Origin of the sequence: Gottfriedia sp. S16(2024), from assembly GCF_050473765.1 — a bacterium.
GTDB lineage: Bacteria > Bacillota > Bacilli > Bacillales > Bacillaceae_G > Gottfriedia.
Window position 1 is genome coordinate 1,035,101 of sequence record NZ_JBFLUO010000001.1, and the last position, 57,671, is coordinate 1,092,771.

Sequence of the window (57,671 nt, forward strand, 5' to 3'; positions counted from 1 at the left end):
AATAGCCATCTCGGTTCAAATTTAAATTTTTTTAATTTAGTTAAATATCCTTAAAGTCTATTTAAGGAAGATACTCTTATAATTACCATAGCCCTCTTCATCCATTTTTTCATATGGAACAAATCTTAATGCAGCAGAGTTTATGCAATAGCGCAGGCCCTCAGGCCCAGGTCCATCATCAAAAACATGCCCTAGATGCGAGTCAGCTTCAGAACTCCTGACTTCAATACGCAACATCCCATGGCTATAATCCTTCTTCTCTTCAATTTCACCTTTTAAAATTGGCTTTGTAAAACTTGGCCATCCACAGCCTGAATCAAATTTATCTAATGAACTAAATAAAGGAAGTCCTGATACGATATCAACATATATTCCTTTTTCTTTATGATTCCAGAACTCATTTCTAAATGGTGGTTCAGTTGCATCTTCTTGAGTAACAGCATACTGAATTGGTGTTAGTTTTTTCTTTAACTCCTCTTGGCCCGTTTTCCAGTTTTCCTTTAAAAATTTTTGACGACCAGATCCTTTAAAGTAAAGCTGGTAACGAATCGGGTGCTTTTTATAATAATGCTGATGATATTCTTCTGCTTCATAAAATGGTTTTGCAGATAAAATTTCTGTCACAATTGGTTTCTTGAAAACGCCACTTTTCTCTAGTTTATCTTTTGATACATGAGCTTGCTCTTTTTGATTTTCATTATGATAAAAAATTGCAGTTTTGTATGAACTACCACGATCATTAAATTGCCCACCTACATCTGTTGGGTCAATTTGTTGCCAAAATAAATCCAATAATTTTTCATACGGATAGACTTCTGGATCAAATGTAATTTGAACAGCTTCATAATGACCTGTTAAATGCGTGCATACCTCTTCATATGTTGGGTTTTCTTTCTCCCCACCTGTATAGCCTGACACAACTTTTATTATTCCGTCCTGTTGATCAAACGGTTTTACCATACACCAAAAACATCCACCAGCAAATGTAGCCAATTCTGTGCCCATACCTTTACTCCTCCTAAAAATTGTCATTAATTATATTTACCATATCTAAAAGACGATATAAATATTTTTGCTTAAAAAGACCAATTGCTAACTTGAAAGAATTAAGATTTGTATGTAAAATTATACGATAATTACACAGGAGGAAATTAGATGTTACAAGAATTTAAGAAGTTTGCTTTAAAAGGAAATGTACTAGATTTAGCAGTCGGGGTAATTATTGGTGGTGCATTTGGTAAAATCGTATCTTCTTTAGTTGCTGATATAATGATGCCAATAATTGGTTTAATCTCTGGTGGTATTGATTTCTCTAAATTAATGTACACATACAATAAAACTGAAATCAGATACGGACTGTTCATCCAAACAGTAGTCGACTTCCTTATCATCTCAATCTCGGTATTTTTCTTTATTCGATTAATTAATAGACTTTCATTTAGAAAGAAAGAAGTAGAAGAAGCAAAACCAGTTGTACCTACTAAAGAAGAAGCTCTACTTATTGAAATACGTGATTTATTAAAAGAACAGGTTTCAAATCAAAAAGGTATAAGCTAAAAGCTTATACCTTTTTAATATTTCCGTAAGATAATATAAAAAACCTCGTACTATACTAATTATAATACGAGGTTAATAAACTATTAGAATTTTCCATAGCCTAAGAAGTGAGAACGAACCCAGCTATTACTTAAGCTGATTACGCTGATCCCTTTACTTCCAGCATGAACCATTTTATTTCCACCAATGTAAATACCCATATGTGAAGGACCATTAATATAAGTATTTTGTAAGAATACTAGGTCACCAGGTTGTGGAGAGCTGATTTTTGTAGCATTGCTCCAATATGTTTTTACATTTCCACGAGAGATGCCATATCCATTATGTGAATATACATACCAGATGAAACCACTGCAATCGAAACCGCTTGGAGACGTTCCGCCAAATACATAAGGTACACCTTGGAATTGTAAAGCATAATCTACAAGTGAACCAGTTGCTACTGGACCATCATCATTTGAATCTGATTTAGGTTTTGAATCTGAATTTGAATCTGAATTTGAACTAGAATTTGAACTTGATTTCGAATCAGAATTTGAACTAGTTTTAGCAGCTGGAGTGCTAACGCTGTCATCTTCTTCATCATCGCTAGATAAAGCAGCTAGTTCAAGAGATTGTTGCTCAAGACGTTGAACTCTTTCATCTTCTTTTGCATTCTCCAGTTCTTTAACTGCTAACTTTAAGTTAGCTTCAGCTGTATTTAATGATTTTTGCTTTTCAGCTTGTGATTTAGAAAGATCACTTTGTTGCGCAACTAAATCTTCTTTTGCTGTTATTAAAGATTCTTTCTTCTGATCAACAAGTTGTTTTTCTTTTACTACTTCTGCTTGTTCAGACTTTTGTTCTTTAATGATATTTTCATCAGCTTGAAAAAGTGTTGAAATTGAGTTTACTCGATTAAAGAAATCTACGATTGAATCAGAATTAAATAAAACGTCTGTTACTAGATTAACTTTTGGTTGCTTTTGCATTGCAACTAAACGATCCTCTAATAAATCGTTACGTTTTTGAATTCTGTCTTCTAAATATGTAATTCTTGCTTTTTTATCTTTAATGATTTCTTCTGTTTCAGAAATTTCTGCTTTTTTTGCTTCTATGTTTTGCTTAGTTGTTTTAATTTGTTGATCTATTTTCTCTATCTCGTTGCTTAATTCTTTAAATTGTGATTGGAACTTATCTACTTCAGCTTGCTTTTTTTCAACTTTGCTATCAGCTAATACTGAAGCATTTGGCGCTAATGATAATACTATTGTACTTGCCATCGCCAGCACTGCTAGTTTTTTTCTTAACATTTCAGCGTTTCTCCTCTCGCTAATCTACGTAAATATTTATACCATAGATTTCCGAAGAGAGTCGCAATTGTTACAATATTGTAATATAAATGATAAATATGTCTTTATATGTCGATAAATTATCATCTTTTATTAAAGGAAACGAAATAAAACACTTCTATATTATATAGAAGTGTCAGTATTGATACAAATAACACAAAAACGTTAATTATCTATCTACGAGAGTTTTCGATGTAAACTCTGTCATTTCTAACTAAATCTTCATATGTTTCGCGACGAACTACTTCTCTTGAAACACCATCTTTCACAAACACTACTGCTGGACGACGGATACGGTTATAATTATTAGCCATTGAATACCCATAAGCACCCGTGCAAGATACAGCTAATAGATCATTGTTTTGTACAACTGGTAAGTTACAATCCCAAATTAGCATATCGCCACTTTCACAGCATTTACCAGCAATCGATACAACTTCTTTATTCTCATCATTTGCTCGATTTGCAAGCATCGCTTCGTATTTTGATCCGTATAGTGCAGGACGAATATTATCAGTCATTCCCCCATCAACAGATACATATTTACGAATTGAAGGAAGAGTTTTTGTTGAACCAATCGTATAAAGTGTTGTTCCAGCTTCACCTACAATACTACGTCCAGGTTCTAACCATAATTCTGGTAACTTGTAGTCTAGCTCTTCACATTGTTGTTTAATAATAGTAGTAATTTTTTCTATATGAATAGCAACAGCTAAAGGCTCATCTTCTGAAGTATAGCGAATACCAAAGCCTCCACCTACGTTTAATATTTCAGCTGTAAATCCTAAATCGTTTTTAAGTCCATTTAAAAAGTTCATTAATACATTGATTGCATGAACAAATCCGTCTGGTTCGAAAATTTGAGATCCTATATGTGAATGTACTCCTAATAATTTAAGGTTATTTGAATTTAATGAAACTCCCACTGCTTCATTAGCTTGACCAGACATAATATCGAATCCGAATTTAGAGTCTTCTTGGCCCGTCATTACATATTCATGTGTGTGTGCTTCAACACCTGGTGTAACACGTAATAATATTGATACTTCTTCATTACGTTGTTCAGCTAAGGCCTGTAATACTTCTAGTTCAAAGAAATTATCGACTACAAAACAACCGATTTTTGCATTTAAAGCTTCTTCAATTTCCTCAATTGTTTTGTTGTTTCCGTGAAAGTGAATTTTCTCAGCTGGATAACCTGCTTGCAAAGCTGTATATAACTCTCCACCAGAAACAACGTCTAGACAAAGACCTTCTTTTTCTATTAAGCGGGCTTGTTCAACACATAGGAACGCTTTACTCGCGTAAGCAACCTGATATTTCATTCCCGTTTCTCTTAAAGCTTCATGGAATTCCCTACATTTTGATTCAATTAATTCTTCGTCATAAATGTATAGAGGTGTACCGTAATTTTTTACTAAATCTACAGTATCACAACCTCCGATTTCTAAATGTCCTTCATTATTAATTCGACTATTACCATGTAAATACATTCGTATTCTCCCTTCAAATCAAATGTAAGATCATTCTAAGAAGCTAGCTTCAATGTATTAGTGTATTAAAAAAGACACATGAAGGATATGTTCATGTGCCTATCGCTTTTAAAAAGGACTTAGCCAATCACATCTCTTCAATAGCTCTTCACAAACACATGTGACAGTACTACATTTATTAAATGTAGTCCCAGAAATAAAATGTGTGGCAATTTATTTCTTCGGCATAGGATCCTTTCTCATTTCGTCATAGAACCCACAGTTCTCTAAAATGATACTCATATACAATGCAACCTCTACGAATAGACTGTTATTTTTTATATTAGTCTATGTATAACACAGTCTAAAAATAGATGTCAAACCATTTCTGAATAATATTGTCGATTTATATTCACTTCATACACACAGCTTTTCCTTTTCAAAATAATATCTATAATATAGAATATGTTTTATGCGAGAGAAAAGGTGATTCAAAAATGAAAAATCATTTAAATAAATATAAATTAAATCTAAAAAAAACAAACCACTAACAAACTGTTAGTGGTTTTTCTTTTTTGTTGCCTTATTACAAAACTCTTAACTGAAGTAGAAAAAATTGGACAGGGGTGAATAGATTGCGTTCAAGCAAAATAGCAGTACTTTCAATATGTAGTAACACATTCATCGTTTTATTAAAATTAATAGTCGGGATTTTTACAGGTTCCGTAGCAATTATCTCGGAAGCAATTCATTCTTTATTGGACTTAGTTGCTTCAGTCATTGCCTTTTTCTCTGTAAGGATTTCAAACAGACCACCCGATAAGGAGCATCCTTATGGTCATGGTAAGTTTGAAAATATTTCAGGTACAGTCGAAACAATCTTAATATTTGTAGCTGGTATTTGGATTATCATTGAATCTGTTGAAAAGTTACTTCATCCTACCCCAATAAAAATGCCAATTATCGGTGTATTCGTCATGTTAATTGGAGCGTTAATCAATTGGAGAGTAGGAAAAATCGTTCAAAAAGTAGGAAATGAAACTCATTCTGTTGCAATGCAATCAAACGCTTTGCATTTATTAACAGACGTTTATTCATCACTCGGAGTTGCAGTAAGTTTAATTTTAGTAAGTCTTACTGGTTGGGAATTTCTCGATGCATTGATCGGAATTGGAATCGCAATTTATATAATGAAGGAATCAATCGAACTTGGACGTAAATCGTTTACTCCCCTACTTGATACTGGGCTTTCTACAGATGAATTAAAACAAATCGAAAATGTATTAAATTCTTTTAAATCCCAATTTATCGAATACCATGACTTACGCACGAGACGTTCGGGTGCTGAGGAACATATAGATTTTCATTTAGTATTACCATCATACATGAGTATTGAAGAAGCCCATTTACTATGTGACAAAATAGAAGATGAAATAAAAAAGGTTTTAGTAGATCCTAAAATATTAATTCATGTCGAACCAGAAAATGAAAGAATACAAAAAATTGATTTCCTAAATACTTCTTCTAGAGAAGATCAGGAATTACAAGGAGTAGGAAATTCATTAAAAGGATAATTTGAAATCAGAAATTAAAAAACCCCACAAGGATTTTATACTTTGTGGGGTTCTTTCTATTGAAAGGACTTTTACTAAATAATAATTTCATCTGAAGGTTGCTCTGAGTCGTCTCCTTTTAGTTTTTGAGCTCTCATCGTAACCATTGCATAGCCGATTGCCATAATTATGCCAAAAACATATCCACCAACTGTAAAGATAATTGTACGTGAGTAATATGCTTTTAATCCATACGTATCAACCATCCACCATTGTGCAATAGCAAATAGTATATCTTTAATAATCCATGCGACAAACAAATACTGAAACACTTTAAATAGTGAAGGATGTTTATATAATTTTTTACTTTCTTCACGATCTTGCCCCTGTATTGCAGCAATATCAATCATAAAATAATATGGTAACGGCTTTCTCATAGCCATTAAAATTAAAAATACCACTACAACCCCAAAGTGATAATACACATTGTACAAAATTAAGTTTTTTGCAGAACCTAATGCCATTAAATCAACAGCAGTACTAACAGTTAATGTTGAGATAATAAAAATACCAGTAACATTAAACTGTTTAGTATACCAAAAACGAAATAAAGTATATAAAATCCCAGGAACCGTCGGTAAAAGCATCGCCCAATAGTCACTAAAATAGTGTTGTAATACTTTATATAAAACAAGCGGAAATACTAAATACAAAATTAGATCGTAAATAATTAAATTACTTTCTTTCTTCATTTATATAACCTCTTTTTTTAGGCTGTTTTCGTCATAATCGTTGCTATTTAATTGTATGATCAATGTTACTAAAAACAAAAATCAATTAGAAAGAGCCATATTTTATTTTGAATTACCACAATTTTCAAACTATCAAATTAACAAATTGTTAAACATGATTATAACAAAAAAATCTAAGAGCATAAACTCCTAGATTTAGTGTGTGGACAAAAGCGAAAAATTAACTCTATTGGCCAAGTGACTTTTTTAAACCATTAATTAATCCGGCATGTAGCCCTTCATGGAAAATGTTAAAGCTAATCATGTCTCGAACAGTCTTAATTTCAAAACTACCTAGCTTAATCTCTTTTAGAATACTTTCATCTAAACGTCCTTCATATGTAGAAATAACTTGTTCAACTTGTTGTTCTAATAATGTAACAATTTCCTCATATGATGGTGGCTCCTCTTGCCAGTCACTTGGTTTAGTCCCACCTTTGAAAAAGTCAATGAATTCCTTTGAAAGATGACCAGCATCACCAGTGTTAGCATAAAGTAATTGCTCATATGCCCCTAGTACATGACCAGCATTCCAAAGAATATTATTATTGAATCCTGCTGGTACTACATCTACAACTTCTTTTGAAACAGAACTAAGAACTTTCAAAGTATAAACCCTTGTAAACCTAAGTTGTTCAAAAATAGCATCTGCCATCTTGATCCCTCCAATTAATGTCATTATTAATAATATCGTATCATGAATGAGAGAGATTTTTCATGAAAAAGATTTTATCTCTCTATATACAGATAAGCGTTTTAGAGAAACAAAAAAGAAGCCTCAATAGATGAGACTTCCTCCATTCCTATTATATGCAAATCTATCAATCTCTTAAAATAAAACCATTGTTCCTGGACCAGTGAGCAATAACCCTACTGCAGCTGCAATAATTAATAGGTTAAACTCAAATCCGTTTGAAGTATTCCAGAATCCGTTCTTTATATGCACCTTTATTACCGCTATTGCCATTACTACAATTATTAACCATGCACCTATTTCTGTATATACACCAGCCGCTACAAAGAATCCACCTACAATTTCTGCCGCTCCCGTTATAAAAGCAAAAAATGCACCAGGTTTGATTCCAATCGACTCTAGCCATTGTCCAGTTCCTTTAATACCGTAACCACCAAACCAACCAAATACTTTCTGCACCCCGTGACCTAATAAAATAATACCTAAAACTAGTCTAATAACTAATAGGCCTTCATCAAGCATATCTCCACCTCAATTCTCTTTAATTTGAGATATTTAGTGCATAATTATTTTTATTCATTTTTTGACATGTTTATGACCTTTATTATTAATTTTTAAAAATGAATCAGTTTTCTTGTATTTGAGGAATAGAATACTATAACAGAAGATTTTCTAACGTAAAAGGAGAGCATAAATCATGAAAAAAGTCGTACCACTAACTATAATCGGCTTTTGGATTTTAATGCTACTACTCGCTATTCGATATCATTTATTTCATTTATCATTGCAAGATATAAAACATTTTATTGCTAATTCTTCTATCAATCCGATGCTATTATTTGTCGCTATTTTCTGTGCAAGAATCTTTCTATTTATTCCTAGCTCTGTATTAATTGTAGTAGGTAGCTTGTTTTTTCACCCGTTTGAAACCATTCTCTTATCATTAATCGGAATGGCTATCACAGAAACAATTATTTACCTATTAAGTAAAAGTATTTTAAGTGACTCGATCCAGCAATTCATGGAGAATAAATATCCATCTCTATTTGAAGAGATAATTTTGAACAGAAAGAGATACTTATTCTTAACAGTTGCAACTCCCCTAGCGCCGACAGATGGCGCATGCTTTATCGCAGCCTCAACTAATATGAAATACTTGTCCTATATAGCAATTGTTTTTGCTGGTAATATCCCGATTGCAGTTCTTTATACTTTATACGGAAATTTCTTGCTTGGCTCGCCATGGATTACAATCTGTATAACCGCTACTATCTTAGTTGGATTTTTCATTTACATTTCTTTAAAAAAGAGACAAAAAAAGGATACACATTACTCAGCCTAAACTTTTTCAATTTAAATATTTTCAAAAATTATTAATAAATAAATCGATTTTTATATATAAATTAAACTATACTAAGATTAATTAAAATTCTTTAAGAAATCGAGGTAAAAAGATGGAAACAAATAAGATTTTGTCCTCATTATGTTATTTCAGTGTATTCTTCGCACCTTTCTTATTCCCTATAATTGTTTATTTTGTCGCAAAGGATCACCATCTAAAATCGCATTCTAAACGAGCTCTTTTTTCACATATACTCCCATTTCTAACAATTATTATTTTGGCGGTTATTTCTCTTTTCACTTTTAATACTTTTGGTGATGGTGCAGGCTTTGCTCTTATTGGTGGATTTGTTTTAGCATTCATTGTTAATTTAATTGTCTTTATATGGAATATTGTTCAAGGTATTAAAGTTTTAATGTAAATCGTCTTTTTTTCTACATTATTTCTCAGGAAATTTTTAATTTCGACAAAAGCAATTTAATACTTACTTAATGAGTAAAAAGGCAATGTAAGGTTTAACCATTACATTGCCTTTTTTATTATTCACTTTGAGCTACGTAAACTTCTTTTGAATTAGTTCGTTTAATTGATTTCTTAATCATAAATGATAAAGATAAGATGCAGGCAATTAAAATGGAGCTAGTTAAAGCTATTTGCGATGTTGTTAAAGAGAAAAATTTAGCCAAATAGACAGAGTATGATAGGAGAGATGATGTAATTAATTTTGACATCGAAGCAATTAATAGAAACTTTTTGAAAGATACTTTGCTAATTCCTGCCCCGACACAAATAATTTCATCTGGTAAAATCGGAATGATAAACATTAAAGTTAAAATAATTGTTTCATTTTTTTGGATATATTCCTGATATTTTTTTAACTGTCTTTCTTTTACAAACTTAGAAACTAATTTAAGTCCACCTATTCTTGCTAAGAAATACATAATGACAATACCTAAAGTTGAACCTAAAAATCCGATTAACGCTCCTGAAAACGTTCCGATTACAGCACTGCCTGCAGGAATAGTAAGTGCTTCTGGTAAAGGTAAAAAAATTGGTTGAAATAAACAGATTAAGAAAAATAATAATTTTGCAGTTGTAATATGATTGGTTAATATTCGCTCAACTCCGTACCTATCTACGAATACTAGAAATTGACTGGCATAAAATAGCATTCCCACTACCGATACACAAAGTAGTAAACTAATTAGCGCTATTTTTGTAACCTTTAAAAACTTTTTATGATTCGATACAATCAAATAGAAATCTAGCAACAGAATTCCCATGATTGCCAAAATAAATGATATTTTATAGATCGTCACGACAGTAGGTAAACTAATGACTAATATTAAGATCGATATTGTAGCTAATATGATGTGTATCGTAAGTTCTTTCATCGTATTAAACTGTTTTTTCTCTTTCTTCAAAGTAAACAACTCCTCTACTACAGCTTGACCGTTCTCCAATATTTTTCGCTACTATGTTTATAGTAATGAAACGGTAAATAATTTGAAACGAACTTAAGTATTAAACTTAGTAAGTCTTAAGTCTTACGGTGAGGAAGTTTTTTGTAAATGAAAATTGTTATATTCGAATATTCGACTCTTAATACAAAATGCCTCTATGAATTAGATAGAATTTATTATTTTTTTGTATGATTAGAAATAAAAACGACTGTCAAAGATTTGACAGTCGTTTACTTTTTTTATTTAATTAAAAATCAAAGTTGTCAGGGTCTGGACCAACTCGGTGGTTTTGGTTTAGGGAGTTGATTTGGCTCATATCTTCTTCTGTTAGTTCAAAGTCGAAAATATTTGCGTTTTCTTGAATGCGATGTTCTTTGATTGATTTTGGTATGATTACAATACCATTTTGTAAATGCCAACGTAATACAACTTGAGCAATTGATTTATTATGTTTGTTTGCTATTTGTGATAGTGTTTCACTTTCAAATAATTGTCCTTGCATTAATGGAGCCCATGCTTCTACTTGAATTGAATTTTCTTTTAAAAATTCTCTTAGTTCAACTTGGCTTAGCATTGGGTGTAATTCAACTTGATTGATCATAGGCATTATTTCAGCATTCGCCATTACTTCTTTCAGGTGATGAATTTGGAAGTTACTCATTCCGATTGCTTTTACTTTACCGTCTTTGTATAGCGTTTCAAGTGCTTTCCATGATTCAACATATTTACCTTCTACTGGCCAGTGGATTAAATATAGGTCTAAATAATCAAGACCTAGTTTTTTCAAACTTAATTCGAAAGCATCAATAGTTGATTGGTAGCCTAAATCAGCATTCCATACTTTTGATGTAATAAATAAGTCTTCACGTTTAAGTCCATTTTCTTCAAGAGCTTCTCTAATTCCTTGTCCTACGCCTTCTTCGTTTTGGTAGATTGCTGCAGTGTCGATACTACGGTAACCATTTCGTATTGCCGCTTTTACAGAATCAATTACGACTTGTCCATCTTCTACTTGGAATACTCCTAACCCAATTACTGGCATTTCTAAACCATTATTTAATTTAACTAATTTATTCATTTTTTATTTCTCCTTTTATTTATATAATATTTTTTAAAAATTTACTTTTTCTTTTCTAATGAAGCGCTCCAGATACTTAGCAGAACCGCTCCAAAGACCATGATTCCACCAATCCAAGGTGTATGAATCAAGCCGATTGTATCTACAACTAAACCACCAATAAATGCTCCTATTGCAATACCTACGTTGAATGCTGCTATATTTAGCGCTGATGCAATATCTACAGCTGATGGGACATGCTTTTCTGCTAATTTCACAACATAAATTTGAAGACCAGGTACATTCATAAAAGCAAGTAAGCCTAGGAAGAAAATCGTTACAATTCCTACTAGTTTAAATGGTGCTGTAAACGATAGAATGATGAGCACAATTGCTTGAATAGCAAACATCCATGTTAATGCTTTTAAAGGATTTTTATTAGCAGCCTTCCCACCGATAGTATTACCAAGTGCTACTGCAACTCCATAAACAAGTAAGATAATACTTACAGAGTTTGGAGCAAAGCCGGTAATTTTTTCAAGGATTGGTGACAAGTAAGTGAATGCTACAAAAGTACCTCCATATCCTAATGCTGTAATGGCAAAAGCCAAAAGTAATGGTCCATTTTTTAGAACTTTCAGGTTATCACTTAATTTTGATGCTGGCGGTTGTTTAATTGATTTCGGAACTAATATTGCAATAGCAATGATTGCAATTACACCTAATAATGCCACAGCTCCAAAAGTAGATCTCCATCCAAAATGCTGACCAATAAATGTGCCTAATGGAACACCAGTTACAGTTGCAACGGTTAAGCCAGTAAACATAAATGCAATCGCACTTGCACGTTTGTTTTCAGGAACTACATCTGCTGCAATTGTTGAACCGATTGAAAAGAACACTCCATGTGAAAATGAAGTAATGATTCGAGCAACTAACAACAGTCCAAAACTAGTCGAAAAGGCAGCAACACTATTACCTACTATAAAAATAATCATTAAAAGCATTAATAACGATTTTCTACCAATCTTATTTGTTAGTGCCGTTAAAATTGGTGCTCCAAAAGCAACACCCATAGCATATCCAGAAATTAATAATCCTGCTAATGTAATTGAAATTTTTAAATCACCAGCTAGAGTTGATAATAAACCAACGGGAACAAATTCAGTTGTTCCGATACCAAATGCACTAATGGCAAGAGCCATTAAAGCAGGTGTGCCACTTTTTTTCTCTTGTATTTTAATCGAAGCAGCAGTCGAACTCATAAAACTCCTCCTTGTGTTATCATTATTTTTATTATTAGTTTGAATACAAAGAGACATGGCGCCTGAATAAAGTCTCTTCGTCATTCAAAACATAAATGAAATGAAATAGTAAAAGATTAACGTCTTCATCTGTACGTTTACTTTTTATAAATGTTTGTTAATCAATTAACTATTGTCATTATGCGCGATAGGATTGATTAAAAGAAGTATGTACTTTGAAGTGATATAGTTACTTTTTAGTAACATTTAAGTGAATAAAGGATTAAAACAGAGAAAATTTATAAAAAAATTTTTAACCAGACTTGAAACTACACAGTTTACGAAGAGAATGTTATGATGTTTTAATCATTAAAAATATGTTGCGTAAGTAAATATGAAAGAAGGAGAGGCGAAAATGAAAAAATACAATATCCCAGTTGAGGCTTCCTTAGATGTAATCGGTGGCAAATGGAAGGTTGTGATTCTTTGTCATTTAACAAAAGGTACAAAAAGGACTTCTCAATTAAAAAAATTAATGCCGAACATTACTCAAAAAATGTTAACTCAGCAGCTAAAGGAATTACAGGAAGATAATATTGTTCACCGAAAAGTATTTAATCAGGTTCCGCCAAAAGTGGAATATTCCTTAACTGATTACGGATGGTCTTTAAAAGAAGTATTAGACTTACTGTGCTCTTGGGGAGAAAATCATATTGAATGTATGTACCCTGACAAAAATGACGTACTTCTTCCACCAGTTGAGGATGAGATAACCCTATAAAATAAAAAAACTCCTTTTTCAGAAAGGAGTTTTTTTCTGCAATCTATTTAAAATCTACTTTTACTTTTTGTGCTTTCGCAATTACTTTATGTTGATCATCTAATACATCACTAGTTGTTAACTCGATCCATTTTAGACTAGGATCAGTATGTTCTACTATAAATCCCATTGCACCTTGCTTTGAACCATTAGGATTGATTTCCCCACCTAAATATTCAATATAGAAGTCATCTTTAAATTCTTTTACTTCATTATTACTTGTCATCAAATGGGCAACTGGACCAAAGTGTAATTGTTTATCGGAGTGGTTAATGATTTCTACCTCTACCTTAATGAATCGAAAGCTTTCATAGCTTTCAGTATAATAATGAAAATAATCCATTAAAGAATACGTCGGTAAGTTTTTGATCAGCTTAATCTGTTTAATTTTCATTTCAATCGGCCCAATTGAGTAAGACTTATTTAATGAAGCAATACCCTCTAAAGTTACTTCACCCTTCTCGTCTTTGAGTGTTTGACCTTTAAGGCGTAAGCTTGTATCATCTGAAACCTGTGGGTTTGGCACATATATATCGTTTAAAGACTTTGCTTTGCTTTTGGTTATTGTAGAGACCTTTTTTATGTTTTCTGCTGAAGCAGTAGTTGTTTTCTCCTTCTGAACTAAGCTACATCCTGAAAGCATTAAAGATAGTAAAATAAATGGAATCAATTTTTTCATTTAAATCCCCTTTCATCCTTAAATCCCGTTAAATAAAGGTCATTTAACGGGATCTGATTTTTTACTTATTTACCATTCTTTAAAATTCTAAAGATGTTTTTAGCTTGGTCAGTATTATCAATTTTTCCTGCAAATAATTGGCTACCAGGACCATACGCATAAACATTTACGTCTTCACCCGTGTGACCACCTGTAGTCCAACCAGTTACTGAACGGTTATCAAAGATTGCTTCGATTGCATTATCAATCTCTAACATATTTTTTGAATCTGCCGCTTTTTTAACAGATTGAATTTCTTCAGGCTTCAATTCTAAGTTAATATTCGCTTTTAATGTTTTTTCTACATCTGCACCTTTACTAATTTGTTCAGCCATAAAATCAGGAGTACGTTTAGCAGCAGCAATCGGTGCTCCGTACCAATTGTAATCACCTCTTGCTCCAATTGAATAGCCACCTGTTGAGTGGTCTGCTGTTGCAACGACTAATGTATGCTTGTCCTTTTTAGCAAATGCGATTGCAGCTTTAAATGCTTTTTCAAAATCTTCCATTTCACTCATTGCCGCAACGATATCGTTATCATGTCCAGCCCAGTCAATTTGACTACCTTCTACCATTAAAAAGAATCCATCTTTATCTCTGTTTAATTTTTCAATTGCTGTATTTGTCATATCGCTTAATGCTGGCATCGAATCATCACGGTCGATCATCTTCGGCATTCCACCAGAAGCAAATAAACCTAATACTTTATTGTTTTTATCCTTTAACATTTGGTTTTTATTCGTTACATAAGAGTAGCCATCTTTTTTAAATAACTTTGTTAAATCACGATCTTCTCGTACAAAGTTACTTAATCCACCTCCAAGCATGACATCAATTTTATGTCCACCTTTAATTAGTTCATCGTAATAATCATCCGCAATTGCATTCATATTTTTACGACTTACATCATGAGCACCATAAGACGCTGGTGTAGCATGTGTAATTTCTGAAGTTGCAACAAGTCCTGTCGCTTTACCTTTTTCTTTTGCTGCCTCAAGCACTGTTTTTACTCTTGAGCCATCATTATCTACTCCAATTGCTGCATTATATGTTTTAACTCCCGCTGACATGGCTGTTGCCGCTGCCGCAGAGTCAGTAATATTTTGCATTGGATCTTCAGGATATGTCATTTGTTGCCCTACTAAGTAATGATCGAATTCTGTTTGTTCAACTTCTTTTGTTTTTGGATCATCTTTTAAATAACGATAAGCAGTCGTGTATGAAACACCCATTCCATCACCAATTAAAAAGATCACATTTCTAATTTCATTCTTGTTTGGTTCCTTAGCTTGTACTGTATGATTAGCAAATGAACCAATCAACGAACCAAATGCTATCGTTGAAAGTACAGCCACTGGAATTAACTTTTTCTTAAAATTGTTTCTAAACATAAAAAAACCTCCCATAAATTAAAATTTCATTAGATTCCACCTCTTAATTTTAATGAAATTTTATTAATTTACTTTGGAGGTTATGTAAATAAAGTATAAAGAATTGTTTTAAAAAAACTAATTTTCTTAATTAAACTGAGTAGTTACGACAACTTCACAAATATCTCACAATTTTATACTAAAATGTCTAATGGAATAGAGTGCCTAATTTAACTAAGATAATAATAGTTCATAATTACAAGCTTTTACCTTATATTAAATTAAGCACAAATATTTACATAAAGAAGGAGATTTATATGAAAAAAGGTTTATCAATCATTATTTTACTGCTATTTTTATTCCCAACTATGGCGAGTGCGCATACGAAGCTTGTTTCTTCTAATCCATCAAATGGGCAAGTAATCACTGAACCAATTAAACAAATTACGCTTGAATTCGAAGAGGCTCTTGAGCAATTAGGTACAATCAAATTATTTAAAGCTGGAACTGCTACAGCTGTTACAAATGTTTCTATTAAAGGTAATAAATTAATTGCTGATCTACCAAACGGTTTAGAAAATGGTGATTATAAGGTCGAGTGGAAAGTAGTAAGTGAAGATGGTCATCCGGTAACAGGTCAAATTCCTTTCAAAGTGCAATTAAAGCAAGTTGAAACTAAAACGACAACTGAAAATAAAACAACTGACAAGGCAGTTAAGGATCAAACGCCTACAAAAGAAAAACAAAAAGAGGCTACTCCTAAAAAAGAAAGATCTAAATATCTTATTCCATTAATTGCAATCGGTCTATTTGGAATTGCATTAATGGTTGGTGGAGTTGTTCTTTGGAATAGAAAATGAGTTATATCGTTCCAATCACTGAGTTTATAACCTATATCCTTTATTCGATATTGGCAGGAAAGTTTGTATTAGATTTTGTACCGTCAGATAAAAAACCAACAATCAGCATTTCGAAAGGTACTGTTTATTTGGTTATTGTCGGTATATTGTTCTTTTCACTATTCCCTGCTCTACGAATTATTACCTTTTTCCTAGATGATGTTCAACTTAATACAGCCATTTATTCTGTTTTCATAAAAACAGCTATAGGTAATGCATGGATCTACTCGAGTATGTTTGCCATTATGCTTGTCATTAACATTTATAGCGATGGGAAAAAGTTTTTTAATTTCTTTTGGTTATTCATGATGATTTTAAGTATCGGTTATGCAGGTCATATTACCTCTATGAATTTTTGGACGGGTTTTATTTTTCAAAGTAGTCATTTTCTAATGGTTTCTATTTGGAGTGGAATTCTATTTAATGTCACTTGGTTAGCTAAAGATACAAATAACTATGGTAAATTCTTAAAATGGTTTACACCTTTAGCCATCATCTGCGTGTTAATTATTTTTATTAGTGGTGTAGTCTTAATGCTAGAAGTCGTTAATTTAAAAGACTATACGAATGCATGGATACTGCCATATGGACAAATGTTAGTATTGAAGCACATTAGTATCATTCCAGTATTGTTTTTTGCATTTTTCAATGGCGTACTAATGAAAAAATCCGTTGAAGATTCTTCAAATGGCATTCGTAGCTGGTTAAAGGCAGAGTATATTACCATCACACTTGTGTTCTTTTTTACGGCTATAATGGGTACTAAATCACCGCCACATAATATTAGTGTGACTTTGCAAAATGAAGGGCCATCTAAATGGATTGAATGGATTATGGGGATTGATATTACTTTACCTATTAGAATAGCTTTTACTTTTACGCTAGAAGGCACAATGTTAATGAGTATGTCGATCATTTTCCTAGTGTTATTAGTCATCAGCTATATGAAAAAGACAACAATCATGCTATCGATTACATTTAGTCTTTGCTTTGTGATTACAATGTATCTTGGTCTAATGTATAACGTATCAGTTCAATAAAAAAAGATTGTACTATGTATTTAAAGTACAATCTTTTTTCTTTTGTATCTAGTTTTACCGTCCGTGTCTCCATTTAGTTGGCTTTCCTGATGAAGGGCAGTTAGGGAACTTTTGTCCTGCTTGTAATTCAATATGCTCTCCGTCTTTATCAGTATAATAGCCCGAGATTTTTACTGTTTCACCTGTATCATGTGTATGTCCAAATTCTTGATTATCCATCATAAACCTCCTTTTCAACTGAACTAGAATTACTTTTTCCTTCATCATAGTTAATTATTCGATTACTTTATCTTTTTTAAGATTTTGTTTATCTTTCACGAATTTGTTTATCATGTACGATGTTTCTCCACTTTAGGTCCCCACGCTCTAGACCATGTATTAAAATTTCTGCTGTACCCATATTCGTTGCTAAAGGAATTGAGTAAACATCACATAAACGAATTAAAGCCAAAATATCCGGTTCATGCGGTTGCGCTGTTAGTGGATCGCGAAAGAAGATAACAATATCCATTAAATTCTTAGCTATTAACGCACCGATTTCCTGATCTCCTCCAAGTGGTCCGGAATTAAATCGATGTATTTTTAAATTTGTATTTTCCATTATTTTTGTTCCAGTTGTTCCTGTTGAATATAATTCATGTTTAGATAAAATAGATTCATATGCCATTGCAAAATTTACTAAATCTTTTTTCTTTTGATCGTGTGCAATGAAAGCAATTTTCAACGTCAACATTCCTCTCTTTTAGGAAAAATGGATTTCCAATTTCAGCAATTGTTTCGTATTAAACAATAGGAAACGACTCCATTCAAAAAATTAACCTTTTATATTTTTTACTTCTTTGTATCGGTTATTCTACTCTTAAAAGCTTATGCCTTTTTACTATTCATATTAGAAGTTGGAATCCCAATAGTAAACGTACTTCCTTTTCCAACTTCACTATTTACTTGAATAGTTCCATTATGAATTTCCACGATCCATTTTGCAATTGCCAAGCCTAAACCATGGCTTCCAATTTGTCTAGATCTTGATTTGTCAGATCGATAAAAACGGTCAAATATTCGGGCATGGTCTTCCGGTTTAATCCCAATACCAGTATCTGTTACTTGGATGCATAGTTCATTTTCTTTATCCGAGAGAACTAACCGGACCTCTCCCCCAATAGGTGTATACTTAATCCCATTATCTATTAATATATATAAGAGCTGTGATAATTTTTCAGAGTCTCCCTGGGCGATTACATTCTCTGGAGCAGTTAAGTTTAAATTGATTTGTTTTGATGCTGCTAACGGTTGTAGAGATACAATCGCCTTTTCTGCAATGGAGCGAAACTCAAACTTTTCTAATTTAATTTCAACTTTATCTGAGTCTGAACGAGCTAATGTTAATAATCCGCTGACTAAGTTTGTCATCCTTTTTACTTCGTCTTTCATATTAAATAAAAGCTTTCGAGAAAAATCATCTTTCTCTGTATCGATTGTCATTTCCATTGCATCGATTGACGATAACAAAACGCTTAATGGTGTTCTTAATTCATGAGATGCATCTGCAACAAATTCGCGCTGTCGATTAAATGATTTAAAGATTGGGATCATCGCTTTTTTTGACATAAAAAAACTAATATATAGTGCAACTCCAGAAAATACGATTGTTAAGCCAACTAGTATGATGACAACAAATTTGAATAAATGATAAACATCCGAAATATCTTTTCCAACATAGATTGTACCGATAAAATCTCCTTTATAAAATAGCGGTTTACCTGATACCATCAAACTAATCTCTTTTCGATCTGAAGGAACATGTATTTCATGATCATGGAATTTTCTCATGTCCTTTTCAAACTCTTCATGCTCTATTTTAATTTTTACCTTTCGGGTTTCATTCCCTTTAGGAATCCAACTTTTTATTTGCCCAAACAATCTAGTCCTTATTTGAGGGATATCCTCCTGTCCCATTATTAATTCGCCATTTGGATTAACTACATAATAAAAAAATTGGTCCACACCGGCTAAAACTACTTCTTGGTTATCGTCCCTTAGGTTTCCTTGTTGATTTTGAATCATATAATTTTCGATAATTTTTGATTCTTGGCTAGCCAATGATTCAACTGTACGTCTTTGATCATTCATTATGACTACATATAACACTGCAAAGACTATGATGATGAATATAATTAGAAAAAGCATGACAAGGCCGCTATATAGTACTGTTAAGCGATTTTGCGTACGCTTAAAAACATCCCTTCCTCCGCAATTTCGAAAATCACGTAAATAAGATATAAGATTAGTGATCAAATTTATATCCTACCCCTCTAATGCTTTGTAGCAAATCTTGTTTACCAAGCAAATCTAGTTTCTTTCGAAGAAGTTTAACAGTGGCATCAATCGTTTTCATTGCAACATCTGAATCAAAGCCCCATACACGCTCCAAAATAATTTCACGAGGTAATACTTGCCCTTTATTCTGTATTAAAAAATCAACTAATTGAAATTCGCGTGGGCTTAATTGTATTTCAGTATCTCCACCTCTGATTGATTGGCTTGTACGATTTAGAATCATATCACTAATAAGAATTTCTTCCTCTAGTATAGGAGCATAATTACGCCTAGAAAGTGCTCTTAATCGAGCAAGTAGCTCATCAATTTCGAAAGGTTTAACTAAATAATCATCAGCTCCTGAGTCCAGTCCTACAATGCGATCCTCTAAGGCGTCTTTAGCTGTAAGGATTAGAATCGCTCCTGAATATCCTTCTTTTCGTAACCTACGACACACTTCTATTCCTGTTCCTCCTGGCATCATCCAATCTAATATTAATACATCATAATGGGTGTTCGTAGCGTAATAGTAAGCTTCTTCTCCTTCTGTAACCCACTCCACTTTATAACCTGCTTTTTTCTTTAACATATAACTGATTAGCTCACCAAGTTTCAAATCATCTTCAGCTAGTAGTATATTCATTATCAAAAATACTCCCTCGTTTTATATCTCTATATTTTTCGCTTGTCTTCTTCATCTTTTCCATTTTCAAATCAATTATAAATTGATCTACTCACCACTTAACACTTTACAGGTTGTTTGAAGTGGGAGATTCTTGGGAACTGAGCATATCATTGAGATATGAAGCAGACAACAAAAAAGCCTTTAAGCTTACGCACACTAACCGACATTCATCTCCCACCTATTACTGGTGTTATCACACCTTCACGGAATTGAGGAAGGAGTCTTCTGTCGGATAATAATAAAAGGAAGCACCCGTTAATTAATACGGTGCTCCCCGATATTTCTTTTAAATCATGACCTTAGGCAGTTTCCACAGCATGCTGTTTTAGCTTTTGTAGTTCTTCTTCTATTTCTTCACTCATTACATTATCTTTATATCCATTAGATAGGTTACTATGATATGCAAATTTATTTTGAGCTTGTACTTCTGCCTCCATCATAAGTATTCGATCTTCTGCACGTGCGATTCCATTTGCGATTGTTTCTGAATTAAATGAAACAGATGTTTGCTGAATTTGTTTAATTGATTTTGCTATATTTGCTCTGGATACTAGTAATAGTCTTTTATGCAGATACTCATTATATTTACCTTTCAGTTCATCTAATTTTTCATATAGTGACTGAGTTTGATTTTGAATTGTATTAAGCTGCTCTGTATAGAGGATTAATTGTTTTTCATGAACAAGTTTTTCCTGTATAGCCAGTTTTGCAATGGAATCTTCTCCATTTTCAACTGCTAGCTTAGCTTGTCCACTTCTTTTGTTTACCAGTCCTTCTGTCTCCAAGATCAATGCTTTTTGCTTATTCTCTAGATAGATTTGACGAGAGAGTGCTTCCTGACCTTTCAAAAGATCTTCTTCCATTTCTCTAATATATTGATTCAACATTGAAATTGGATCTTCTAAACCATCCAGTGCTCCATTCACTTTAGCCAACGATATTGATTTCATTCTTTTAAAAATGCCCATTTTATTTATTCTCCTTTTTTGATAGTAGATTTTTTTCCCATTTATCCAATAAATCTGCGTTTGTTCTGTTTACAGGTGTGTTAAAACTAGTTGTATCTAATGAAATTTGATTAACCGGGCTAGCTTGTCCCTTTTTAACTAACTTTTTAAAGATAAAAGCCACAACCGCAAATGCGATTAAAAGGAATAATACTAAACCAATCCAAGAAAAATCATGAAAATGGTGTGGACCATGCATCATCTGATGTGACCTAAATTCGTTTCGACCGTCTCGATCCATGAACATGGAATGTTGATAATCAGCAAAACGTCTTTCATGAAAACCACCTAGAAATCTAAGAAAAAACTGTACCCCTAAAACAAAAACTGCTGTTATAGAGACCCACGTAAATATTCTCTTTACTCTTTTATTCATGTTATTTCCCTCCTCTCATTTCTTAATAAATTGAATTCTAATAGAGGATGGTGAAATTATGGTGAAAACAAAAAATTAATTTTGTTCATCAAAAAAAGATAGGTAACAGGTTTTCATCTGCTTTCCTATCTCTTTTTACGTATATTTATTTATAGGCCTCAATTAATTAATCCGGTCCCTTTAATTTTCACTTCAAAACAGTAAATTTTTAGTAGCCTCTTTTGTTATTAAAATTCAACCTGATTTGGTTTTTTTATTACAACACGCTCATCATCTTCACTAACATGAAAGTCATCTTTTGTTGGAATGAAGTTTTCATCGTAAATTTTTATCATCGTTTTCACTCCTGCTCATTATTTAATAGCAAATTTTTTCCATATCCTTAAGTTGGCTTGATTAGAATAGGTTTATTCTTAGTTTTTGAAAATTTTTGCTATGGCTAACTTCAGAAGTGGAGAAGATTGGATGTGTCGTCATGTTCAAATAAAAAAAGGACTAATGGTCAGCACCACTAGTCCCCTGTATTTTATATTTAAAGTTATTTAATTGGTTTTCTTATTACAACACGCTCATCAACTTCACTAACGTGAAAGTCGTCTTTTGTAGGAATGATATTTTCATCGTTAAACTTGATCATCATTTTACACTCCCTGCTCAGTTTTTATGTTCAAATCTGTTTTTTAATAAACTTTAAGATTACTAATTTGATTATTCAACTGTAACTGATTTTGCAAGATTACGTGGTTTATCAACATCACAACCACGATGTAAAGCAGCATAGTAAGAGATTAATTGTAATGGTACGACTGAAAGGATTGGAGATAATTCTTCTTGTACTTTAGGTAAAATGAAGCGATCGCCTTCCATATTTAATCCTTCCATTGAAATGATACAAGGGTTAGCACCACGAGCAACAACCTCTTTTACATTTCCACGAATGTTTAAGTTTACTGATTCTTGTGTTGCTAATGCGAAGATTGGAGTTCCTTCTTCGATTAGAGCAATTGTACCGTGTTTTAACTCTCCACCAGCAAATCCTTCTGCTTGGATGTAAGAAATTTCTTTTAGTTTTAATGCGCCTTCTAAGCAAACGAAGTAATCTACGTTACGACCAATGAAGAATGCATTACGAGTTGTAGCTAAATATTCTGTAGCAATTTTTTCAAACTCTTCTTTTTGGTTTGTAATTGATTCCATTGCATTTGCTACAATTCCAAGTTCTTTAACTAGGTTAAAGTTAACCGTTTTTCCTTTTTCTTTCGCAAGAGCATTTGCAACAATAGCAAGTACTGCTAATTGTGCAGTGTAAGCTTTCGTTGATGCAACAGCGATTTCAGGACCTGCGTGTAAAGGAAGAGTGAAATCAGCCTCACGTGATAATGTTGATCCGGGAACGTTTGTAAGTGTAATTGCTTTATGACCTAATTTATTTGTTTGTACTAGACATGCTCTACTATCAGCAGTTTCACCGCTTTGTGAAATATAAATGAATAATGGTTTTTCTGAAAGCAGTGGCATATTGTAAGAGAATTCACTTGCAACATGTACTTCTACAGGCACTCCAGCCATTTTTTCAATAAATTGCTTTCCAACCAGTCCAGCATGATAACTAGTTCCACAAGCAACAATATATAATCTATCAGCTTCTGCTAAAGCCGCTTTAATTTCTGAGTTAATTACAAGCTCACCGTTTTCATCTTGGTACTTTTGGATAATATTACGGATTACTAATGGTTGCTCATCTGTTTCTTTTAACATGAAATGAGGGTAAGTTCCTTTTTCGATATCACTAGCATCAATTTCTGCAGTATATGGAGAACGTTCTTTAACATTTCCGTTAAGATCCATTAATTGAACCTGATCTTTAGTAAGTATAATTACCTCTTTATCCATTAATTCAATAAATTGATCAGTGATTTGTAACATTGCCATCGCATCAGATGCAATAACATTAAATTCTTCTCCAACACCAACTAGTAATGGACTTTTGTTTTTTGCTACATAAATCACATCATCGTTTTGTTTATCTAATAATGCAATTGCATATGAACCTTTAAGAAGCTTAAGTGTTTCTCTAAAAGCATCAAGAACTGATAAACCTTTTTTAATATGAAGCTCTACTAACTGAACAATTACTTCAGTATCTGTATCACTTGTAAATTCAATATCATTTAAATAATCGTTTTTTAATTGTACATCGTTCTCGATAACGCCGTTATGAACAAGTGTAAAACGTTCAGTAGAGCTTTGGTGAGGATGCGCATTACGTTTACTTGGAGCACCATGTGTTGCCCATCTTGTGTGACCAATTCCAACGTTTCCGTCCGTTTTTGTAGGGATTGATTTACGTAATACTGCAATTCTACCTTTTTCTTTATAAACTTCTACACCATTATCAGTTAAAAGAGAAATCCCAGCAGAATCGTATCCACGATACTCTAACTTCTCTAAACCTTTTAATAAAATTTCTTTCGCATTATCATTTCCAATATATCCAACGATTCCACACATAATAACTATTGCTTAGTAAGTCCTAAAACAAGACATACAAAAATGTATAGGAATGGAACGCTGTTTTCCTAACCGTTTAACTATTTAATTTTCTATTCCCTCGTCATGTTTAATAATGGTAGAGGACTTACAAGCAATATCCACCTACCTTTCATATTCCGCTCATTAGCGAGTTCATTTTTTTGTTTTAAACGGTGTATCAGATTATTTACGTTTGTGCACACAGTCACCTATGTGTTTTACATAAATAATTTCGGTTGTGATACAGCAACCGGGAGTCATCCGCCGAAACTTCGATAAAACTCCACCTCGTCAACTACACATTCTCGTCTAGTGTAGTTCTGGCGCTTTTTTAATACTTTTTTATTTCTATACTCCTTCCCCGTTAGGAAAACAATAAAACAACTATACTATACCGTGTTAAAAATGGTCAACAAAAATATGTTGAAAAAAAGTTATAGAATAGCTGTATATAATAAAAATATGCATAGACTTACACAAAAGTGCTCATCAATGCATATTTTTTAAATTTATATTATTCTCCAACTTCCTCTTTTACAACAGCAACAATGCGTTCTACATATTGTTTACATTCTGCTTCAGAAGGAGCCTCAGCCATTACACGAATAAGTGGCTCAGTACCAGAAGGACGAACTAAAATACGACCATTGCCGTTCATTTCTTCTTCTACCTCTGAAATGATTGATTTAATACGCTCATTATTAAGTGCTTCATTTTTATCTGTAACTCGAACATTAATTAATAATTGAGGATACTTTTTCATTTCTCCAGCTAATTGTGATAAAGTTTTACCTGTTTCTTTAACAATACTTACGAGCTGAATCGCACTTAACATACCATCACCAGTCGTAATATGATCTAAAAAGATGATGTGTCCAGATTGCTCACCGCCAAGATTAAAGCCATTCTTTCTCATCTCTTCCATGACATAGCGGTCACCAACACCTGTAACTGCACTTTTCATCCCATTCGTTTCTACTGCTTTGTAGAAACCTAAGTTACTCATAACAGTTGATACGATTGTGTTTTGTTTTAGACGACCTTTTTCATTTAAATATTTTGCACAAATGTACATTATTTGGTCACCATCAACGATTTCACCATTTTCATCGATAGCAATTAGACGATCTCCATCTCCATCAAATGATAAACCGATGTCAGCACCTTTTTCCTTTACAAGAGCTGCTAAAGCTTCAGGATGTGTAGAACCTACGCCATCATTTATATTAAATCCATTAGGATTCGTTCCCATGGTAACAATATCTGCTTCTAAATCTGCGAATAAATATGGCGCTAATGAAGAAGTAGCACCATGTGCACAATCTAGAGCAACTAATAGACCTGAGAAATCTTCATCAATTGTGTTTTTAAGGAATTGTAGGTATTTTTGACCACCTTCAAAGTAATCACTAACTTGACATAAATCATTTCCAGTTGGTCTTGGTAAACGGTCAACTTCTGCATCCATTAGTTCTTCAATTTCAGCTTCTTGCTCATCCAACAATTTAAAACCGTCTGGACCAAAAAACTTAATCCCATTATCTGCAACAGGATTATGCGAAGCTGAAATCATAACACCAGCTTGTGCACCAAGTGCTTTTGTTAAATAGGCAACACCTGGAGTTGAAATAACTCCTAATCTCATAACTTCAGCACCAATTGATAATAAACCTGCAACTAGTGCTCCTTCAAGCATATGTCCTGATACACGTGTGTCACGCCCAACAATAATTTTAGGTTTGACATTATTTTTTGTTAAAACATAACCGCCACAGCGTCCAATTTTATATGCTAATTCAGGAGTTAACTCTTTATTTGCAACTCCTCGTACACCATCAGTACCAAAATATTTACCCATTTTAACTCTCCTTCTAATTCGATGACTGTCCTACATCGCCTGAATTCTCATTTTCATCAGTTTGAGCAGATGATTTTTTATCAGTAATTTCAATCGTTATTGTATCAAAATCTAAACTATATATAGCTCCTTTTGGGCCTGTAATAGTAAGCGCTACATCTCTAGTTCCTGGATCTAGTCCATTAACTTTTGCTGTAATATTTAAATCGCTTGGATTAATTGCATCCAAGTCTTCCTTAAATCCCTTAGCAGTAACTACTACTTTTCCTAAAGGAGGCTTAGTAAACTTATATTCAAATTGATTATTTTCACCCACTAAATTAATTGGGATATTACTAAATTTCTTTTCCATTTCTTGATCAAGATTAACGTTTACGTTAATAGTGCTTGAGTCAACTCTAAATGCTCCATTTGGAGTAGGTACATTAACTTCATATGTGCCACTTTGATCAAATGAAGATATGTCTACTGGCACTTGTATTGGTCCATTAAACTTGTCCAACCAATCTTTTGACGCATAAATTCTTACTGCATTAACATCACTAGCAAGACTACTTAGTTTTAAACCATCTTTAAGTGTTCCTGTTTGCACTAATTTGATCGGGAAGCTAGCACTTTCAGAAACAATAGGGACAGTTACTTCAACTTTTCTTGGACTTGTAATGAACGGAAGTTGAACACCCTTTTTATTGTATAATCGAACAGGTAGCACCTGACTAAATGTCTGATTCGCATCAGTAACATCCACACCAACACTTGCATATGCCACTTGTGATACATCATATCTTGATCCTACTATTGTAACTAAACCTGGTTTAACAATTGCATTTTCAGCCTTATAGCCATGTTTAATCCTTTTTTCATTTAGATAAACAACTTTAACTGAAACATTTTTTTCAATTTTTTCATTAATTGTTACTCTAACTGTTCTTGGTTTAATAGTTGCTTTTATTTTATCTGAAATATTTCTAATTTTTAAAGGAACTTCATATGTACCTAAAGCATAAGAAGTTAAATCCAAATATACTTCAAAATCCTTCTTCATCTCAGCTGTTTTTACAATACTATTGGGTCCATCTAATTGCACTGAAACATTCTTTGGAATTCCAGTTACAATTAGATTGTGCTGATCATAAATAGGTGTTACTGGTACATCTCGCACTAATTCTTTATTATTAACAAACGGTATGTCTCCTAAGCCCGATGAACTTGATTGTGGGACTAGATTGACAGACATAAAAAGTAATAATGTTACTAATAAAGCGATTCCTCTTAATATCCAACGATTATCCATAAAATTATCCATTACGTTTCACCTTCCAATTCCATTTAGATGTAGTGGACTCTTCTGGTGATTTTAGTTCAGTATTTAATAAATTTATAAGCTCGTCTTTTGATAATTCTCTGTATAGATTTCCGTTCCTTGCAACTGAAACTGCACCTGTTTCCTCGGAAACTACAATCGTAATACTGTCAGTAACTTCACTGATCCCAACTGCAGCTCGATGTCTCGTTCCCAATTCCTTTGAAATAAATGCACTCTCAGACAAAGGTAAGTAACAGGCTGCTGCTGTAATCTTTTCACCTTGTATAATTACCGCTCCGTCATGTAGAGGTGTATTTGGTATAAAGACATTAATCAGTAATTCTGATGATAAATTAGCATTCATTCGAATACCAGACTCTATATAGTCACCCATACCTGTTTGTCTCTCAAATGATATAAGTGCACCTATTCTTCGTTTAGCCATGTATTCAGTGGCTTTTGCAATGTTCTCAACAATATCATTTCGGTCATTAATCCCACTACCTGTCGTCCTAGAGAAGAAACGTCCACGTCCGAGCTGTTCTAGTGCTCTTCTTAACTCTGGTTGGAAGATAATAATAACCGCCAAGAATCCCCATGTTAATGCTTGATCCATTAAAAATTGTAAAGTATGCAAGCCGAATAGGCTGCTTAATACTTTTACGACAATAATGATTGTTACACCTTTTAAGAGTTGGACTGCCTTTGTCCCTTGAATAATGATAATTAATCTATAAATAACAAACCAAACTATTAGTATGTCTAATCCATTCTGTAAGTACTGTAAAAAATTTATATGTAAAGAAGGCATCTTTTACCCTCCAAATTCTATAGAATAAAACTGTATCTTGAGTATTATACCATATTTTTGCAATACACAAAATTTGTGAGTTATGAATTATATTAACAATACTTTAACGACTATTTTAGTTATGTTAAACAAAATTACAGAATTATATATATTAGTTGTCTAAATTCGTAGAAGAATAGACAACAATTAATTCTTTTTTGAAAGACAGTTCTTCAGAGTGTTGAAATATAAAATGGTCAATATGGAAAACGGACATTAATTGAACATTTATTAATGATGAAATTATCATTTTTTGGATGGTCTATTAATGATTTTAAATTTTAATATGTTTGAGCAATTTTATGATTCCAATAACACTAGTAAGTTTTTTTAGAAGTTAAAAATATTATGAGCTAATTTTTAGAAAAGCAAATTCAATTGATTAGCTTATTAATTAATGTTCGATATTAATTGACCTCCTAACTGATTAATAAACAACTGTTTGGAAACTCTAAGTAAAGGCAATTTGAATAGGTTTTATTGCACACTTTTTTTGATGAATATGTTGATTGGAACGAAAGGGGTGCTCGACTCCTATGGGATATGCGGGAAGGCTGAGACCCCGCAGGCTCGCCGAGGAGGCTAAAGAATCTCGCCCCATGGAAAGCGAGCATCCTGTAGTGGAAATCAACGTCACTCTACTCCTTCTACGAAAATTTGGTAATTTAATTGACAAGGTTGTTTTTCTACAACGTAAAAAAGCTAGCGAATGCTAGCTTTTTATTTTTGAAATAATTATAGTAACTTTTCACCTAATAATGAGCCTATTAATGCAACGGCTACGATTGCTGTTCGATTTCTTTCGTCTAATATAGGATTAACTTCTACGAATTCAATTGATGTAATAATATCAGCATCTGATAACATTTCCATCGCTAAGTGACCTTCTCTATAAGTGATTCCTCCAGGAACAGGTGTACCAACACCAGGAACGTGAATTGGATCTAGGCCATCAAGATCTAATGATAAGTGTACTCCGTCACACCCTTTCAAGTGGTCAATGCTTTCTTCCATTACTTTTGTCATTCCTAATTTATCAATTTCATGCATTGTATAAACTTTAATTCCTAATTCTTTAATAATTGCTCTTTCGCCTTCATCAAGATCACGTGCACCAATAATGATTACGTTCTCTGGTTTTACTTTAGGGAAGTAACCACCTATTTTCGTTAATAAGTCGTGACCGTGACCTAATGAAACAGCTAAAGACATACCATGAATATTACCAGAAGGAGATGTTTCAGCAGTATTTAAATCTCCATGTGCATCAAACCAAATTAATCCAAGATTATTATAATGTTTTGATACACCTGCTAATGTACCGATTGCAATACTATGATCACCGCCAAGTACTAGTGGCATTCTGTTTCTTTTAATAACTTCATCAACTTCAGCAGCAAGCTTTTCACATGTTTCTTTTACAGATTTTAAGTTCTTTAAATTATGTTCTGAATTATCTTCTTTAACTGGTGTACGTTCTACTAAAATATCGCCTAAGTCTTCTACTTGATAAGACATTCTTTCAATACGTTCGTGCAACTGTGCATATCTAATTGCACTTGGCCCCATATCTACCCCACGTCTAGTTTGTCCTAAATCTAATGGTACTCCAATAATTGAAATATCTTTTAACATTTTTATTTCCCCCATCGACTGATTTCATAAAAGAAAACGCTTACTTGTTTTTGAAAAAATATAATTTTTTGACTGTTAAAGTTATTAATTATATTAATAGTTTAAATCTTTTAAAACAAATGGGTCAACTCGACATTTTTTTGTATACATATGCATTTTGAGCTTATTAATTGCTATACCATATGATTATATACAACAAAAAACCTTAGTCAAATGACTAAGGTTTAACTTTATGTATATTGGTGGAGCCTAGCGGGATCGAACCGCTGACCTCCTGCGTGCAAGGCAGGCGCTCTCCCAGCTGAGCTAAGGCCCCACTATATAAAAATATATGCGAATGGAGCGGAAGACGGGGCTCGAACCCGCGACCCCAACCTTGGCAAGGTTGTATTCTACCACTGAACTACTTCCGCACATAAAAAAAAAGAGTGAGCCATGAAGGATTCGAACCTTCGACCCTCTGATTAAAAGTCAGATGCTCTACCTACTGAGCTAATGGCTCGTAATAAATTACGATTAAATAAAAAAATGGCTGGGCTACCTGGATTCGAACCAGGGCATGACGGAATCAAAATCCGTTGCCTTACCGCTTGGCTATAGCCCAACAATAAATGGTGGAGGGGGACGGATTCGAACCGCCGAACCCACAGGGAGCGGATTTACAGTCCGCCGCGTTTAGCCACTTCGCTACCCCTCCGGTATTTATTAAATTAAATGGTGGAGGATGACGGGCTCGAACCGCCGACCCCCTGCTTGTAAGGCAGGTGCTCTCCCAGCTGAGCTAATCCTCCGTAATATAAATGGTGACCCGTACGGGACTCGAACCCGTGTTACCGCCGTGAAAGGGCGGTGTCTTAACCGCTTGACCAACGGGCCAGTACAACTTTTCCTAAGCTTCCAACCGGGCTCGAACCGGTGACCTCTTCCTTACCATGGAAGTACTCTGCCTGCTGAGCTATGGAAGCATTAAGTTAAAAATGGCTCCGCAGGTAGGGTTCGAACCTACGACCACTCGGTTAACAGCCGAGTGCTCTACCACTGAGCTACTGCGGAATAAACTTAAAACCAAGCGACGTTCTACTCTCACAGGGGGAAACCCCCAACTACCATCGACGCTGAAGAGCTTAACTGCCGTGTTCGGTATGGGAACGGGTGTGACCTCTTCGCTATCATCACTTGATTCATTTTATTTAGGACATTAATTATTATATCAAATTTCATTTAAAAGTCAACAACTTTATGAAATTTTTTATAATAATTTTTGTACCTTCAAAACTAGATAATGTCATTATCAAACTTGTTAGTTAAGTCCTCGACCGATTAGTATCAGTCAGCTCCACGTGTCACCACGCTTCCACCTCTGACCTATCAACCTGATCGTCTCTCAGGGGTCTTACTAGCTTAACGCTATGGGAAATCTCATCTTGAGGGGGGCTTCATGCTTAGATGCTTTCAGCACTTATCCCTTCCACACATAGCTACCCAGCCATGCTCTTGGCAGAACAACTGGTACACCAGCGGTGTGTCCATCCCGGTCCTCTCGTACTAAGGACAGCTCCTCTCAAATTTCCTGCGCCCACGACGGATAGGGACCGAACTGTCTCACGACGTTCTGAACCCAGCTCGCGTACCGCTTTAATGGGCGAACAGCCCAACCCTTGGGACCGACTACAGCCCCAGGATGCGATGAGCCGACATCGAGGTGCCAAACCTCCCCGTCGATGTGGACTCTTGGGGGAGATAAGCCTGTTATCCCCGGGGTAGCTTTTATCCGTTGAGCGATGGCCCTTCCATGCGGAACCACCGGATCACTAAGCCCGACTTTCGTCCCTGCTCGACTTGTAGGTCTCGCAGTCAAGCTCCCTTATGCCTTTACACTCTTCGAATGATTTCCAACCATTCTGAGGGAACCTTTGGGCGCCTCCGTTACTCTTTAGGAGGCGACCGCCCCAGTCAAACTGCCCACCTGACACTGTCTCCGAGCCGGATAACGGCTCTAGGTTAGAATTTCAATACAGCCAGGGTAGTATCCCACCGACGCCTCCACCGAAGCTAGCGCTCCGGCTTCTCAGGCTCCTACCTATCCTGTACAAGCTGTACCAAAATTCAATATCAAGCTGCAGTAAAGCTCCACGGGGTCTTTCCGTCCTGTCGCGGGTAACCTGCATCTTCACAGGTACTATAATTTCACCGAGTCTATGGTTGAGACAGTGCCCAAATCGTTACGCCTTTCGTGCGGGTCGGAACTTACCCGACAAGGAATTTCGCTACCTTAGGACCGTTATAGTTACGGCCGCCGTTTACTGGGGCTTCAATTCAGAGCTTCTCCCGTAAGGGATAACCCCTCCTCTTAACCTTCCAGCACCGGGCAGGCGTCAGCCCCTATACTTCGCCTTGCGGCTTCGCAGAGACCTGTGTTTTTGCTAAACAGTCGCTTGGGCCTTTTCACTGCGGCTCTCCCGGGCATACACCCAAAAGAGCACCCCTTCTCCCGAAGTTACGGGGTCATTTTGCCGAGTTCCTTAACCATAGTTCTCTCGCTCACCTTAGGATTCTCTCCTCGCCTACCTGTGTCGGTTTGCGGTACAGGCACCTATTTCCTCGCTAGAAGCTTTTCTTGGCAGCGTAGAATCAGGAACTTCGGTACTATATTTCCCTCGCCATCACAACTCAGCCTTATGATGTGCGGATTTGCCTACACATCAGCCTAATTGCTTGGACGCGCATATCCAGCAGCGCGCTTACCCTATCTTTCTGCGTCCCTCCATTGCTCAAACGGAAATGAGGTGGTACAGGAATATCAACCTGTTGTCCATCGCCTACGCCTTTCGGCCTCGGCTTAGGTCCTGACTAACCCTGGGAGGACGAGCCTTCCCCAGGAAACCTTAGGCATACGGTGGACGGGATTCTCACCCGTCTTTCGCTACTCATACCGGCATTCTCACTTCTAAGCGCTCCACCAGTCCTTACGATCTAGCTTCAACGCCCTTAGAACGCTCCCCTACCACTGATACCATACGGTATCAATCCGCAGCTTCGGTGATACGTTTAGCCCCGTTACATTTTCGGCGCAGAGTCACTCGACCAGTGAGCTATTACGCACTCTTTAAATGGTGGCTGCTTCTAAGCCAACATCCTGGTTGTCTAAGCAACTCCACATCCTTTTCCACTTAACGTATACTTTGGGACCTTAGCTGGCGGTCTGGGCTGTTTCCCTCTTGACCACGGATCTTATCACTCGTAGTCTGACTCCTATGGATAAGTCATTGGCATTCGGAGTTTGACTGAATTCGGTAACCCGTTGGGGGCCCCTAGTCCAATCAGTGCTCTACCTCCAAGACTCTAACACATAAGGCTAGCCCTAAAGCTATTTCGGGGAGAACCAGCTATCTCCGAGTTCGATTGGAATTTCTCCGCTACCCACACCTCATCCCCGCACTTTTCAACGTGCGTGGGTTCGGACCTCCATTCAGTGTTACCTGAACTTCATCCTGGACATGGGTAGATCACTCGGTTTCGGGTCTACGACCACGTACTATATCGCCCTATTCAGACTCGCTTTCGCTGCGGCTCCGTCTCTTCAACTTAACCTTGCACGGGATCGTAACTCGCCGGTTCATTCTACAAAAGGCACGCCATCACTCGTTAACGAGCTCTGACTATTTGTAAGCACACGGTTTCAGGTTCTCTTTCACTCCCCTTCCGGGGTGCTTTTCACCTTTCCCTCACGGTACTGGTTCACTATCGGTCACTAGGTAGTATTTAGCCTTGGGAGATGGTCCTCCCAGATTCCGACGGAATTTCACGTGTTCCGCCGTACTCAGGATCCACTCAAGAGGGAACGAGGTTTCAACTACAGGGTTTTTACCTTCTTTGACGGACCTTTCCAGGTCGCTTCATTTACCCCGTTCCTTTGTAACTCCGTATAGAGTGTCCTACAACCCCAAGAGGCAAGCCTCTTGGTTTGGGCTATCTTCCGTTTCGCTCGCCGCTACTCAGGAAATCGCTATTGCTTTCTATTCCTCCAGGTACTTAGATGTTTCAGTTCCCTGGGTCTGTCCTCAGTACCCTATGTATTCAGGTAAAGATACTACTCCATTACGAGTAGTGGGTTTCCCCATTCGGAAATCTCCGGATCAAAGCTTACTTACAGCTCCCCGAAGCATATCGGTGTTAGTCCCGTCCTTCATCGACTCCTAGTGCCAAGGCATCCACCGTGCGCCCTTTCTAACTTAACTAATTTTAAAACTAATTGAATTAAACTTACGCAGTTTAATGAATGACATTATCTAGTTTTCAAGGTACAAAGTTGAGAGTGAACTCTCAAAACTAAACAAAACAATGAAGAAACATTTCATACATGAACCATCGGTTCATGATGTCTCCATAGAAAGGAGGTGATCCAGCCGCACCTTCCGATACGGCTACCTTGTTACGACTTCACCCCAATCATCTGTCCCACCTTAGGCGGCTGGCCCCTAAAAGGTTACCCCACCGACTTCGGGTGTTACAAACTCTCGTGGTGTGACGGGCGGTGTGTACAAGGCCCGGGAACGTATTCACCGCGGCATGCTGATCCGCGATTACTAGTGATTCCGGCTTCATGTAGGCGAGTTGCAGCCTACAATCCGAACTGAGAATAGTTTTATGGGATTAGCTCCACCTCGCGGTCTTGCAACCCTTTGTACTATCCATTGTAGCACGTGTGTAGCCCAGGTCATAAGGGGCATGATGATTTGACGTCATCCCCACCTTCCTCCGGTTTGTCACCGGCAGTCACCTTAGAGTGCCCAACTAAATGCTGGCAACTAAGATCAAGGGTTGCGCTCGTTGCGGGACTTAACCCAACATCTCACGACACGAGCTGACGACAACCATGCACCACCTGTCACTCTGTCCCCGAAGGGAAAGCCCTATCTCTAGGGTTGTCAGAGGATGTCAAGACCTGGTAAGGTTCTTCGCGTTGCTTCGAATTAAACCACATGCTCCACCACTTGTGCGGGCCCCCGTCAATTCCTTTGAGTTTCAGTCTTGCGACCGTACTCCCCAGGCGGAGTGCTTAATGCGTTAACTTCAGCACTAAAGGGCGGAAACCCTCTAACACTTAGCACTCATCGTTTACAGCGTGGACTACCAGGGTATCTAATCCTGTTTGCTCCCCACGCTTTCGCGCCTCAGCGTCAGTTACAGACCAGAAAGTCGCCTTCGCCACTGGTGTTCCTCCAAATCTCTACGCATTTCACCGCTACACTTGGAATTCCACTTTCCTCTTCTGCACTCAAGTTTCCCAGTTTCCAATGACCCTCCCCGGTTGAGCCGGGGGCTTTCACATCAGACTTAAGAAACCGCCTGCGCGCGCTTTACGCCCAATAATTCCGGACAACGCTTGCCACCTACGTATTACCGCGGCTGCTGGCACGTAGTTAGCCGTGGCTTTCTGGTTAGGTACCGTCAAGGTGCCAGCTTATTCAACTAGCACTTATTCTTCCCTAACAACAGAGCTTTACGACCCGAAGGCCTTCATCGCTCACGCGGCGTTGCTCCGTCAGACTTTCGTCCATTGCGGAAGATTCCCTACTGCTGCCTCCCGTAGGAGTCTGGGCCGTGTCTCAGTCCCAGTGTGGCCGATCACCCTCTCAGGTCGGCTACGCATCGTCGCCTTGGTGAGCCGTTACCTCACCAACTAGCTAATGCGCCGCGGGCCCATCTGTAAGTGATAGCTAAAAGCCATCTTTCAATAAAGGAACAGGAGTTCCTTTATGTCATCCGGTATTAGCTCCGGTTTCCCGAAGTTATCCCAGTCTTGCAGGTAGGTTGCCCACGTGTTACTCACCCGTCCGCCGCTAACTAACGGGAGCAAGCTCCCATTAGTCCGCTCGACTTGCATGTATTAGGCACGCCGCCAGCGTTCGTCCTGAGCCAGGATCAAACTCTCCATAAAAGTTAAGTTTAAATCTTGTATTGCTCAAAAAACTAATAATTGACGTTTACTTCATGTTTTGTTTAGTTTTCAAAGTTCACTTCATCGCCCGTAAGCGACTTTTTAATATTACCATTTCGTAATATAGCCTGTCAACATTTTTTAAAAATTATTTTTTAATTTGTTGAATCAGTTTTTATTGTCGTTGAAGACAAGAAATAATATACCACGTAATCAAATATAACGTCAACACTAAATTAGATTTTTTTAAAAATCTTTTTCATGGACTAAGTGAACAAGCCTCATATGTTTGCGTAAATAAGAAGTAATACTACTTTCACTCTCTACTCCATTATATAAGCGAATCCTTACATAGCGGTAATCTATTATACACTTCATATAAGATTTTCTTCTTTTGGACCATTTCATTTTTAACTCTTTCATTTAAGTTATGCGATGATAATTCTTTATCTAATTCATATAGCGAACGTATTATGAGCGATTCGATCTCTAATACATGCTCCTTATTTAGAAGCACTCCAAACATAAACACCACTCCATGGTATTTTCATCATTTATACGATTTTAAGAAAATCCCAATTTTATTGTTCAAATACTTTAAACATTTAATCATTTCGTTTTATAGCATACAAGCTTACTAAATCTCATATCCTTTATATAAGAACTTGGACAAGAAAGAAGGCGATTTTATGCTTTTTTACTTTTACATCACTTCAAAAAGAAAATTAAAGCAATTTTCTTTAATTACTATTATTGCATTTTTCACAGCTTGCTTAGTTTATATACAAGCACCTAAAACATTTTCAACTTTTTCAACGAACAAGGGGCCAATGGCAATTTACAAAGGTGATGCCTCACAAAAAAATGTAGCTCTTACCTTTGATATAAGCTGGGGCGATGAAAATGTACTTAAAGTTTTGGACGTATTACGAAATCAAAATATTACGAACGCAACTTTTTTCATATCCGCATCATGGGCAGAGCGACATCCAGAGATTGTTGAAACAATAGTTAAGCAAGGTCACGAGATTGGGACACTTGGGTATCGTTATAAAAGCTACACCCAGTTAACTCCAGTTGAAATGCAAAGAGATTTAAATAATTCAGCTGAAGTATTTAATCGTCTAGGCGTAAAAGATGTTAAGTTATTTAGACCACCAAATGGTGAATATAATAAAGAAGTTATAAAGCTTGCTGCAAGAAACAATCTTTCTGTGATTCATTGGAGTATTAATACTGAAGACTGGAGAAATCCTGGAACAAATAAAATTGTAAAAAGCGTAGAAAAAAATGCAGATCCGGGAGACATCATTTTACTCCATGCAAGTGATTCAGCACTTCAAACACCAAAAGCATTGCCATTAATTTGGTCCTATTTAAAGGGCGAAGGATATAAAAACATAACTGTTTCTCAAATGATATCTAATACGAAAACAAATATTAAAATTGTAAAATAAAAAAGCTAAGAGATATTTCTCTTAGCTTTTTAGTATTTTGTGTAAAGTTAATAACTGATACGCATTACAAACAAATAGCGGTACTAACATTAGAATTAACCACGAAAGGTCATTCTGTCTTAATGCAGGAACCCATTCAACGATTGTAACGACAATCATAAAAAATAATGCTGGAATAAACGCCCCTTTGTTTGTTTCTTTCATTTTTATATAAGAAACAATCAAACTACCTACTAAGAGCACTATTGGGAATATTAAATATACGGTAAAAGCCTCTCCATGTGCATACTCTTTAAATCGAAAATAAGCTAAATCAAATAAAGCAAACACGATTAATACAATTTGAACTGTATTCCATAATGACTTAAATAAGCCTAATCCGAATCTATGTATTGTCAAATATGCAAAGAATCCCATCTGACTTACTGCACTGAATACTAATCCCAATATAAATAAAAATGATACTTCTACTAGTAGTTTAATAAATCTGGCATCTTGCACGTAACCTAAATACTCTTTATACCCATAAAGGATCCCCGTTAAGATTGTTGCAATTCCGCCAACTAGTAATGTTGTTAAAAATAATCGAACCAATTTCCGACTCGTCATTCGTTTCTTAATCCCCCGTTTTCACAAAGCTTCTGCTTTTCTTCATAATTAACGATTCATATCAAACTTTATTAACTATTTAATCAATATAAATACCCTTATAATTTAAATTCATGTCTAAATATTAGCATGGATATAACCAGTACTAACAAAAAACAAGCATACAAATTAAAAGGGTATTGTTTATTATTTATTTAATACGATTTTTTCGACTACTTCCTTAGCAATCGACGTATAGATTTTACCAGTTGGGTGATCTTTATCGTATATTGAAGGAGCAAAATCTTCTTCATCCCAATCAGGCTGCTGTAAAGGTAATTGTCCTAATAGAGTTGTTTGAAGCTCTTTTGCAAGCCTTTCTCCTCCACCTTTACCAAAAACATACTCTTTTTCGCCAGTTTTTTTACTTTCAAAATAACTCATATTTTCTACAACACCAATAATTTCATGATTTGTCTTTAATGCCATTACGCCCGCTCTTGCTGCAACAATTGAAGCTGTAGGATGTGGTGTCGTAACAATTATTTCCTTACAAGATGGTAACATGCTATGAACATCTAAAGCTACATCTCCAGTACCAGGTGGTAAATCTAGTAATAAATAATCTAAATCTCCCCATTCTACTTCTGTGAAGAACTGTTGTAGCATTTTACCAAGCATTGGACCTCTCCAAATAATTGGTGAATTATCTTCTACAAAGAATCCCATTGAAATGACCTTAACTCCAAAACGATCAACTGGAATGATGCGTTCACCTCTGATCACAGGTCTGGTCGTAATTCCCATCATATCCGGTACACTAAAGCCATAAATATCAGCATCAATTATACCTACTTTTTTACCTAATCTTGCAAGAGAAACTGCTAAGTTTACAGAAACAGTTGATTTTCCTACTCCACCTTTTCCACTTGCGATTGCTAAGAATTGTACTTTTTTATTATCTAACAGTGAAAGTGATGAGTTTTCTTGGTTGTCCTCATTAAACTGACTTTTTTCTTCTTCTGTAAATTCAGTAAAGCGAATTCCAACTGTATCTGCACCATTTTGCTTTAATAGCTGAACAATTTGTGTTTGAATTTGCATTTGTTCAGCTGTGCCCGTTTTCAACAATGCAATTTTAACGCTTACATGTTTCTTCTCTTCTTTTATTGATATTTCTTTAACGGCATTTAATTCTACTAATGATTTATTTATAAACGGCTCATTAATTGTACCTAAAAGTGATAATACTTGTTCATTGGTAAGCATATTTACACCTCGTTATCTTAATATACTAAATAGTATAACACATGTAACATCGTTAGTCCTAAGTAACATTACTTAGTTAGTAAAAATGAAAACCACCGATTAATTCGGCGGTTCCTTATCGTAGACGAAGTCCAGTAAATATGATTTTCAAACTAATTATAAACGTTTGTCTTTCGAGGCACGAAGTCTGTGCGAAAGCGGTGTTACCCTAAACGGTAATGAGCACCGTAAGCTGACGAAATAACGAAGAAAGCGAGCGTTTGCCAATAGTTTGAAACACTGATTAATTTGGCGGTTCATTTTTATCTGTATAGTATCTAATAACCCCTCGATATATAGCCGCAGCAAGTTTATCTTGATATTCTTCATCTCTTAACTGCTGACTTTCTTCATAATTTGATAAAAAGCCAACTTCAACAAGCGCACCTGGTACTTTGGCATATTTCATCAAATAAACATGATTAATAATTTTCGCTAATCGATGAGTATTATTTAGACTTTCTCTTAACTCAGCTTGAACGTATTTTGCAAATCGCTCGTTTTCAATTAATGAACCATAAAAGAATGTTTGTGCACCTTTTGAAGAAGTTCTTGGTAAAGAATTTAAATGAATTGATATGTATAAGTCTGCGTTCGATCCATTAATAATTTCTACCCTTTTCCTTAAATCAACGCTTTTTCTTCTACTATATCCTTTCATACCATCCTCTGCTAGATCGTAATCTCCATCTCTTGTCATAATAACCGTTGCGCCTTGACCTTGTAAATAATCCCTTAGTTTATTTGTTATTGAAAGAGCAACAACTTTTTCAATAACATCTCCACCTGAAGCACCTCCATCTGGTCCACCATGTCCAGCATCCAAAACAATCACTTTTCCATCTAGAGGTAGTCCTCTAAAATTCCAGGTCTTTGAAGTTTTTTGTAATAAAGGTATACTCAAAATCAAAAAAACAAAGGTTACGATGATAACGATTAAATGCCATCTTTTCATTTTTTCTCCCCCTGATTGTCCTATAAAAAATATATGGGACAACTAGGAAGAATATGACTTACTTTGATAAACGAAGTCTGTGTCTTCTTTCTCCTTTTACATATCCATCTAACCACCAATTATTTAAAAAAGATTTACATCGGTCAAACGGTTCTGTTTGAATATCATCCTTACGACCAAATACAGAAGAATAAAATAAATAAGCTAACCATTCAGATTCTTTAGCTGATCTTCTTTTAACATTCTCGATTGGTTCACCATAAAAACCAAATCGGCTATATCTTGCACCCAATAAGTATGTTTCTACCGCTAACTCAAAACAGTAATCTTCTCTTGCTTTTCTTTGATTAATGTCTGCGTCTATACAGTAGGAAAATGAATCCTTTAATTGGGCTTTTAATTGCATTATTTTTAGTTCTCTTAATAAGCTCTTTTCAAATGTAATTTGCTTTGCTCTTCTTTTTTCTCGGAAATTTGTTATAAGATTCATGATGAAACCTCCCCGTAGCCATAGTCTAAGACGAAAAGGTGTGCTTCATTCAAAAACTACATACTTAATTTCTTCCATAAAAAAATAATAATTTTCATAAAAAATACAGATTTTAAAAATTGTATTAATTTTGAATTAAAAATGCAGTTTTTTAAGACTTATAAAGGTCTACTCTTTCTTAAATAATAAAAAAGAGAGGTCTAAAAATACGTTCTCCCCTCTTTCATATTTTTAATTATTGAATGATTTCATTCTTTGTAAAAGTAATCCGTCACTTTTTTCATTTTCCCCATATACAAACTGAGGCATATGATATTTTAAATATTGTCCATATTTACTATTCGTATTTAATACTAATTCATCTACAAAGTAGGCACCATTTTCTACTGTATCCAAAACTAAACTTGCAACTCCTGCATAAACACCACACGCGACCTGAAGATAGGTTGCATTTGTACCGTAATTAGCGAATGCATCTTTATTGTTCATAACATTATAGATATAGCGCTCTTTATCTTCGTACACAAGTAAAACTCCAACTACGTCCTCTCCTACCAATGGAGCTGTTGAAGGATCTAGAAGCTTTTTATCAAAACCCAATATTTCGTCAGTGTTTTTTAAATTATTTCTAATTAGATTTGTTGTATGCTCATTAACACGATACACAAAACCACTTTCTAAGTTGAACAATTTGCCAATAATAAATACTTCTTCGTGTGGCATAAGACAACCATAAAAGACTTTTTCCCCTAACGTTACTTTAAATTCAACAGAATAAACATCATCATACAAGAAGATTGGAATATTTTGTTTAACAAACATAGGAAAGCTTGTGACCGCCTCTTCTAGGAAGCAATCTGGGGACCAAGTGGTGTAAATTGTTTCTTTTTGAGCTATTGAAGGGTTTTCATAAAAAGAATTATCATGTTCAACAATGTAACATGCAAGAGGTTTTTCGGAAGGGAATTGGTTCATTAAATCGATTGCCATCCATTGCACAATACCAGGATTCATCCCTGAACCAATAATTGCTGTAGTATTTTTAAACTTTCGTTTATTTTCCTCGAAGATACGTAAACGTTCTTTAAGTGGGAACCCGGAATTGATACTTTCATCTCCATCTACTATTTCACTTTCTAAAGCTGTGTTGACATACTTCACACGAAACTCATTACAACAGCGCAACATTTCAACAGAATCTGCTCTAGAAACATCAACTACAATAACCGTATTACTCTCAATGAGATGTTTTTTCATTAAATCAATATTATTAACATTCATTTCATGAAACGTAACATTTTCAATTAGGTTAGGAATAATCCTTTCAAAATAAGTCAAATCTTTCTGTTTCAAATCAATTAAATGAAACCTGGCATTTTTCATTAGCTGATGAATTGGATCATTTTGATCATTTGCCGCTTTATTAAATATAGAAAGTACTGCCTTTGCCACTCCCCCAGAACTACCTAATAGGGTAATAATCGCATCTTTTTCAAACATATAAACAACTCCATAAATTGGTTTAATATTAGATTTTACTTTACTATATGAACAAATAGGAAAAGTGTTCGGACAAGTATCCTGTCTATATGACTTATGCTAAATACCTAATTGAAAAAAAAAAGCCTAACTAATAATTAGTTAAAAGCTCTATTTTTGATTATTAATTAGTTTTGTCGTCAGTTTCTGGTTTTTCTAATAGTTTCTTCTGTTGTTCCATACAAAACTCTTTAAATTGTTTACATTCTTCTAAACACTCTTGTCTGCATCTTTCAATTTCTTCCTCGCGTCTCTTTTCTCTTTCAACTCGTAATTCAAATTCTCTATCTCTTTCTTTTTGGTCGATTGGCGCTGTATCCGTTTTTAGAAGTGGTACATCTCCTCTTTGGATTGGTCCGATTCCAAATAGAGAACGCCATTCATTAGGTGTTAAGGAAGCTCGTTCTACCATAATTGAAAATGCTAATTTAGTTGCAATCGATGCAAATTCTAAGTTAGATGCTTCAAAAACGATCCGATTACCATTTTTTCGTTCCGCTGGAGTGAAGAATTTACGTGTAAATTCATTATTTAGCTGGATGACTAAAGGATTAATAACAGCTTCATTATACGAATTCCATTGATCTTCATTAAATGTACTTTGAACTATATTTTCGTTTGTATTAAAAAAACTATGGATTCGTCTGATTGCATCACTTGTTCTTTGTGCCTCTGGAGCGTAATTACTTGCAGGTACTTGTTGTAAAGTGTACGTTGGCTCTGAAAAACCCGCTTTTACACCGTCACCTGTAAATTTCATATAATTGTTTACAAATTCATTCGTATTCTTAGTCATATCTTCTTCATCTAGTAATTCCTTAAAATTCAACAACCAATTCATAAAGCGATTGTTACTTACATTTTGGACGATACTATCATCTACCGAATCAATTACTTCTAATAACGGAAGTAAAGGATCATATGGCGGAGTACCAAATAGATCATTACTATTAAAATCTTGTCTTAAATGAATGATATCGCTATAAGGTAAAATTAGTACATTTTTAGTTTTGAATGTGAACTTTAAAAAAATCAAACCCTGATTATTTTCAAGTACTTCAACTTTCGTACAAGGAATAGGAAATAGAGCGATAGGATACCCAAAATCATTTCGCTTTATAAATGCAAATGCGTTACTATTTAAGTCAAGTTGCGTTACCATTTTTTCTAAAAGTAATTGCCTAGACATAAATGGATTTGGTTCTTGAAGTACATTAAAAACCCACGGATCGGGGTTAATCTTGCATTCTCTATTATTTTCTCTAACATGTGTTACTTTTAGTTTTCCTATTGCATTGGCTTTAGGTCTAATACATGCCCTGATCACATCATTCTTAAATAATGTATCGCCTAATGTTAATTGGCCATCCCCTTCATCATTTAATAACTCAAAAGAACTAGTACTTGATTGAAAATTCATTTTGCCCATTATCCAATCGATTAAGCCCAACGCACATCACCCCTAACGTAGATGGCCAAAGGTATAATTTATTAAGGTATATTATTTTATTCTTTTAAAACTCTTCTATGCTACAATTCGAGAATGAATTATTAGAATTTTTTAATTTTTATCATTTTAAAATATGAGTATACTATTTAGTTTATTCCTGAATGCAATCAAATACGAAAAGACCCTCACCAAAAGCGCTTGAGGGCCAACTAAAATTTATTTTTAATATCTTTCAACTAAAAGTTGTTTCGATTCAAAGTATAAAACTTGTATAAATTTCTTTGCATTAATGCGAGTATGTGTTGATGGAGTCAAGGATACTTGCTTCAATTCACTCATTCTTTGACGTACTGTTTCAAAATCAAAAAACTTTGAAGCATAATTTTCAAATTTAGGGTTTGCAAAATCTGTCAATCCTATTGATGCCATATGATTTAATGATTGGTAAATTGCTCTACGTACTCGTTGTTCTGATGATTTCCTTTCCCGCTCAACGTCTTCTTGAGAATTTACAATTCCTAGCTTTTTTAAACTGATGTGAGTGTATATATCCTTTAATGTAGGAAACCCTGACTCTAAGCCAAAATTCGTTTCATATTCATATAGGTAATTGAGCATATCAAGCAGGTCCTTGCTCCCATTTTCTCCAGCTATGCCAAGTTCTGATAACAGAACCTGTCCCCAATCCGTAATTTTCTTTTTATCAGACACTGGAGTATGTTGATTTATTGAATTTACATCAAAAACATTACTTAATGATTTTTGAATGTCAAGAATCGATCGTTCAAGTCGAATTCGCTCCAAGACCTTTCTAACGACCGAAATCACTTCAATTTTGTTCAATGGCTTAGTAATATAATATTCAATACCGAGAGAATAAGCTTCACCAATTAATTCTTTCGACTCGACTTGGGAAATCATAATAATTTTCCCTTTGAATGAAGGTCCCATTCTGCGAATTGTTTCTATACCGTCCTGAAGAGGCATTAATAAATCGATAAATAAAATATCAACATGATTTATTTCAAGTGTATTTACATCTAAAAAAAAGCCATCTTCCGCCTCACCAACAACTTCACCTAACTCTTCATCTTCTATGATTTGTGACAACATCGATCGAAAGACTTCATCATCATCCGTGATATAAAAATTCATAAATTCACCCTTTCTAAGACGAGAGCTCCAATTGGTAGTCGAATCGTAAAAATACATTCACTCTCTTTTTGATTGAGAATAACTTCTCCTCCCAATTCTTCTGCCATTTCTTTAATATAGGATAAACCGATTCCTGTAGATGGGGTTCCATCATCGCTATATTTAGACGTAAACCCAGGTTTAAAAATAAGCTTCATATTTTTTGAAGGAACTCCAGGACCATTATCAATAACCTTGCATTCAATCCAATCTTCAACTCTTTCTATTGATAAGAGGATTCTCCCTTTATGCTCTATAGCTTCAACTGCGTTCGCAACTAAGTTATTAATAAATGATAGCATTAGGTAAATATGATAGTGCGGATGTTCTCCTTTTATATGAGAAACAAACTCAATTTTCTTTCCTAGCATGCCTGCATATTTTTGATTAATTCGTATAATCATTGTGACTAAATCATTTACACTCATATATTCAGGCAAACTTTCACTTGTAATAAGTTTAGAAAGTCCAGCGAAAATTCTTTGGTTATCCTTTTTTATTTCATGTACCTCTCCTGCGATTCTTAAAGATTTGCTCCCCCATTTTTCAATCGGAACTCCTAAATCCTGTTTATACTTACTCATGTCTCGATATAAATTGTAGGATTCTTTTGTTATTGTTTCAGCATTTTGTAATGTCTTTTTCAAATAAACAGACTCTACGTACAAATTAGATAAGTGCATAAGCATATTTTCATTCTCTTTACGAGTTTGTGATTCCTTCAGTTTTAGCTCGTAAAGCTTCATCATATTGATAAATGCTAATACAAAAAAACTTCTAAACACCGCAATAATAATAATTTTGTTTAACTCTTCTACAGTAAGTGAAGATCCCATTCCATATAGTTGCAGTATTAGTTCGATTAAACTAGAAGTGATCTCAATAGTAATACCGAAAATTCCTATTAGCAAAGGGTGCTGAAACCGATTTACTTTTAATAAATAAAATAAAACGGAAAATGAAAAATAATATAAAAAAGTAGGGAATCTGACTGAAAAGGATGAAGCAAAATTAAAATCTGTTAATACTAACCAATCTAGTCCAACACGGAATACAAAGACAGATATGCCAATTAACAGCCCGATTAAAACAGAATGATAATTCCTAAAATACAATAAAGAAAAGAAAAAAATTGGTGTTCCAAAACTAACGCGAAATATATTATCAAATGGATGAAAGTTCAGTTCACCGGCTATCGGAACTATAACCATAAGTGCAATAACAATCCAGAAATCTTTACCTTGCAGTCCTTTAGATTTCAAATCCGCCACTTCCTGATTTTTGCTACTAGTATATCGCCTTGTTGTTATTAACACAATGATCCTCCATACTACTAAATTTCATAAGAAAATACAGCTTGATGATACAAGCTGTATTTTTTGTTTTTATATAGTGACCAATTCTTTAGTAGCTTTAATAGGTCGATATGCAGGCTCCCACATTGCGTTTCGTACAGCTTGCTCAATATCGTCATGTATAACTCGAGCTACCCCGTCAGCAACTGCTGCTTTTGCTACTTCAATCGCAACTACTTCTGAAATAGTACGTAGATTCTCGATTTGAGGTAGTAATGGTGCACCTAATTTACTTACATCGATCATTTCCGCTACAGCTTCTGCAGCCGCTGCAAACATTCCATCAGTAATAATACTAGCGCGTGAAACATTTGTTCCAAGTCCTAAGCCCGGGAAAATAAGAGCGTTATTTGATTGACCAATTACATAAACCGTTTTGTTATATGTTACTGGAGCAAAAGGACTTCCTGTTGCTACCAATGCTCTTCCTTCAGTCCACTTGATTAAATCAGAAGGTTTTGCTTCTGCAAGTGGTGTAGGATTTGACATCGGTAAAATTACAGGTCTTTCAACATGTGCTGCCATATCTTTTACAATCTCTTCTGTGAAAGCACCGGCAACAGTTGAAGTACCAATTAAGATCGTAGGATGAACTTGACTTACAACTTCTGCTAGGCTTGCACCTGAATTATTTTCCTCGATTGGACGCGCATACGGTTGTTGGAAGTCGAACAACCCTTCCATATCCTCTGCAAGCAATCCGTTTCTGTCTATACACCAAAATCTGCGGTTTGCTAATTCGTATGAAAGACCTTCGCGTACCATTGCATCACGTACTTGATCTGCGATTCCAATACCTGCTGCTCCTGCACCGAATACAACTACACGATGTTCACTTAATGGAATACCAGATGCATTCACTGCTGCTAGCACTGCTGCAAGTGATACTGCTCCTGTACCTTGAATATCGTCATTGAAAGTACAAACATGGTGGCGATACTTATCTAATATATTTCGTGCATTTTTAGAGCTAAAATCCTCCCAATGAAGTAAAGCATTTGGGAATTTTTCTACAGCAGATCTAACAAACTTATCAATAAACGCATCATATCGACTATCGCGAACGCGAGGATGACGATTTCCAACATAAAATGGATTATTTAATAGTTCTTCACGATCAGTACCAACATCTAAAACGACTGGCAATACTCGAGCTGGATCAATACCTGCCGCAGCTGTATATACCGCTAATTTACCGATTGCGATATTAATACCTCCAACTCCCCAGTCACCAATTCCTAATATTCCTTCACCGTCAGTAATAACGATTAAATCAATTTCATCTGCATTTGCACCATAATTATCAAATGCTTGTTCAATACCATCTTCTTCATTAATCGATAAATACAAACCACGAGGTCTTCTATATTCATTACTATAACGTTGAATTGCTAAACCAACTGTTGGTGTATAAACAACTGGAAGCATTTCAGGTAAGTGGTCAGTTAGTACACGATAAAATAATGTTTCATTACGATCATGTAAAGCTGATAATGCAACATTTTTATGCAAATCAGTAGGTTGTGACGAGAATTGCGCATAAGCTCGTTTAGCTTGCTCCTCCAGCGTCAGTACAGCCGGCGGTAATAATCCTGTTAAACCTAATTCTTTACGTTCCTCTTGAGTAAATGCAACTCCTTTATTAAGCATTGGCACACCTAATAATTCTGCACCTCGCAAGGTAGTCTCCACTTCTCCATTCGAACCTACCTTGAATTTATGCATATAATCCCATCCCTTTTCTATCTTTTTATTTTTATCTTTTTTAGTTAAGCAAAAAAGGGCTTTTCGCCCTTACTTTGTCATAATTAATGGTCAAACTGATTTAAAGTCACTGTTCTTTCAATGTGCAAGGCCAGTAGCGGCGCTATCGTTACATACATGGCGGTATAAGCACCGCATACAGGCAAAGCTACATAGAAAGTGAGCGTTTATCAGCAGTCTGACTGATTTATTGACGTTCTAAAAGAACTGCACCAGCAATACCAGGGTGAGTCATTTCAAATGGATCTAAAATTAAATCAAGTTCTTCTTCTGATAATACATCATATTTTAAGCAAAGTTCACGAATTGGTTTTCCTGTTAGAATTGCTTCTCTAGCTATTCTCGCAGCAACTTCATAACCGATATGTGGATTAACCGCTGTGATTAGACCAACGCTCTTTTCAACATATTCTTTCATTCTGTCTTCATTCGCTTCAATTCCTCTTAAACAATTATCTGTAAACGCACGGAATGCATTATTCATAATGTTAATTGATTGAAGTAAATTAAATACTAGAACTGGCTCCATAACGTTTAATTCTAATTGTCCTGCTTCAGACGCTAAACAGATTGTATGATCATTACCGATTACTTGGAAAGCAACTTGGTTAATAACTTCTGCCATTACAGGATTTACTTTACCTGGCATAATAGATGAACCTGGTTGACGTGCTGGCAATGAAATTTCACCAAGACCTGCACGTGGGCCTGAAGCCATTAAACGTAAATCATTCGCAATCTTAGACATATTCATCATACATACTTTTAGAGCAGCCGATACTTCTGTGTAAGCATCAGTGTTTTGAGTAGCATCAACAAGATGCTCAGCTCCAACAAGTGATAATCCGCTTATTTCAGCAAGTTGCTTAACAACTAGTTCAATATAGCGAGGATCCGCATTTAAACCTGTTCCAACCGCTGTAGCTCCCATATTTACCTCATATAAGTGCTGACGAGATTGTTCGATACGTTTTATATCACGACCAAGTACTCGAGAATATGCTTCGAATTCTTGTCCTAAACGAATCGGTACTGCATCTTGTAAGTGAGTACGACCCATTTTAATTACATGGTCAAATTCTTTTGCCTTTAAGTCAAATACATCACGCATATAATTCATTGTATTTAATAATTTCTCTAACATATTTAAAGTCGCGATATGAATTGCAGTTGGGAATGCATCATTTGTAGACTGCGACATATTTACATGGGTATTTGGACTAATGCAGAAATAGTCACCTTTTTCTTTACCTAGAATTTCAAGCGCACGATTTGCAATAACCTCATTTGCATTCATATTCATTGATGTCCCTGCGCCACCTTGGATAGGATCAACAATGAACTGATCATGCCATTTGCCCTCAATAATTTCTTGAGCTGCCTCTGCAATCGCTTTACCATTTCCTTCATAAAGGCGTTTTGTTTCTACGTTAGCAAGTGCTGCTGCCTTCTTTACAATTGCTAAAGCTTTAATAAGCTCTTCGTGAATTTTATAACCAGTAATAGGAAAGTTCTCAACTGCGCGTAATGTTTGGACACCATAGTAGGCATCTGCTGGAATTTCTTTTTCCCCTAAAAAATCTTTTTCAATGCGTATGTTTGGTTTAATTTCAGTAGCCGCCATTTGTTTTTTCTCCCATCTTTACGCAACTTTTGATTCCTTAATAGAATCAATATATTGTTGCGCCTTCTCTTTATCGTATTCGCCTTCCCATTTCGCCATTGTAATGGCTGCTAACGAGTTTCCTAATACATTTACTGCAGAACGAACCATATCTAAAATACGGTCAATACCCGCAATTAATGCGATTCCTTCTAAAGGTAATCCCATTGAACCTAGTGTAGCCAGTACTACTACGAACGATGCACCAGGGACACCGGCCATACCTTTTGATGTAAGCATTAGTACAAATAACAATGTTACTTGCTCCATAAATGACATGTGAATATTGTACATCTGAGCAACAAATAATGCAGCAAGAGCTTGGTAAATCGCTGAACCCGTTAAGTTAAAAGAGTACCCTGTCGGTATAACAAAAGATACAATTGCTTTTGGACAACCCATTTCTTCCATTTTTTTCATAATGTTTGGAAGTACTGCTTCCGAACTTGCTGTTGTAAATGAAAGAATCAGTTCTTCCTTTAAAATCTTCATTAGTGTAAAAATATTCGTCCCTGTCATTTTAGCATTAATACCTAAAATAACAATAGCAAAAAATGCTACAGTTATATAAACAGCTAAAACAAGTTTACCAAGTGGTAATAAAGTACTTACACCAAACTTTGCAACTGTTACAGCAATTAACGCGAAAACCCCGAACGGAGCAGTTTTCATAACTTGATTTGTAACCCAAAACATCGCTTCTAATACGCCTTCAAAAAATCCAAGAACAGGCTTTCCTTTTTCTCCGATCGCTGCTACTCCTAAACCAAATAGTACAGAGAAGAAAATAATCGGTAAAAGATCACCTTGTGCCATTGATTCAAACACATTTTTTGGGAAAATGTGAACGATTGTCTCTGCAAAACCACTTTGTTGTGTTGCAGTTGCTGTTTGTTCATATGCTGAAATATCACCTTTTTGCAGATGACTCATATCTACGCCTTTACCTGGATGGAATACATTCGCTGCAAGCATTCCAATTCCAAGCGCAATCGTTGTAATGATTTCAAAATAAAGAAGTGTTTTTCCTCCAAGTTTTCCTAGCTTCTTTATATCCCCTACACCCGCTACAGCTACTACAAGAGCTGAAATTACAATTGGCATAACAATCATTTTAATTAAATGAATAAAGATATCACCAATCGGTTGAATATAAGATATTGCCTTTTCATTTCCGTATACTAAAGCTCCTACAACAATACCTAATATAAGAGCAACAAAGATTTGCGTAGCTAATCCAAATTTCTTCATATAAATCCCCCTTGTTAACGCTTTCAAACATATAAATGAAATACATAACTAAGTTTATATGCAAACCTACAAAACAATACAAAAACCTACAAACACTTTTAAAATAAATATAAAAAGTTTCAAAAAGGTTAAATGACCTGCATTTAAACAATGAGGAGCTTCATTTTGAAATAACAACAGACAGGTAAAAATTACAAAGTCCTGTTCATCATCAAAGGAAAGATAAGAGAAAAGGAAGTACAGTTACGGGAGAGGATTGAAAATAGTGGATATCAGGTTTACACATGATCAAATAAACCTGCAAAATAAAAAACTCCTGTCCACAAAGTGGAGAGGAGTTTTGAACGTATAAATAAAAATTAACGTTTTGAGAACTGAGGAGCTCTACGTGCACCTTTAAGACCGTATTTTTTACGCTCTTTCATACGTGCATCACGAGTTAATAATCCAGCGCGTTTTAAAGTTCCGCGGTATTCAGGATCAACTTGTAATAATGCTCTTGAGATACCGTGACGAATTGCACCAGCTTGACCAGTGTATCCACCACCGTTAACGTTTACTAAAATATCATAGCTACCTAATGTTTCAGTTGCAACAAGTGGTTGTTTAACAACTTCTCTTAATGCAGCGAATGGGATGTAATCTTCAAAATCACGACCGTTAATGATAACGCGTCCTTCGCCAGGAACTAAACGTACACGAGCTACTGAGCTTTTACGACGTCCTGTGCCATAGTATTGTACTTGTGCCATGTGAATGCCCTCCTTTTATAATTATCCGCGAAGTTCGTAAACTTCTGGTTTTTGTGCTTGGTGTGGATGCTCGTTACCAGCATACACGTGTAATTTTTTAATTTGAGCACGTCCAAGACGTCCTTTTGGAAGCATACCTTTAACAGCTAACTCAAGCATTTTAACTGGGTAGTTAGTACGCATTTCTAAAGCTGTACGCTCTTTTAAACCACCAGCATACATTGTATGACGGTAGTAAATTTTATTGTTTAATTTGTTTCCTGTTAATTCAACTTTCTCAGCGTTGATGATGATTACGTTATCACCTGTATCAACGTGTGGTGTGAAAGTTGGTTTGTGCTTACCGCGAAGTAAAGTAGCTACTTCAGTTGCAAGACGACCTAAAGTTTTTCCTTCAGCGTCTACAACGAACCACTTACGTTCAACTTCGCTAGCTTTTGCCATATAAGTTGTGCGCATTCTATTTTCCTCCTAATACAATATACATAAAGTAAAATTGTTTTTATTGTTTATCTTTAACACGACTGGTTCCGGGGCTAATCGTGGTTCTTAAAACAATACCGTATTTAATATTAAACTTTATACCTTCTAATGTCAAGCAAATGTTACACCAGGATTAGTTGTTATAATCAACTTTCCATAAAAACAGGCCATTAGGCGGTGAAGTCTTACCAGCCTTGGCTCGATCACGTGCTAATAATGCGTTTTTAACACTTTTTACATCACGCTTTCCTTGCCCCACTTCAATTAATGTTCCAACAATTATTCTAACCATATTATAAAGAAAACCATTTCCTTCAAGAGCGATGACAATCCCTTGATCTGTTTTATTAATACTTCCTTTATAAATCGTTCGTACTTTGTCCTTTATATCCGTATTTGATGCACAAAAGGAACTAAAATCATGTGTACCTAGTAAGCAATCCAATGCTTCTTGCATTTTAACAGTATTTAGGTCAAAAGGAAAAAAATAATGATGGTTTCTAGAAAAAACATTTTCGTCTTTTTCATTCCAAATAAAATAACGGTATTCTTTTCGAACGACATCAAATCTAGAATGAAAATTATCATCAACGATCTCTACAAATTTAACATTTATATCTTTAGGTAATTGTGCATTTAATGCCCTTTTCCATTGCTCTGGTTGAAGCACAAATTCACTATCAAAATGAATTACTTGTCCTACTGCGTGGACCCCTGTATCTGTCCTACCAGATGCGTGGATTCTTATTGGATTCCCTTTGTGCATTTTTGTTAGAACCTTCTCAATATCCGTTTGGACTGTTCTCTGATTAGGTTGAACTTGGTAGCCATTAAATTGTGTGCCGTCATATGAAATTATACATTTAATTCGATTCATAACTTATCTCCATTACTTACGTAAAAACAATAATAGTAAAAATAATATCAGTAATACAACAAAGCATGCTGTATCCCGTAAATGCCACTTCATAACACGAAACTTTGATCTTCCATCTCCGCCTTGGTAACCTCTAGCTTCCATCGCAACTGCTAAGTCTTCAGCCCGTTTAAATGAATGAATAAATAATGGCACAAGTAAAGAGACCAATGCCTTTAACCGATCTTTAATAGGTCCTGAAGAGAAATCCACTCCTCTGGACGATTGTGCCTTCATAATCTTCTCAGTCTCTTCCATAAGCGTAGGAATGAATCGTAGTGAAATTGACATCATTAAAGCCATTTCATGCACAGGTAAACCGAACCTTTTAAATGGGTTAAATAATGACTCAAGACCATCGGTAATTTCGATTGGATTTGTTGTTAATGTCAGTAAAGTAGTAATTGAAACTAAAAGAAAAAATCTTACTGATATATAAATACCTTGAATAATTCCTTCTTTATGAATATCGACCCATCCAAAATGATAAATTAGTGGTCCCTCTTTATTTGTAAAAACATGCAATAAAAACGTAAACACTGCGATCAACCAGATTGCTCTTAATCCTTTTAAATAATAATTAAAAGGTACTCTTGATAGCAGTACTGCTACAATTGAAAATAAAAATAAAATACCGTATGTTATAAAATTATTTGCAAAGAAAACGATACAAATAAAAATGAACATTGTAAGTAGTTTTGCTCTAGCATCTAGACGATGAATAAGTGAATCGATTGGAATATATTTTCCGATAATTAGACTATTCATTTTGTTTCCCCATTATAAAGATTCGCTATATAATTAGCGAGTTGTTCGATTGTTAGACTTGTAGCTTTTTCTTTAATACCTAATTTTTGATTTAGTTCTTGATGGAATTTTAAAGAAAGTGGAATTTGTAATCCAATTTCCTCTAATTCCTTTTCATAAGAGAATACTTCTAAAGGGCTTCCTTTTAAATACGTAGTCCCTTTTTGAAGTACATGAATCGTATCCGCATATCTCGCTGCATCTTCCATGCTATGCGTCACCAAAATGATCGTCAGGCCTTTTTCTTTATGCAATTGATAAAACATATCCATTAAAGCCTTTTGACCACTAGGATCAAGACCAGCAGTTGGTTCATCCAATACTAAAACTTCTGGTTCCATTGCTAAAACACCAGCAATAGCAACCCTTCGCATTTGTCCACCACTTAATTCAAATGGTGACTTCAATAAATATTCTTCACTTAAGCCTACTTTTTCAATTAGATCTTTAGCTCTTTTTTTTGCCTCATCTTCAGATACACCAAAATTCATTGGACCAAAGCAAATATCTTTCTCTACAGTTTCTTCAAATAATTGCTGCTCGGGAAACTGAAAAACTAAGCCTACTTTTTTTCTTAATGATTTTAAATTCTTGTTTTTCTTATCTGATAAAAGGGTAATATCGTCTATTTTAGCGATGCCCTCTGTTGGTTGTAAGAGGCCATTTAAATGTTGCAGAAAAGTAGATTTACCTGAGCCTGTGTGACCAATTACAGCATAATATGACCCTTCAGGTATCGTAACATCAATATCATAAAGAGCGCGATGCTCGAAAGGTGTTTTCGGCTGATAAGTATAGCCTACTTTTTCAAAAGTAATTTGCATAATTCGATCACCAAGCTTTCTTGCTCTAGATGGTCTTGTCTCAAAGGTAAACCTTTTTCGATTAATAAACTAGAAAGGTTATTTGTAAAAGGAGATGCTAATCCAAGCGACTCTAAAGAAAACTCTGTTTTTAAAAGTTCTTCTGGAGTTACGCTTTGAACTAAATGACCATCGTGCATAATTAAAATACGGTCTGCATGTATTGCTTCTTCTATATCATGAGTAATCGAAATAACAGTCATATTAATATCTTTATGTAAATCACGAATTGTCTCGATTACTTCTTTTCTACCGAAAGGATCTAACATCGATGTAGCTTCATCTAATATTAATATACTTGGTTGAATTGCTAATGCTCCTGCTATTGCTACTCTTTGTTTTTGACCACCAGATAGAGAGTGTGGCTCATGGAGTACAAATTCGTTCATATTGACGATGTTTAAAACTTCTTCAATTCGACGATCCATTTCTTTTTTCTCTATCCCATGGTTTTCTAAACCAAATGCAATATCATCTATTACTGTCGTACCTACAAACTGATTATCAGGATTTTGAAATACCATCGCTATTTTCTTTCGAACATCCCAAATTGTTTCTTCTGATAAGCTAATTTCCTCATCAATCACAATTTGTCCTTCTTCAGGTAATATCAGTCCATTTAAAAGTTTAGCAAGCGTTGACTTTCCTGATCCGTTTCGACCTACAATAGCGATCCATTCATTTTCCTTTATATTAAATGATACCGAATGAACTGCATTTGATTGTGCCTGTGGGTATTTAAAAGATATGTTATCTACTTTAATACTATCTTTTCTCATTTGTTCACCTATAATTTCTCATTGTTTATAGATATATAATAGTCTAAAAGTAAACAGAAAAAAAGGGCAACGACATGTTTACTAGAAACGTCGAGCCCTTTTGTATTCGAATATTAAACTAATTCGATAACAACCATTGGTGCTGCGTCTCCACGACGAGGACCAATTTTTGCGATACGAGTGTATCCACCTTGGCGCTCTGTGTAACGAGGAGCGATGTCAGCAAATAATTTTTGTAAAGCGTCTTGACCATTTTCAGCGTTAGCAACTTCATTACGGATGTAAGCAGCAGCTAGACGACGAGCATGTAAGTCTCCACGTTTACCTAAAGTAATCATTTTTTCAACAACTGAACGTAACTCCTTCGCACGAGTTTCAGTAGTTTGAATACGTTCGTTGATAATTAAATCAGTAGCTAAGTCACGTAACATAGCTTTACGTTGTGAGCTAGTACGTCCTAATTTTCTGTATCCCATTTCTAGTTCCCTCCTTTGTAAGTAGTATCAAAATTGGGTCATATAGACATGAAGAGAACGCCTCTCCCTTTATAGAAGCTACAATCAGTCTTCTTTACGTAGGCCAAGACCTAACTCTTCTAACTTATGTTTTACTTCTTCTAAAGACTTACGACCTAAGTTACGTACTTTCATCATGTCTTCTTCTGTCTTATTCGCAAGCTCTTGTACGGTATTAATACCAGCTCGCTTTAAGCAGTTATATGAACGAACAGAAAGATCAAGTTCTTCAATCGTCATTTCAAGGACTTTATCTTTTTGATCTTCTTCTTTTTCGACCATGATTTCTGCATTTTTAGCTTCGTCAGTTAAACCTACAAAAATGTTTAAGTGTTCAGTTAGAATTTTTGAACCAAGTGCGATAGCATCTTTTGGTCCAATACTTCCGTCAGTCCAAACATCAAGTGTTAACTTATCGAAATTTGAAACCTGTCCCACACGTGTATTTTCAACTTGGTATGTGACACGAGACACTGGAGTGTAAATCGAGTCGATAGGAATAACACCTATTGCTTGATCCTCTCTTTTGTTACCATCTGCAGGGATGTATCCACGTCCACGTCTAGCAGTTAGACGCATACGTAAATGAGCATCTTTAGCAAGAGTTGCAATATGAAGATCTGGATTTAGAACTTCAACATCGCTATCATGCGTAATATCGGCTGCAGTAATTGGCCCCTCACCGCGTACATCAATTTCTAATGTTTTTTCTTCGTCTGAATAAATTTTCAGAGCAAGTTTTTTAACATTAAGAATAATTGTTGTAACGTCTTCTACAACACCTTCAACTGTAGAGAACTCATGTAACACGCCATCAATTTGAATAGCAGTTACAGCGGCACCAGGAAGTGAGGATAAAAGGATACGACGTAAGGAGTTACCTAGCGTTGTACCATATCCACGCTCAAGTGGTTCAATAACGAATTTACCATATTTGGAATCGTCACTGATCTCAACCGTTTCGATTTTCGGCTTTTCGATTTCAATCATTTTTTAAACCCTCCTTCAAAACGTCGAAACCCTCGGTTAGACCATGCTAACCGAAAGTCCCTATTAGGCAGTTCCTAATTGTGCACAACAAGAGATGTCTGTTAATATTTGCCAAACATATATCATAATCCATTATAGACAATTTTTGAAAATTTATACAGACAAATTATACACGACGACGTTTTGGTGGACGGCATCCGTTATGTGGAACTGGAGTAACGTCTCTGATAGCAGTTACTTCAAGACCAGCAGCTTGAAGAGCACGGATAGCAGCCTCACGACCAGCACCCGGACCTTTAACAGTTACGTCAAGAGTTTTTAAACCGTGTTCCATAGAAGCTTTAGCAGCAGTTTCAGCAGCCATTTGTGCAGCGAATGGAGTAGATTTACGAGATCCTTTGAAACCTAATGATCCAGCGCTTGACCAAGAAATTGCGTTACCATGAACATCAGTGATTGTTACGATTGTGTTATTGAAAGTTGAACGAATATGAGCTGTACCAGCTTCAATATTCTTTTTCACACGACGTTTACGTACATTTGTTTTACGTGCCATGTTGAATACCCTCCTTTACTTAAAAAATATTATTTCTTCTTGTTCGCTACTGTACGGCGTGGGCCTTTACGAGTACGAGCATTGTTTTTAGTGTTTTGACCACGAACAGGTAAGCTACGACGGTGGCGAATACCACGAT

Annotated in this window: 52 protein-coding genes, 9 tRNA genes, 3 rRNA genes and 1 riboswitch (1 of these 65 cut by a window edge); of the genes, 8 read left to right on the top strand and 56 right to left on the bottom strand. The window is 35.3% G+C overall.

What is annotated here, in order from left to right:
- Nucleotides 1-57: 57 nt before the first annotated feature.
- Nucleotides 58-1,005: a peptide-methionine (S)-S-oxide reductase MsrA gene (msrA, locus tag AB1282_RS04810; RefSeq protein ID WP_286131775.1), complete on the bottom strand. Its 948-nt coding sequence runs from the start codon at nucleotides 1,003-1,005 to the stop codon at nucleotides 58-60.
- 150 nt (nucleotides 1,006-1,155) lie between these two features.
- On the opposite strand from msrA, the gene mscL reads away from it, so the two are divergent.
- Complete coding sequence (gene mscL / locus AB1282_RS04815; protein ID WP_429898634.1) at nucleotides 1,156-1,557, top strand: large conductance mechanosensitive channel protein MscL; 402 nt, start codon at nucleotides 1,156-1,158, stop codon at nucleotides 1,555-1,557.
- Nucleotides 1,558-1,640: 83 nt separating this feature from the next.
- Here the strand turns inward: mscL and AB1282_RS04820 are convergent, their stop codons facing one another.
- Complete coding sequence (locus tag AB1282_RS04820) at nucleotides 1,641-2,849, bottom strand: C40 family peptidase (protein WP_056476081.1); 1,209 nt, start codon at nucleotides 2,847-2,849, stop codon at nucleotides 1,641-1,643.
- 212 nt (nucleotides 2,850-3,061) lie between these two features.
- A complete protein-coding gene (gene lysA / locus AB1282_RS04825; protein ID WP_429898636.1) occupies nucleotides 3,062-4,381 on the bottom strand; it encodes a diaminopimelate decarboxylase in 1,320 nt (439 codons plus the stop codon).
- A gap of 133 nt (nucleotides 4,382-4,514) precedes the next feature.
- Nucleotides 4,515-4,688: riboswitch (Lysine riboswitch) on the bottom strand.
- Nucleotides 4,689-4,995: 307 nt separating this feature from the next.
- On the opposite strand from lysA, the gene AB1282_RS04830 reads away from it, so the two are divergent.
- Complete coding sequence (locus AB1282_RS04830) at nucleotides 4,996-5,934, top strand: cation diffusion facilitator family transporter (protein ID WP_082459629.1); 939 nt, start codon at nucleotides 4,996-4,998, stop codon at nucleotides 5,932-5,934.
- Nucleotides 5,935-6,008: 74 nt separating this feature from the next.
- On the opposite strand, the gene AB1282_RS04835 is transcribed toward AB1282_RS04830, so the two are convergent.
- The 3 genes from AB1282_RS04835 to AB1282_RS04845 all read right to left on the bottom strand — a co-directional run bounded on the left by AB1282_RS04835 (nucleotide 6,009) and on the right by AB1282_RS04845 (nucleotide 7,920).
- Complete coding sequence (locus tag AB1282_RS04835; RefSeq protein WP_056476087.1) at nucleotides 6,009-6,665, bottom strand: VC0807 family protein; 657 nt, start codon at nucleotides 6,663-6,665, stop codon at nucleotides 6,009-6,011.
- A 226-nt stretch (nucleotides 6,666-6,891) separates the two neighbouring features.
- Nucleotides 6,892-7,359, bottom strand: coding sequence for a DinB family protein (locus AB1282_RS04840; RefSeq protein ID WP_390312821.1), 468 nt, complete (start codon nucleotides 7,357-7,359; stop codon nucleotides 6,892-6,894).
- Nucleotides 7,360-7,533: 174 nt separating this feature from the next.
- Nucleotides 7,534-7,920: a DoxX family protein gene (locus tag AB1282_RS04845; protein ID WP_429898639.1), complete on the bottom strand. Its 387-nt coding sequence runs from the start codon at nucleotides 7,918-7,920 to the stop codon at nucleotides 7,534-7,536.
- Between the two features lie 175 nt (nucleotides 7,921-8,095).
- Here AB1282_RS04845 and AB1282_RS04850 point away from each other — a divergent pair, with 175 nt between their 5' ends.
- Nucleotides 8,096-8,740, top strand: a complete 645-nt coding sequence (locus AB1282_RS04850; protein WP_056476095.1) for a TVP38/TMEM64 family protein — start codon at nucleotides 8,096-8,098, stop codon at nucleotides 8,738-8,740.
- Between the two features lie 112 nt (nucleotides 8,741-8,852).
- Entirely contained in the window at nucleotides 8,853-9,161 is a 309-nt protein-coding gene (locus tag AB1282_RS04855; protein ID WP_056476098.1) for a DUF4870 domain-containing protein, read from the top strand.
- A gap of 118 nt (nucleotides 9,162-9,279) precedes the next feature.
- Here the strand turns inward: AB1282_RS04855 and AB1282_RS04860 are convergent, their stop codons facing one another.
- The 3 genes from AB1282_RS04860 to AB1282_RS04870 all read right to left on the bottom strand — a co-directional run bounded on the left by AB1282_RS04860 (nucleotide 9,280) and on the right by AB1282_RS04870 (nucleotide 12,525).
- Complete coding sequence (locus AB1282_RS04860; protein WP_429898641.1) at nucleotides 9,280-10,164, bottom strand: TVP38/TMEM64 family protein; 885 nt, start codon at nucleotides 10,162-10,164, stop codon at nucleotides 9,280-9,282.
- Between the two features lie 286 nt (nucleotides 10,165-10,450).
- Nucleotides 10,451-11,281 carry an aldo/keto reductase gene (locus AB1282_RS04865; RefSeq protein WP_056476105.1) on the bottom strand — a complete coding sequence of 277 codons (831 nt, stop codon included), beginning with the start codon at nucleotides 11,279-11,281 and terminating at the stop codon, nucleotides 10,451-10,453.
- Between the two features lie 41 nt (nucleotides 11,282-11,322).
- On the bottom strand, nucleotides 11,323-12,525 hold the full coding sequence (locus AB1282_RS04870) for an MFS transporter (RefSeq protein WP_056476108.1): 1,203 nt from the start codon (nucleotides 12,523-12,525) through the stop codon (nucleotides 11,323-11,325).
- 394 nt (nucleotides 12,526-12,919) lie between these two features.
- Here AB1282_RS04870 and AB1282_RS04875 point away from each other — a divergent pair, with 394 nt between their 5' ends.
- Nucleotides 12,920-13,285, top strand: a complete 366-nt coding sequence (locus tag AB1282_RS04875) for a winged helix-turn-helix transcriptional regulator (RefSeq protein WP_056476111.1) — start codon at nucleotides 12,920-12,922, stop codon at nucleotides 13,283-13,285.
- Between the two features lie 43 nt (nucleotides 13,286-13,328).
- Here the strand turns inward: AB1282_RS04875 and AB1282_RS04880 are convergent, their stop codons facing one another.
- Together AB1282_RS04880 and AB1282_RS04885 are read right to left on the bottom strand one after the other, a co-directional pair.
- Complete coding sequence (locus AB1282_RS04880) at nucleotides 13,329-14,003, bottom strand: hypothetical protein (protein ID WP_056476114.1); 675 nt, start codon at nucleotides 14,001-14,003, stop codon at nucleotides 13,329-13,331.
- A 65-nt stretch (nucleotides 14,004-14,068) separates the two neighbouring features.
- Nucleotides 14,069-15,433, bottom strand: a complete 1,365-nt coding sequence (locus AB1282_RS04885; protein ID WP_429898645.1) for an alkaline phosphatase — start codon at nucleotides 15,431-15,433, stop codon at nucleotides 14,069-14,071.
- 296 nt (nucleotides 15,434-15,729) lie between these two features.
- Here AB1282_RS04885 and AB1282_RS04890 point away from each other — a divergent pair, with 296 nt between their 5' ends.
- Both AB1282_RS04890 and AB1282_RS04895 read left to right on the top strand, forming a co-directional pair.
- Entirely contained in the window at nucleotides 15,730-16,272 is a 543-nt protein-coding gene (locus AB1282_RS04890; RefSeq protein WP_429898647.1) for a copper resistance CopC family protein, read from the top strand.
- Nucleotides 16,269-17,351: a copper resistance D family protein gene (locus AB1282_RS04895; RefSeq protein WP_429898649.1), complete on the top strand. Its 1,083-nt coding sequence runs from the start codon at nucleotides 16,269-16,271 to the stop codon at nucleotides 17,349-17,351. The genes AB1282_RS04890 and AB1282_RS04895 overlap by 4 nt, the downstream gene beginning before the upstream one ends.
- A gap of 54 nt (nucleotides 17,352-17,405) precedes the next feature.
- On the opposite strand, the gene AB1282_RS04900 is transcribed toward AB1282_RS04895, so the two are convergent.
- The 24 genes from AB1282_RS04900 to AB1282_RS05015 all read right to left on the bottom strand — a co-directional run bounded on the left by AB1282_RS04900 (nucleotide 17,406) and on the right by AB1282_RS05015 (nucleotide 36,383).
- Nucleotides 17,406-17,570: a hypothetical protein gene (locus AB1282_RS04900; protein ID WP_156339746.1), complete on the bottom strand. Its 165-nt coding sequence runs from the start codon at nucleotides 17,568-17,570 to the stop codon at nucleotides 17,406-17,408.
- An 88-nt stretch (nucleotides 17,571-17,658) separates the two neighbouring features.
- Nucleotides 17,659-18,075, bottom strand: coding sequence for a methylglyoxal synthase (mgsA, locus tag AB1282_RS04905; RefSeq protein ID WP_056476125.1), 417 nt, complete (start codon nucleotides 18,073-18,075; stop codon nucleotides 17,659-17,661).
- Nucleotides 18,076-18,218: 143 nt separating this feature from the next.
- Nucleotides 18,219-19,646 (bottom strand): sensor histidine kinase, encoded by a 1,428-nt coding sequence (locus AB1282_RS04910; protein WP_429898651.1) that lies wholly within the window; start codon nucleotides 19,644-19,646, stop codon nucleotides 18,219-18,221.
- Nucleotides 19,636-20,310: a response regulator transcription factor gene (locus AB1282_RS04915; protein ID WP_429898653.1), complete on the bottom strand. Its 675-nt coding sequence runs from the start codon at nucleotides 20,308-20,310 to the stop codon at nucleotides 19,636-19,638. Before AB1282_RS04915 ends, AB1282_RS04910 begins: the two co-directional genes overlap by 11 nt.
- A gap of 341 nt (nucleotides 20,311-20,651) precedes the next feature.
- Nucleotides 20,652-21,320, bottom strand: a complete 669-nt coding sequence (locus AB1282_RS04920; RefSeq protein WP_429898655.1) for a PspA/IM30 family protein — start codon at nucleotides 21,318-21,320, stop codon at nucleotides 20,652-20,654.
- Between the two features lies 1 nt (nucleotide 21,321).
- Entirely contained in the window at nucleotides 21,322-21,735 is a 414-nt protein-coding gene (locus tag AB1282_RS04925) for a hypothetical protein (RefSeq protein ID WP_429898657.1), read from the bottom strand.
- A gap of 708 nt (nucleotides 21,736-22,443) precedes the next feature.
- Entirely contained in the window at nucleotides 22,444-24,246 is a 1,803-nt protein-coding gene (glmS, locus tag AB1282_RS04930) for a glutamine--fructose-6-phosphate transaminase (isomerizing) (protein WP_056476150.1), read from the bottom strand.
- Between the two features lie 535 nt (nucleotides 24,247-24,781).
- Nucleotides 24,782-26,125 (bottom strand): phosphoglucosamine mutase, encoded by a 1,344-nt coding sequence (gene glmM / locus AB1282_RS04935; RefSeq protein ID WP_056476153.1) that lies wholly within the window; start codon nucleotides 26,123-26,125, stop codon nucleotides 24,782-24,784.
- A gap of 13 nt (nucleotides 26,126-26,138) precedes the next feature.
- Complete coding sequence (locus AB1282_RS04940) at nucleotides 26,139-27,431, bottom strand: CdaR family protein (protein ID WP_429898660.1); 1,293 nt, start codon at nucleotides 27,429-27,431, stop codon at nucleotides 26,139-26,141.
- Nucleotides 27,424-28,242, bottom strand: a complete 819-nt coding sequence (gene cdaA / locus AB1282_RS04945; RefSeq protein ID WP_429898662.1) for a diadenylate cyclase CdaA — start codon at nucleotides 28,240-28,242, stop codon at nucleotides 27,424-27,426. Before cdaA ends, AB1282_RS04940 begins: the two co-directional genes overlap by 8 nt.
- A gap of 774 nt (nucleotides 28,243-29,016) precedes the next feature.
- Nucleotides 29,017-29,916, bottom strand: coding sequence for an arginase (gene rocF, locus AB1282_RS04950; RefSeq protein ID WP_088014518.1), 900 nt, complete (start codon nucleotides 29,914-29,916; stop codon nucleotides 29,017-29,019).
- Between the two features lie 240 nt (nucleotides 29,917-30,156).
- Nucleotides 30,157-30,232 (bottom strand) — tRNA-Ala (locus AB1282_RS04955).
- A 22-nt stretch (nucleotides 30,233-30,254) separates the two neighbouring features.
- Nucleotides 30,255-30,329, bottom strand: a tRNA-Gly gene (locus AB1282_RS04960).
- A gap of 16 nt (nucleotides 30,330-30,345) precedes the next feature.
- Nucleotides 30,346-30,418 (bottom strand) — tRNA-Lys (locus AB1282_RS04965).
- Between the two features lie 27 nt (nucleotides 30,419-30,445).
- A tRNA-Gln gene (locus AB1282_RS04970) sits at nucleotides 30,446-30,520 on the bottom strand.
- A gap of 8 nt (nucleotides 30,521-30,528) precedes the next feature.
- Nucleotides 30,529-30,613 (bottom strand) — tRNA-Tyr (locus AB1282_RS04975).
- A gap of 18 nt (nucleotides 30,614-30,631) precedes the next feature.
- Nucleotides 30,632-30,707: transfer RNA gene (locus AB1282_RS04980), tRNA-Val, on the bottom strand.
- A 10-nt stretch (nucleotides 30,708-30,717) separates the two neighbouring features.
- Nucleotides 30,718-30,792 (bottom strand) — tRNA-Glu (locus AB1282_RS04985).
- 16 nt (nucleotides 30,793-30,808) lie between these two features.
- Nucleotides 30,809-30,881: transfer RNA gene (locus AB1282_RS04990), tRNA-Thr, on the bottom strand.
- Between the two features lie 13 nt (nucleotides 30,882-30,894).
- A tRNA-Asn gene (locus AB1282_RS04995) sits at nucleotides 30,895-30,969 on the bottom strand.
- Nucleotides 30,970-30,980: 11 nt separating this feature from the next.
- A 5S ribosomal RNA gene (gene rrf, locus AB1282_RS05000) occupies nucleotides 30,981-31,096 on the bottom strand.
- Between the two features lie 120 nt (nucleotides 31,097-31,216).
- Nucleotides 31,217-34,154, bottom strand: a 23S ribosomal RNA gene (locus tag AB1282_RS05005).
- Between the two features lie 152 nt (nucleotides 34,155-34,306).
- Nucleotides 34,307-35,857 (bottom strand): 16S ribosomal RNA (locus AB1282_RS05010).
- Together the 16S, 23S and 5S rRNA genes with 9 tRNA genes alongside form the textbook arrangement of a ribosomal RNA operon.
- Nucleotides 35,858-36,188: 331 nt before the next feature.
- On the bottom strand, nucleotides 36,189-36,383 hold the full coding sequence (locus AB1282_RS05015; RefSeq protein WP_429898664.1) for a hypothetical protein: 195 nt from the start codon (nucleotides 36,381-36,383) through the stop codon (nucleotides 36,189-36,191).
- A 163-nt stretch (nucleotides 36,384-36,546) separates the two neighbouring features.
- On the opposite strand from AB1282_RS05015, the gene pdaB reads away from it, so the two are divergent.
- Nucleotides 36,547-37,314, top strand: coding sequence for a polysaccharide deacetylase family sporulation protein PdaB (pdaB, locus tag AB1282_RS05020; RefSeq protein ID WP_429898666.1), 768 nt, complete (start codon nucleotides 36,547-36,549; stop codon nucleotides 37,312-37,314).
- Nucleotides 37,315-37,335: 21 nt separating this feature from the next.
- Here pdaB and AB1282_RS05025 read toward each other — a convergent pair whose 3' ends face one another.
- The 21 genes from AB1282_RS05025 to rpsM all read right to left on the bottom strand — a co-directional run.
- The gene (locus AB1282_RS05025; RefSeq protein WP_056467536.1) at nucleotides 37,336-37,923 is read right to left on the bottom strand and encodes a KinB-signaling pathway activation protein; all 588 of its coding nucleotides are present in this window, start codon (nucleotides 37,921-37,923) and stop codon (nucleotides 37,336-37,338) included.
- Between the two features lie 186 nt (nucleotides 37,924-38,109).
- On the bottom strand, nucleotides 38,110-39,171 hold the full coding sequence (locus tag AB1282_RS05030) for an Mrp/NBP35 family ATP-binding protein (protein WP_056467532.1): 1,062 nt from the start codon (nucleotides 39,169-39,171) through the stop codon (nucleotides 38,110-38,112).
- 283 nt (nucleotides 39,172-39,454) lie between these two features.
- Entirely contained in the window at nucleotides 39,455-40,165 is a 711-nt protein-coding gene (gene cwlD / locus AB1282_RS05035) for an N-acetylmuramoyl-L-alanine amidase CwlD (protein ID WP_056467529.1), read from the bottom strand.
- Nucleotides 40,166-40,223: 58 nt separating this feature from the next.
- Nucleotides 40,224-40,655, bottom strand: coding sequence for a DUF2521 family protein (locus tag AB1282_RS05040; protein WP_056467526.1), 432 nt, complete (start codon nucleotides 40,653-40,655; stop codon nucleotides 40,224-40,226).
- Nucleotides 40,656-40,886: 231 nt separating this feature from the next.
- Entirely contained in the window at nucleotides 40,887-42,155 is a 1,269-nt protein-coding gene (locus AB1282_RS05045) for an S-adenosylmethionine decarboxylase related protein (RefSeq protein ID WP_429898669.1), read from the bottom strand.
- A 163-nt stretch (nucleotides 42,156-42,318) separates the two neighbouring features.
- Nucleotides 42,319-43,644: a phage portal protein gene (locus AB1282_RS05050; protein ID WP_056467520.1), complete on the bottom strand. Its 1,326-nt coding sequence runs from the start codon at nucleotides 43,642-43,644 to the stop codon at nucleotides 42,319-42,321.
- Nucleotides 43,645-43,866: 222 nt separating this feature from the next.
- Nucleotides 43,867-44,799 carry a response regulator gene (locus AB1282_RS05055; RefSeq protein WP_056467517.1) on the bottom strand — a complete coding sequence of 311 codons (933 nt, stop codon included), beginning with the start codon at nucleotides 44,797-44,799 and terminating at the stop codon, nucleotides 43,867-43,869.
- The gene (locus tag AB1282_RS05060; protein WP_056467545.1) at nucleotides 44,796-46,049 is read right to left on the bottom strand and encodes an ATP-binding protein; all 1,254 of its coding nucleotides are present in this window, start codon (nucleotides 46,047-46,049) and stop codon (nucleotides 44,796-44,798) included. The genes AB1282_RS05055 and AB1282_RS05060 overlap by 4 nt, the downstream gene beginning before the upstream one ends.
- Before the next feature lie 174 nt (nucleotides 46,050-46,223).
- Complete coding sequence (locus AB1282_RS05065) at nucleotides 46,224-47,918, bottom strand: NAD-dependent malic enzyme (RefSeq protein WP_429898671.1); 1,695 nt, start codon at nucleotides 47,916-47,918, stop codon at nucleotides 46,224-46,226.
- Nucleotides 47,919-48,144: 226 nt separating this feature from the next.
- Nucleotides 48,145-49,581 (bottom strand): aspartate ammonia-lyase, encoded by a 1,437-nt coding sequence (gene aspA / locus AB1282_RS05070; RefSeq protein WP_056467511.1) that lies wholly within the window; start codon nucleotides 49,579-49,581, stop codon nucleotides 48,145-48,147.
- An 18-nt stretch (nucleotides 49,582-49,599) separates the two neighbouring features.
- Nucleotides 49,600-50,871, bottom strand: coding sequence for a cation:dicarboxylate symporter family transporter (locus tag AB1282_RS05075; RefSeq protein ID WP_056467508.1), 1,272 nt, complete (start codon nucleotides 50,869-50,871; stop codon nucleotides 49,600-49,602).
- A 359-nt stretch (nucleotides 50,872-51,230) separates the two neighbouring features.
- Nucleotides 51,231-51,623, bottom strand: a complete 393-nt coding sequence (gene rpsI / locus AB1282_RS05080; RefSeq protein ID WP_056467505.1) for a 30S ribosomal protein S9 — start codon at nucleotides 51,621-51,623, stop codon at nucleotides 51,231-51,233.
- A 21-nt stretch (nucleotides 51,624-51,644) separates the two neighbouring features.
- Nucleotides 51,645-52,082 carry a 50S ribosomal protein L13 gene (gene rplM, locus AB1282_RS05085; RefSeq protein WP_056467502.1) on the bottom strand — a complete coding sequence of 146 codons (438 nt, stop codon included), beginning with the start codon at nucleotides 52,080-52,082 and terminating at the stop codon, nucleotides 51,645-51,647.
- Nucleotides 52,083-52,239: 157 nt separating this feature from the next.
- Nucleotides 52,240-52,983: a tRNA pseudouridine(38-40) synthase TruA gene (gene truA, locus AB1282_RS05090; protein ID WP_056467499.1), complete on the bottom strand. Its 744-nt coding sequence runs from the start codon at nucleotides 52,981-52,983 to the stop codon at nucleotides 52,240-52,242.
- A 12-nt stretch (nucleotides 52,984-52,995) separates the two neighbouring features.
- On the bottom strand, nucleotides 52,996-53,790 hold the full coding sequence (gene cbiQ, locus AB1282_RS05095) for a cobalt ECF transporter T component CbiQ (RefSeq protein WP_056467496.1): 795 nt from the start codon (nucleotides 53,788-53,790) through the stop codon (nucleotides 52,996-52,998).
- The gene (locus AB1282_RS05100; protein WP_056467494.1) at nucleotides 53,787-54,653 is read right to left on the bottom strand and encodes an energy-coupling factor ABC transporter ATP-binding protein; all 867 of its coding nucleotides are present in this window, start codon (nucleotides 54,651-54,653) and stop codon (nucleotides 53,787-53,789) included. Before AB1282_RS05100 ends, cbiQ begins: the two co-directional genes overlap by 4 nt.
- Nucleotides 54,629-55,471, bottom strand: a complete 843-nt coding sequence (locus tag AB1282_RS05105) for an energy-coupling factor ABC transporter ATP-binding protein (protein WP_429898673.1) — start codon at nucleotides 55,469-55,471, stop codon at nucleotides 54,629-54,631. Before AB1282_RS05105 ends, AB1282_RS05100 begins: the two co-directional genes overlap by 25 nt.
- A 113-nt stretch (nucleotides 55,472-55,584) precedes the next feature.
- Nucleotides 55,585-55,947 (bottom strand): 50S ribosomal protein L17, encoded by a 363-nt coding sequence (gene rplQ / locus AB1282_RS05110; RefSeq protein ID WP_056467487.1) that lies wholly within the window; start codon nucleotides 55,945-55,947, stop codon nucleotides 55,585-55,587.
- Between the two features lie 84 nt (nucleotides 55,948-56,031).
- Nucleotides 56,032-56,976 carry a DNA-directed RNA polymerase subunit alpha gene (locus tag AB1282_RS05115; protein WP_056467484.1) on the bottom strand — a complete coding sequence of 315 codons (945 nt, stop codon included), beginning with the start codon at nucleotides 56,974-56,976 and terminating at the stop codon, nucleotides 56,032-56,034.
- A gap of 166 nt (nucleotides 56,977-57,142) precedes the next feature.
- On the bottom strand, nucleotides 57,143-57,532 hold the full coding sequence (gene rpsK / locus AB1282_RS05120) for a 30S ribosomal protein S11 (RefSeq protein WP_056467481.1): 390 nt from the start codon (nucleotides 57,530-57,532) through the stop codon (nucleotides 57,143-57,145).
- 29 nt (nucleotides 57,533-57,561) lie between these two features.
- Nucleotides 57,562-57,671, bottom strand: partial view of a 30S ribosomal protein S13 gene (gene rpsM / locus AB1282_RS05125; protein ID WP_056467478.1) — the 3' portion only. It continues 256 nt past the right edge of the window; 110 of the gene's 366 nt are visible here — the last part of the coding sequence; its start codon lies beyond the right edge, outside the window; its stop codon occupies nucleotides 57,562-57,564.

Excerpts from the sequence above, each read along its gene's own strand:
- AB1282_RS04835 (WP_056476087.1), bottom strand. The coding sequence starts at position 6,665 with ATGAAGAAAGAAAGTAATTTAATTATTTACGATCTAATTTTGTATTTA.
- glmS (WP_056476150.1), bottom strand. The coding sequence starts at position 24,246 with ATGTGTGGAATCGTTGGATATATTGGAAATGATAATGCGAAAGAAATT.
- glmM (WP_056476153.1), bottom strand. The coding sequence starts at position 26,125 with ATGGGTAAATATTTTGGTACTGATGGTGTACGAGGAGTTGCAAATAAA.
- rplQ (WP_056467487.1), bottom strand. The coding sequence starts at position 55,947 with ATGGGATACAGAAAATTAGGACGTACTAGCTCACAACGTAAAGCTATG.
- AB1282_RS04925 (WP_429898657.1), bottom strand. The coding sequence starts at position 21,735 with ATGAATAAAAGAGTAAAGAGAATATTTACGTGGGTCTCTATAACAGCA.
- pdaB (WP_429898666.1), top strand. The coding sequence starts at position 36,547 with ATGCTTTTTTACTTTTACATCACTTCAAAAAGAAAATTAAAGCAATTT.
- AB1282_RS04850 (WP_056476095.1), top strand. The coding sequence starts at position 8,096 with ATGAAAAAAGTCGTACCACTAACTATAATCGGCTTTTGGATTTTAATG.
- AB1282_RS04880 (WP_056476114.1), bottom strand. The coding sequence starts at position 14,003 with ATGAAAAAATTGATTCCATTTATTTTACTATCTTTAATGCTTTCAGGA.
- AB1282_RS04895 (WP_429898649.1), top strand. The coding sequence starts at position 16,269 with ATGAGTTATATCGTTCCAATCACTGAGTTTATAACCTATATCCTTTAT.
- AB1282_RS05055 (WP_056467517.1), bottom strand. The coding sequence starts at position 44,799 with ATGAATTTTTATATCACGGATGATGATGAAGTCTTTCGATCGATGTTG.
- mscL (WP_429898634.1), top strand. The coding sequence starts at position 1,156 with ATGTTACAAGAATTTAAGAAGTTTGCTTTAAAAGGAAATGTACTAGAT.
- AB1282_RS04875 (WP_056476111.1), top strand. The coding sequence starts at position 12,920 with ATGAAAAAATACAATATCCCAGTTGAGGCTTCCTTAGATGTAATCGGT.
- AB1282_RS04915 (WP_429898653.1), bottom strand. The coding sequence starts at position 20,310 with ATGAATATACTACTAGCTGAAGATGATTTGAAACTTGGTGAGCTAATC.
- lysA (WP_429898636.1), bottom strand. The coding sequence starts at position 4,381 with ATGTATTTACATGGTAATAGTCGAATTAATAATGAAGGACATTTAGAA.
- cdaA (WP_429898662.1), bottom strand. The coding sequence starts at position 28,242 with ATGCCTTCTTTACATATAAATTTTTTACAGTACTTACAGAATGGATTA.
- AB1282_RS05030 (WP_056467532.1), bottom strand. The coding sequence starts at position 39,171 with ATGCTTACCAATGAACAAGTATTATCACTTTTAGGTACAATTAATGAG.
- AB1282_RS05025 (WP_056467536.1), bottom strand. The coding sequence starts at position 37,923 with ATGACGAGTCGGAAATTGGTTCGATTATTTTTAACAACATTACTAGTT.
- rocF (WP_088014518.1), bottom strand. The coding sequence starts at position 29,916 with ATGTTAAAAGATATTTCAATTATTGGAGTACCATTAGATTTAGGACAA.
- AB1282_RS05040 (WP_056467526.1), bottom strand. The coding sequence starts at position 40,655 with ATGAATCTTATAACAAATTTCCGAGAAAAAAGAAGAGCAAAGCAAATT.
- AB1282_RS04820 (WP_056476081.1), bottom strand. The coding sequence starts at position 2,849 with ATGTTAAGAAAAAAACTAGCAGTGCTGGCGATGGCAAGTACAATAGTA.
- rpsK (WP_056467481.1), bottom strand. The coding sequence starts at position 57,532 with ATGGCACGTAAAACAAATGTACGTAAACGTCGTGTGAAAAAGAATATT.
- AB1282_RS05065 (WP_429898671.1), bottom strand. The coding sequence starts at position 47,918 with ATGCATAAATTCAAGGTAGGTTCGAATGGAGAAGTGGAGACTACCTTG.
- AB1282_RS04940 (WP_429898660.1), bottom strand. The coding sequence starts at position 27,431 with ATGGATAATTTTATGGATAATCGTTGGATATTAAGAGGAATCGCTTTA.
- msrA (WP_286131775.1), bottom strand. The coding sequence starts at position 1,005 with ATGGGCACAGAATTGGCTACATTTGCTGGTGGATGTTTTTGGTGTATG.
- truA (WP_056467499.1), bottom strand. The coding sequence starts at position 52,983 with ATGAATCGAATTAAATGTATAATTTCATATGACGGCACACAATTTAAT.
- AB1282_RS05015 (WP_429898664.1), bottom strand. The coding sequence starts at position 36,383 with ATGTTTGGAGTGCTTCTAAATAAGGAGCATGTATTAGAGATCGAATCG.
- AB1282_RS05100 (WP_056467494.1), bottom strand. The coding sequence starts at position 54,653 with ATGCAAATTACTTTTGAAAAAGTAGGCTATACTTATCAGCCGAAAACA.
- rplM (WP_056467502.1), bottom strand. The coding sequence starts at position 52,082 with ATGCGCACAACTTATATGGCAAAAGCTAGCGAAGTTGAACGTAAGTGG.
- AB1282_RS05060 (WP_056467545.1), bottom strand. The coding sequence starts at position 46,049 with ATGGTTATAGTTCCGATAGCCGGTGAACTGAACTTTCATCCATTTGAT.
- aspA (WP_056467511.1), bottom strand. The coding sequence starts at position 49,581 with ATGGCGGCTACTGAAATTAAACCAAACATACGCATTGAAAAAGATTTT.
- AB1282_RS04845 (WP_429898639.1), bottom strand. The coding sequence starts at position 7,920 with ATGCTTGATGAAGGCCTATTAGTTATTAGACTAGTTTTAGGTATTATT.
- rpsI (WP_056467505.1), bottom strand. The coding sequence starts at position 51,623 with ATGGCACAAGTACAATACTATGGCACAGGACGTCGTAAAAGCTCAGTA.
- AB1282_RS04855 (WP_056476098.1), top strand. The coding sequence starts at position 8,853 with ATGGAAACAAATAAGATTTTGTCCTCATTATGTTATTTCAGTGTATTC.
- AB1282_RS04900 (WP_156339746.1), bottom strand. The coding sequence starts at position 17,570 with ATGGATAATCAAGAATTTGGACATACACATGATACAGGTGAAACAGTA.
- cbiQ (WP_056467496.1), bottom strand. The coding sequence starts at position 53,790 with ATGAATAGTCTAATTATCGGAAAATATATTCCAATCGATTCACTTATT.
- AB1282_RS05105 (WP_429898673.1), bottom strand. The coding sequence starts at position 55,471 with ATGAGAAAAGATAGTATTAAAGTAGATAACATATCTTTTAAATACCCA.
- AB1282_RS04890 (WP_429898647.1), top strand. The coding sequence starts at position 15,730 with ATGAAAAAAGGTTTATCAATCATTATTTTACTGCTATTTTTATTCCCA.
- AB1282_RS04865 (WP_056476105.1), bottom strand. The coding sequence starts at position 11,281 with ATGAATAAATTAGTTAAATTAAATAATGGTTTAGAAATGCCAGTAATT.
- AB1282_RS04870 (WP_056476108.1), bottom strand. The coding sequence starts at position 12,525 with ATGAGTTCGACTGCTGCTTCGATTAAAATACAAGAGAAAAAAAGTGGC.
- cwlD (WP_056467529.1), bottom strand. The coding sequence starts at position 40,165 with ATGAAAAGATGGCATTTAATCGTTATCATCGTAACCTTTGTTTTTTTG.
- AB1282_RS05115 (WP_056467484.1), bottom strand. The coding sequence starts at position 56,976 with ATGATTGAAATCGAAAAGCCGAAAATCGAAACGGTTGAGATCAGTGAC.
- AB1282_RS04920 (WP_429898655.1), bottom strand. The coding sequence starts at position 21,320 with ATGGGCATTTTTAAAAGAATGAAATCAATATCGTTGGCTAAAGTGAAT.
- AB1282_RS05075 (WP_056467508.1), bottom strand. The coding sequence starts at position 50,871 with ATGAAGAAATTTGGATTAGCTACGCAAATCTTTGTTGCTCTTATATTA.
- AB1282_RS05045 (WP_429898669.1), bottom strand. The coding sequence starts at position 42,155 with ATGTTTGAAAAAGATGCGATTATTACCCTATTAGGTAGTTCTGGGGGA.
- AB1282_RS04885 (WP_429898645.1), bottom strand. The coding sequence starts at position 15,433 with ATGTTTAGAAACAATTTTAAGAAAAAGTTAATTCCAGTGGCTGTACTT.
- AB1282_RS04840 (WP_390312821.1), bottom strand. The coding sequence starts at position 7,359 with ATGGCAGATGCTATTTTTGAACAACTTAGGTTTACAAGGGTTTATACT.